The organism is Vibrio sp. SCSIO 43155 (assembly GCF_023716605.1).
GTDB lineage: Bacteria > Pseudomonadota > Gammaproteobacteria > Enterobacterales > Vibrionaceae > Vibrio > Vibrio harveyi.
Genome location: NZ_CP071852.1, coordinates 2,244,501 through 2,302,171 on the forward strand (window position 1 = coordinate 2,244,501; position 57,671 = coordinate 2,302,171).

Consider the following 57,671-nt stretch of genomic DNA (forward strand, 5'->3'; position numbering starts at 1 on the left):
GCCCGACGCACAGATGGTGCCACAAGCCAATCCTTTGTCGTAATTGTACTTAAGCATCACTGGCAAGGAGATCAACCCCATTGCCACTACCGATGCACCGACTACCCCCGTTGATGCGGCAAGCAAGGCACCCACCAACACGGTTGAAATGGCAATACCACCGCGAATACCACCAAACAAACGCCCCATCGACTCAAGCAATTGCTCAGCCAATCGGGTCTTTTGCAACACTAATCCCATGAAGACAAACAGAGGTACTGCCATCAGTACCGTATTCTCCATGATGGATTGAATGCGATAAGGCATGAAAGCAAACATCTCAATGCCTTCTGCCCATACGCCAAAAATTAATGCGATGCCGCCAAAGGTGAAGGCGACAGGAAAACCAAGCAGTAGCGCAAATAACGCCACAAAAAACATCACTATACCGATCATACTGAATTCCTTTTACGACTTACCGTTGTTACCGGCATAGATAAGATGAGGGTTAACAATTTTGTTGATGGAATGAAGCAGCAAACCAACTCCGCTTACCGCCATAAACAAAAACGAAAGTGGAATCATACCTTTAATGATCCATCGGTATGGCAAACCACCCGGATCTCCAGATGTCTCGCCCAGCGCGTAACTCTCCTTGGCAAAGTCGACACCAAACCAAGCAACCAATAGGCAAAAGGGAAACAAAAAAAGTAAGGTGCCTAAAATGTCGATTATGGACTGCGCTTTGTATGACAAGCGCTCATAGAAAATATCTACGCGTACGTGCCCGCCGGATTTAATTGCGTAAGGCACACCAAGTAAAAACACGGCAGAGAAAAGGTGCCATTCCATTTCTTGAAAGGCGATCGAGACGTCATTGAACACGTAGCGCATGACAACGTCGTACACCACGTTCGCTAGCAACAAAATAAATAAGATGCTGGATAACCAGCCTAGAAAATCACCGAAGCGGTTAAAGATTCGCTCAATATAAATAAGGCTTCTCATTCCGAACTCCATGGAACGTGGGGGAGATTGGCTCCGCTGGTTCGCGGAGCACTTGTTATGACCTTCTCTAAGAGAAGTTTTCTTGGGCTTCATTGGCAGGCTAAATCACTCGAAATAGCCTGCGATACGAAGTTATTGCTGAGCTTGGCTGTTTAAGTAAGCTCGGTGTGAAATGTCAGACCAAGGGCGTACTTGCTCGATGTAGCTTGCTTGTGACTCTTGGATTTCTTTCGCTAGCGCGTCTTTCTCAGCATGCTGTTTTAGCAAACGCTCGTTCGCTTCTCGCAGCGCTGAAATCACCTCTGGTGGGAAGTCTTTAACTTGTACGTCTGGGTATTCTGATTGGATAGATGCCCAGTTCTTACCACTTTCATGTTTAGACTGCGTGTACATATCGTAAGCCGCCGCTTTCATCGCTACTTGTAAGATCGCTTTTAGATCATCTGGTAGGCGTTCCCAAGTACGTTTGTTCACTAGGAACTGCAGTTCGGTACCAGGCTCATGCCAACCTGTATAGTAGTAAGGAGCAATTTTGTGGAAGCCCATACGCAAATCTAGAGATGGTCCTACCCACTCCAATGCATCAATCGTGCGTCGTTCAAGAGAAGTGTATAGCTCACCCGGTGCGATGTTTGTTGGTTTTGCACCCAGCTCTGCGAGAATTTCCCCAGCGAAACCCGGAATACGCATTTTCAGACCTTTTAGATCATCTACTGATTTGATTTCTTTCTGGAACCAACCACCCATCTGGGTATCGGTGTTACCACCAGGGAAAGACAGCAAGTTATGCGGAGAATAAACCTTCTCCATCAACTCCATGCCACCACCGTAGTAAAACCATGCGTACTGTTCTGTTGGCAACATACCGAAAGGCATAGAGGTGAAGTAAAGGGTGTTTGGTACTTTGCCTTTCCAGTAATAAGAAGCGGAATGTCCCATGTCGTACTGACCGGATTTCACCATATCAAACACGCCAAGCGGCGCTTTATGCTTGTTTGCGGAATCAATACGAATTTGTAGGCGTCCGTTTGACATTTCTTCTGCCATTTTCGCCATGTTCTTTGTTGCATCACCGAAGATAGGGAAATTCGGTCCCCAAGTCTCCGCTAGTTTCAAGCGATACACTTTATCGTCAGCAGCGTTAGCAGAAGTCGCTACAAATGCCATGGTTGCTACCATCGCTGTCGCTTTGAGTACTCGTTTCAAAGATTTTTGGATAAGACTCATCGTTCACGTCCTTTGTCACCAAGGTTATTGTTGTCATCCATTACATAAGGATTCGATATAGAAGATGGGACATTACTTGGAAGTAAGAAATGGGCATGAACACGCAACAAATCGGTGTCTATAAGCTAGGCTTAGTCGTTAGTATTACGTATTTCTGCGTAGGTGATAAGCGTTCATCATGAAACAAAGTCGTAAAATCAGAATGTTATCTATTTCATTTGGAGAGAGCAGTATAGAAAGCACGTACGTGGTTAACTGCGAAAGAATTTACACAGTATTTAATAAATTGTGACAAATGACGGGTTTGTATCGTTAGAATGCTCAATTATGGAAGGGAAAAAGCCGCTCTTAAGGTAAAAAATACCCCGACCAATGCCGGGGTATTTAATGCAAAAAACAGAATTACAGCGGTAATTAAACTGCTTTATAGATAACTTTGTTACCTGCTAACTGCTCTTTTTGAACTAGGTTTTCTTCAAGAAGCTTCTTCAGTGCGCCAGTAGCCCATGATGCCGCTTTAGTGTCTTCTTGACCAGCAGCCAGACCGATACCTTTAGGGTTGATACCTTCTGCGTTTGCTACAACGATATCTAGTACTTGTTGCTGCTTAGGAGTAAGTGCAACCTCAACCGTTTTTGCTGCAGCTACTTTCTTCTCAGCTACTGCTTTTTCAGCAACAGCTTTTTTAGCAACGGAAGGTGCTGCTGCTTTCTCAACAACAGGTTTAGCCGCCTTCGGTGCTGCAACTACGTTTGCTACTGTCGCTTTAATGCGTTTTTGCAGTTTCATCTGCACTTTACGCTTATGAGCAAGTCTCATTGAATATTTCTCCAGTTCACTGCATCTCAGCAGGGATGAAAATTTGAAGCGCGTTTTATACCAAAAATCACAAACGATTTGTAGGTTTTAGCGGCGAAACGCGATGAAAAATGCGCTCATTGCATAGAACGTCTACTATTTAATCAGATAAATTGTGAACAGATTTATTGAATACTGGGTATAAAAACAGAGGTTCTTTGTTTCTAATAAGCAAGTAAATGAATATCAAAGACAAGAGTCTCAACACCATTGTTCAATGAGGCTAAAAGCATGGAAACGCGGCATCTCAGCAACTCACATTTCAAATCTGACTCCCCCATCAACAAATTGATCATGTTTATGGTTGTCACGATTACCTTATTTCTGGTTTTAATTGCTCCAGGATGGAAACAAGCCATGCTGTCGGTGGTCTTGATGGCACTCATCGTTGGATTTGCCATTGTAATGATCAAAAAGAGTCAGGTCTCTTTCACGCTCACCGCTTCTCATTTCCAGCAACATCTTTTCAAAGGCGGCTGGGTACTACGTTGGAAAGACATTGATTCAATCGGTATTTGCACCTACGAGCAAGAAGGTTGGCATCAGCCTTTACCTTGGATTGGTATTCGCTTGAAGCACTATTCCCCTTATCTCAACTCGATCTGTCCTCGAATCGCAACGGAAATTTTATTAGGGCAACGAGCTTTGCTTTACTTAGGCGCAAGACAAAATAATTGCGAAACAAAATTTGAAGATATGGTGTTAGACCCCGCTCCATACATTAATCAAGAAGGCATGCATTACGAAGGTCTACAAGCCATGCTGGCGAATAGAATGAAGTATCAGAGGCAGTTTTACGGCTATGACGTGTTTATTTCAGCCAGTGACTTAGACCGAGAAGCTGAAGAGTTTGTAGGATTGGCTCGACGTTACTTAGCTGCCGCCGAGCCAGATGCTTAATTCAATGCGCCTTAATATAGAGGCATTTCGTCTGCAACGAATGGGTTTGTCTTGCGTTCATGACCAAACGTCGATTGTGGGCCATGCCCAGGAACGAAAGTTACATCGTTGCCGAGTGGCCACAGCTTTTCTTTGATCGAACTTATCAATGTATTGAAGTCCCCTTGAGGGAAATCTGTACGACCTACACTGCCGTTAAACAAAACATCACCAACGAAAGCAAGACGAGCTTCTTCACTGTAAAGCACAACGTGACCAGGCGTATGTCCAGGCGTATGAATAACATCTAAAGTTTGGTTGCCAAAAGAGACCTTATCGCCCTCATTTAGCCATTGATGTGGTTCAAACGCTTCAGTCAATGGGAACCCAAACATTTGACTCTGACCTTCCAAGCCTTGCAACCAGAAGTTATCCGCTTTGTGTGGCCCAACAATTTCAGTACCACCAAGAAGAGCAGATAATGGTTCAGTGCCGCCCACATGGTCTAAGTGACCGTGTGTCAGAACTAGGTTTACAACCTCAACACCCAACTCTTTGATCAGCATTGCCAGTTGCTTTTCATCGCCACCCGGGTCAACCACAATGCCCTTCATGGTTTCATCACACCAGACAATAGAACAGTTTTGAGAGAAAGATGTTACGGGAACAACTTGGTACTTCAGAGCCATAGATAACCTATACCGAATAAATTTTCGTGAAAACTGCGGCAACTATGACACTAAGCCAAAGTGACTTCAAGCGCTGAGCCATGGGTAATTAACGACTTTCTACGTCAATAAATTAAGTCTTAGGCAGGCATTACCAAGAACGTACTGCGCCGGTATCGATATGTACAAAGTTACTGCGTGGGTAATAGCCAACACCACCCGCTTTTAAACTTAATGCGGCATCACGCACGGTCGAAAGCTTGACGCCATCTAAGCGAAAATCGATCGCTTTGCCTTCCATGTGCATGCTTTTCTTTGCCACGCCAGAAGAGTTGTTGCGTAGCGATGCATTCGTTAGAGGCGAACGGTACCCTGAAATCACAATTACCTCTGCATCGGTACCTATCAGTGCTTGGATCTGACTGATTTGATCAAATAAGCGGCGGTCCATTGGATGGATTTCGTTGCGACGATGGTCACGACAAAACTTATCAAGCCGTTTAAGTTCCTCGTCCACATAAGTACTACCGTTGAAGTAGCATGACTCCAAAAGCTCACCAGTATTGAGATTATTCATCGCAAGCACACGAGGTTCATCAGGCAATGAAGCCCAAGACAAACTTGGCATCGCCGAGGCGACCACAACACCACCAGCGGTCATTTTAAGAAAATCACGACGGGAAAAATTACGACTTACCATGACAAATATACTGCTCAATTACTGTACGAGCAGCGGACATTACCGAAACCTATTTAACGCGTCAAATGCATAAACCGGTCCGGCTTGTCGCTTTTAAGCTGGATTTTTTGCTTACTTATTGAACAAAAAACAGATTTTCTTAATTGTAAATTTTCTTAAATTAAGTGTGCCCTTTACCCTTGGTCGTCGTATTGATAAATATCATCACGGTAGTAGAGCGTGCCTTCTTCTAACCACGCGGTTTGATAAATGATGTGCACTTGAATTCGCTCACTCAAAGGCACTGAGGTGTTGGAGCGACGTCCACTTTGACGTTTTTTCGCTAACCGTTCTTCAAGACCTTGCGTTTTAAAGAGCAACTCAGCAAGTTGATCAGCATGCTCAACGCGAACACACCCTGAGCTGAACGCTCTCCGATCTTGATTGAACAAGTTTTTGCTTGGAGTATCGTGTAGATAGATTGCTTGTGGGTTCGGCATATTAAACTTGTACAACCCTAAAGCATTGTGCGAACCCGATGACTGTCTCATCCGGTAAGGAAAGCTTCTTGGGTTGACCGTTGCCCAGTTAATTGTGGTTGGGTCAATGATCTCTTGCGAGGTCCATGATCGGATGATCTGGATATTATGCTCGATCAGATACATGGGATTGCGCTTCACCTTAGGGATGATGTCCTTGACCATGATCTTCCAAGGAACATTCCAAGTTGGGTTTAAGATAACGGAATCGAGCGTGCCCGTCATGATTGGGGTCTTGCGTGATGCTCTCCCTACCACTACTTTGGATTCAAACAGTGCTTGTCCTTGATGCCAGTAGGTCACTTCGTAGCCGGGGACATTGACAAACACCACGTTGTCACGCTCTTTTGCCCAAATCCGCGAGCGCTCTGCGTTAAGTGCTAGAGAGTGCAATCGTTGCTCAGGAGAGAAGTTGATCCAGCGAATCGTATTGGGACCGATGATACCGTCTTGCTTTAAGCCATGAATACGTTGAAACTCCATCACCGCGAGTTCTAGGTTTTCATCATAACGTGTGGTCTCTGTGTCTAAATGACCGACTTCAACGCCCACGATTTGCATCCGCGCTATCAGGCTCGATTTATCAAATAGCTCGTCTCCGACTCTCGCCAATCTCTGCTCTTGCTGATACAAAGGGAACTCAAACTGCGCGTAAGTCGATAATGAAGCAAAAGCGGTATTAAATGATGCATCCATTTGTAGGGGGGAGCGAAGTTCAGCAAGAAACTGGTCAAGTTTGCCTACCGTGATTTCATTACTCAACAACGACAGCGTTTCGATACTTGGCGCAGGCAGTTTAACGTGAACTTTATTTGCAAATAGCCAATTGATGCCTTCTTGTGGAACTTGTTCAAGGTAGGACAAATACATGAGGAGTGAATCACTCATCACCAGATCAAAGTCAAGCTCATCACCTTGTTCGCGTACTTGTTCAATACGTCGCAGTTGGTCATCAAATTCAGAGGTCACATCCGCCAATGCCACCAGCTCAATTTGAAAGATGAGTTGATCAACATCAGTTTCATTTTCCCAGTTGAGACGGTAGTTGGTGCTTTGGTAGAGCTGATCGATGACATCTGGATAGTGGATCATCTTCTCCACAGACAACTGCTCAACCGCGCCCTCTTGCTCTGTTTGTGCAGATGCATCGGGAGAAACCACGGTTGAAAAGCTGCAAAACGGCACCAAAAGTGCCGTTATCATTATGAGTCTAGCAATCACTGAAACGATCCCTTCGTTACGTGCCATAAAAAAAGTATGGCAAATATCTCACGGGTTGCCGCTTTAAAATTAAGAATCTGCAAACGAAAATGCCAACAAGATCCTCAATAAGATGTTACTTAATGATCTTTCTAGACAATTCTCGCCCAATGGTTATCCCATTGAACGCCGCTAGCAAAAGTATTCTTTGACTCTGTAGGTCTTTGTTCGACCACTCTCCCTGCACCAGAGCTGACGCGAAACTCATCACCGTAAGTGACGACACCAGAAGCATCTGGTAGTGCATTCAATTCAACCAACTGCCCGGTGGATTTCGACCAAATACCGTAACAACTTCCCGGAGGTGATGTTGCTAATATCCAATCTTCTGTCGCAGCAATGCTTGCCACATACTGATTAAAACGCGCCCACTGCTCCGGTTCAGCTTGCAAATCTTGCATCTCACCACCACGTGTATGCATGGCGATCAAAGCTGGGGATTCATCCGGCTCACCACGATATTGCTGACCGCAAAGCACTGTCTCAACACCATCATGTGCAAGGTGACGAATACTCAGTTTATGATCGGGTAAAGACACTTGGTCTAACAATTCTCCTTCTTGCGAAAGATAGCTCAGACTTGGCGTCATGGTATTTAGATTAAGCGGCTCGCGTCCATTCGTGTGGACGCCACCAACACCAATGGCTAAAGCGCCGTCAGGCATCATGATGACTTCATGAGGTCCGAGACCAAATCCGCTCAATTCTTCAATTTTTTGATACTGCCTTTGCGCATCATAAACTCCGATGATCCCTCGGCTTGTTCCCCTTTCCCCCTCAGTAGCAAATAAGTAATGACCATCATGGGAGTAAACACCATGCCCATAGAAATGGCGGTCCACTTTTGCTAACTCCAGTTTGACCATTTGCTCCGAACGATAGTCAAACACCATAAAAAAGGTGCCGGGACGACGACCAAAGACAACCGCATGACCTTGCGGGTTGGTCGCCACGCCATGACCCCGTTCAGGGATTGGCAGTGAAGACAGCGGCATGCCATGTTCATTGGCAACTACGGCAGCGTATTTGTCGCGTCCAATGATAGAGCAGCCAATCAAAGCAGGCTCGCGTGTGTTTGTTGAAGTGCAACCGAACGGCAGAACAGGGGCAGCCGCTCCAAACAAAGCGGCTTTCAGTAAGGTTCGGCGAGTTTGATCAGTCACCATCGGTTGCATTGAATCCTATAACGACACCAAGTTCGATAGCCACCTCTTCGTGGATCAGATACTTCAGTTGCTCAAGCTTGTTGTATTGTGCGAGAACCATTCGATAACCGTCTTTGGTTTGCAGCGCGGCAAACAAGCTTTTATCTTCAGGCCACGTATCCAATGCCATATCAAATTGATGAACAACACGATCAGCTAATTCACTATGCCCCTGATCACGAAGCAATGCATCTAAACCAGAGCCATTAGCAAGATAGAGAGCCTGTAACGCTTCAAGGTTAGCCTTCAAGTTAGACAATGAAGTTTGTGAACGCCATGATTCTGAGAAATAAGGACGCGGTTTGCCTATTTTGGCCAATGGGCGGCTCAGCTTCTTCATGCTGTATTCTAATTGATTAGACAGCAACGAAATGTACTCAGACTCCCACTCCGTCATGTCTAATGACTTCCATGGGTTTTGTGCCCATGAATCTGCAATGATGTTTGCTTTGTTATTAAGGTTTTCTGCAATCGCAATACTGGTAGCACACGTATTGCTATTAGTAGATAAACTCGACGCCTTGTCGTAAAGCAACCATTCCAGCGCACCCAACCCTTGTACTGTTACGCTTTGAGTCGAAATATCCTCTGCGCTCCAAATTTGGTCAGACTTCGTTAAGACCGACATTTTTCGTCCAGTCGTGTTCTTCTTATCTGGCCAAAATTGCACATTCCAGCTCTGCTCTAATGCGGTCGCAGGTCCACGCTCTTGCCCTTGTAATGCCATCCACACCAACATGGTTTGATGCCATTGCTGCTTAATTTGTGCGTCACCTTTCATTTGTGAAGCACAGTATTCTGTGAGGCTCTGCTCTAACTTGGTTGTCTGAGTTACAAACGCCTGTGCCGCGTTAAACTCCACCTCGTATACGTTTTGTGAAATATGGCTTGTACTCTCGGGCTCAACAGAGCTTGACCCGTTTGTCGATTGGCAGCCAGCCAAACTTAACGTTGCGGCAATCGCACTCACTAACAAAGTTTTTTTCATGGTTGGCTCCTTATAGAGAATTCAGGAATGCGATCAATGCGTCGCGTTCTTTCTTGTTGAGCGCTAAAACGTTTTGCTTAGCCGTTTCTGCCTCGCCGCCGTGCCACAATACGGCTTCCATTAAGTTACGTGCACGACCATCATGTAAGAAGTAAGTATGACCATTTACCTCTTCGGTATAACCAATCCCCCATAACGGCGCGGTTCGCCATTCACGGCCATTCGCTAGGTACTCAGGACGGTTATCTGCCAAGCCATCACCCATGTCATGCAGAAGCATATCGGTATAAGGGTGAATAAGTTGCTCAGAAAGAGCCGGTAATTCCGGTCGCTTAGCGGTTTTTACGCTCGTCTTGTGGCAACTTTCGCAGCCAGAAGACGCAAAAATCTGCTGACCAAGCTGAACCTCGGGATCATTGATATTTCGACGTGCCGGTACTGCGAGGTGTTGACTGTAGAACTCAACAAAATCGAGGATATTTTTACTCACCTCTGGTTTGCCGCCATTAGGCATGTCATCACAAATCGTCTGCTTAGAAGTGCAGTTTTCGTTTGGGAACAAATGACTAGTTAGACCCACATCGCCGTTAAATGCAGCGGCGTTTTGTTGCATGAGCGTCGGTTGCCCTGCTTTCCAGCCAAATCGACCAATTGAGAAATCGTCTTTTTCGATGTCCCACACTTTATTCACTTTGCCAGAAATACCATCTTTGTTTGTATCTTGCTCGTCAGCCCAAGCCAGCAACGTTTTATCAGGAATGCTCTCCAGCAAACCAAGACCGATCATTGGCGGAGCAACACGCGCAGAGAACTCTGTATCAGGGTGCATCGCCCCATAACCTAAATCCGTAATTTGCAGCACTGGCTTTCTGAGTACGACCTTGGTGCCATCTTTAAAAGTAACTAGCACGTCGGTGTAACTGATATTGATCTTGCCTTCCGGCGTTTGATCTTGCAGTGCAAAATCTTGTAGCTGCCCACCGTAAGTTGGCTCAGGGATACCGCCATCTTTGATGTACGCTTTTTTCTGCTCCGGAGTCATTGCTGGAATACTGAGGCGCACTAGCATAGAGACCGCATGCAAATCGTCTTTTTCCGGAGGATGACCACGCCCATCTTTGATATGGCAGTTTTGGCAACCATTCGTGTTAAACAAAGGTCCCAGTCCATCACGAGCGTCTGTTGATGCTGGCGCTTGTACCCAAGGGTTACGGAAGAAACTGTTGCCGACACTAAAGTCCAGCCGTTTGCTCATCGGCAGGTTGGCAGCAGGAAGAGAATACGCGTTAGCGCCGTCTTTTTTGACGCTGGTTTTGCCACCAGACTTAACATCATAAGCCATGGCAGAAGAAGAAAGGAGCGCGACTAGCGCAGAATATAGGTATGGCTTCATATCATTGCTCTACTAATACGACAGGTGTGATAACAACGAGCTCAAACGGCAAAAGGGCTCACAAAGAGCCCTTATTTATTATGGTTTTCTTATTAAAACTCGTGATCAGCAGTATCAGGGCTTAAGCTGTCGATACCGACGATGTTCGCCGCTCGCTCAATCGCACCTGTTTGAGCTACCAATGACATAATCGTGTCATTGACTAACGCATTGCCTTGCGTATTACCAGCTGCGATCAACTGGTCAAAGTGTTGGTTATTCTTCTCTGCAGAAGTAACCAGCTCGCCCACTTGGCTACGTGTTGTATCAAACTGCTTTTGGATCTCTTTTGCCGCTTGTTTGTCTTTTTGAGCGACTAAATCCGCAATACTTGGACCAGACAGTTCTTTTCCGTCAACACCTTTGTACGTACCTGTGTAAACGTTGTAGATGCCTTGCTCATTGTAGTAATGAGAGTTATGCGTGTTGTCTGAGAAACAATCGTGCTCATCTTCAGTAGAGTTTGCCTCTAGCGCTACTTTCATACGTTCGCCCGCTAGTTCACCTAGAGACAGAGAGCCCATGCCGAACAACATCTTACGAAGACCATTATCCGCAGATTCGCTTAGAAGCTCTTCACGGTAATTACCTTTTACTTCCGAAGACCACTGCTTCTCCATCCACTCAAGATCCTGAACCAACAGATCTGCAGCCGCTTTTAGGTACTCACCACGACGGTCACAATGATCATTCGTACATTCAGAACCAACCACAAAGTCAGTATAAGCACGCTGACCCGCACCCGCATTTGTGCCATTTAGATCTTGGCCCCAAAGTAGGAATTCAATCGCGTGGTAACCAGAAGCAACGTTTGCTTCAGAGCCACCCACTTCGTTTAGATCCGCTAGCAACTCTGGTGTAATTTTTGAAACGTCTAGCTTAGACGCACCAATTTGTAGGCTTGTGTTTGCGATGATATTTGCTGCAGCACCTTCGTTACCAAGCTCATATTGGTAATCAGAAGCGACATAGTCAATCAGACCTTCATCGAGCGGCCATGCGTTAAGCTGACCTTCCCAATCATCGACGATTGCGTTACCAAAACGGAAAACTTCAGACTGTTGGTATGGTACGCGAGCGTCAAGCCAAGCTTGTTTAACTTCTTCAAGCTTTTTCGCTGATGGGGATTCAAGAAACTCATCGATTTTTACGTCGAGTGTTTTCGCTGTAGTCACAGAATCAGCGAACACGGCGTGTGCCACGTCAGCATAATGTTCGACCACTTGTTGTTTAGTTACTGTCGCAGCAACCGTAGAACCACTGGCAATGAGGAGTGATGCAGCAATAGATTGGACTAATACTGTTTTTGCATTCATCTGAAGCATCCTTGTTGAGCATTTTAATTATCGTATTGGTAGTGCTAATTATTCTTATTTGCACTTTTGTCCCGAGATAATACAAATTTACAATTTATTTGCAACTCCAGATACAAAAAAAGCCTCATAAAAATGAGGCCTTTAACAGTCATTATTGTCAAATTTATCTTTAAGATTAAACCTTTAGGTGGTGTTTCCCGTGTGAAACCTTTGCTTTAAGATAATTTTCATTGCCATCTTTAATGTGCGCTGAAGTGTTGACAACCTCTGTAATTTCAATTCCGTATTCCGATAACTCACGGATTTTTTTAGGGTTATTAGTTACGAGACGGATTTTTCCAACCCCTAACGCCTCAAGCATTTGTGCAGCTTCGGTGAAATCGCGCAAGTCATCATCGAAGCCTAGGTGGTTGTTGGCTTCATATGTGTTCATACCCTGGCTTTGTAAACGGTACGCATCAATTTTGTTGTACAAACCGATCCCACGACCTTCTTGGCGAAGATATAAGATAATGCCACCTGACTCACCCATTCGGTTGATGGTTTCTTCCAATTGCTCGCCACAGTCACAGCGTGAAGAGTGGAACACATCACCAGTCAGACACTCAGAGTGCATGCGCACTAAAGGCATGTCTTGTGTTTGGTCTGCTTGCTTAAAGATAATTGCTACATGCTCTTTATCCGTCTTCAGACCGCGAAAAGACAGGATTTCGGCATCAATGTTACTGTTAGCCCCGACTTTAAAATCTACTCTGGCACGTACTTCCGCCATATCTACACTCACTCGATTTATTGCTTGATGCATGTTCGTTATTGCATTCATGGGATTGTTCTCATTTGCTCTTCAACTATGGGGATTGATACCGCATTTTTCAATGTTGAGATCACAACGAGCCCTATTCTTATGTGTGACAAGCTTGGAAATCCTATCGGAATAACACCCGCTAGCCGACTTTACAATTGTTATAATATAACATTTATGACGAACTACAATAAAAAAACCCCAGACATATTTGCCTGGGGTTTAGAAAGAGTTATTAAAATCTGGCATTCAATGCGTTTGGCTTCGCTTCCATACGGCGAGCTCAATCCAGACCGCTTCGAGTTCTTGAATTTCCTCGTCGGTCAACACCGCGAGAGATGAAGTGACTTGAGGCAGTTTCGGTGACTGCAATGCACGAATCTGCGAATAAAAGTCCTTTTTTAATTGCGTTATAACTGAATCCACTGCGTACACCTATTCATTCTTTATTACTCCTCCAGCTCAATTTATATCGTTTGCTATTCGCTGAAGCATTCATAAATTCGAGAAAATGATAACATTCTGTTTGTTATGTGCACAATTTATTTTTAATAGTGGAATAACGGTCACATTAATCACGCCTTATCATTCGGATCGAATATAGGACAAAAAAGATCAAAAATAACGCCGGAAGGATCCACAGCATGGCAGTAGAATAATTAAATGGTGGTTTATATAGAACAATATTCCCATAACGAGTCACCAAATAATCTTTCACTTCTTGATCTGAATGTCCTTCATTCACCATGGTATACACTTTCAAACGCAGGTCTTTTGCAGCCTGCGCGTTTGACTCAACTAAGTTTTGGTTCTGACACTGCGGACAGCGTAATGTCTTGGCTAATCTCGTTGCACGTTGTTGCAGTTCAATAGAATGAAACTCAAACAGATCAACATTCTGCACAATTTCTTCACTCTTTAGCGAAGAAGAAAATAACGCAAACGTGACTAGCATGAGAAATAGATAATTAAATCGAAACATTCAAATAACCTGAAAATATATCGTTCCATTTATCCGAAGTTAACTCACCTCGATATTTGATCAACACCCTGCCATTTTGATCAATCAAATACGTTTCTGGTGTTCCAATAACCCCTAGCTCAACTGCAAGCCTACCATTTGGATCACTGATCACCTCTGTGTATGGATTTCGTTTAGAGCTCAAATATTCACGAGCAGCTTGATTGTTGTCTCGATAATTCAGTCCAATAATAACGACACCAAGCTCAGCAAGTTGCAATAATTCTTCATGTTCACGCTTGCATATGCCGCACCAAGATGCCCAAACATTCAGTAATTTATACTGTTCCTTTTTAAAAACTTGCTGAGTGACGTCATTACCCGAAAGTAAAGACGTGGCGGTAAATTCAGGGATGGATAAATTGCGCTGCTGAGACAATTCGACATTCGGTCTATCTGATAACGCGATAGTCGCTACAACAGCAAATGCAATCACACTCGCGACTAACCCTGCTAATTTAAGCGTATTTCTCGGTCGCATTGAATGCCTCTTTTCTTTTCGTCATTAATGTCGTGCACATACCTAGCACCGCTAGAATGCCGCCGATCCAGATCCACCAGATCCCAGCCCGATACTGCACTTTAATCGCATAAGCATGAATATCGACTTTATCACCTAACGTCACATAGTAATCCCCATACCACCGCGAGCGAATCGCTGGTTCGGTCATATTCATCACTCGCACAGGGTAATGGCGTTTCTCTGGCGTAAAGTTGAGACGGCTACCGTCCTCAAGGCGCAGATCGATCATTCCTTGCTCGGCGGTGTAGTTTGGACCTACTCGCCACTCTATCCCATGATAGTCGATGCTAATATCAGCTCTTTGAGACGTAATACCCGGTTCTACACGCAGATTATATTCATATGAATAGTCACTATTAAACACAGCTCCGCAACATGCTACCGCAAAGCCAATATGCGCAAACACCTTTGGTAACCGCAAACGTCTATTTTCTGTTTTAAATAGCATTAAGGCATGTGACACTCCGACCCACGTTGACAATACTAGCGTGATAAGGCTTGTCAGATGAATAACGTCGACAGTAAAGATAAAAGCACACCCGACAACAAACGAGATCGCGCCTGCAGTTCCGGTTTGGGAAGCCATCGTCTGATTGATGCCTTTACTCCATTTCAGTATGGGCATTAGCGCAAGAGCAACGAGCGCTAGCAGGCTTAAAGGGAAGATAAGGCTGTTAAAATACGGTGCTCCTACTGAAATATTCCCCAACCCCAAGAGTTGATAAAGCATAGGGTAAAAGGTGCCGAGAAAGACGATTGCTGTCGTCATAACGAGCAATCCAATTGCAAAATAAACGGTGTAGGCTCGGCTGGTTAATGTGCGAAGTTGAAAACGGGCGATATGTTCGCCTTTGGTGATAAGCAAGGCAAAAGTCACAATCACTAGCAGACACAGCACGCTAAGCAATACAAGACCTTTGGTTGGATCTACAGCAAATGCATGCACCGAAGTGAGCACACCAGAACGCACCACAAATGTGCCGAGAATACTTAAGCTGAATGTTGCAAAAGCTAACGCATAAGTGCTCCAAATTGCCCCCTTGTTTCTCGTCGCAATGACCCCACTATGAAGTAACGCACCACCAGTTAGCCAAGGAAGCAACGACGCATTTTCTACTGGGTCCCAGAACCACCAGCCACCCCATCCAAGTTCGTTATAAGCCCACCAAGACCCAACGATGATACCCAACGTGAGAGTGCCCCAAGCAAAAAGTACTGGACCACGTGCTGCGTTATACCATTCATGAATTGGTCGCGGACCTAACAGCGCCGCTAGAGCAAATGCCAAAATTGCCGCATAACCAACGTAGCCCAAATACAGCAAAGGTGGATGAATAATCAGCCCTACGTCTTGCAACATCGGATTCAAATCCCGCCCTTGTGTAGCCAACTCTTGCGCGTATTCAAATGGATTAGAAGTAAGGAGTGTAAACCACGCAAACACCGCAATCAGAATATTCATAATACCTAAACAATCAGCGGTGTATTGCCCACTAATAGGTAACTTGCGTGCTATGTAAGAAGCCCAAAGACTTAACGTGACCACCCAAAACAACATCGAGCCTTGGTGTCCTCCCCATGCGGCAGCAATTTTAAACGTCATGGGCAATTGGCTATTAGAATGAGTGACCACGTACTCTAAGGCGAAGTTGTCCTGAATAAAACTGATGATCAATAGGGTTAAACAAACTAAAGAGGCTAAGCTGATGATGTGTGACATCGCTATTTGATGGGGCAATACCACCTTCTTATTCATGGCGCGCCTCATCCAATGCAATAATGCCGTACAAGTCGATGCGACACCGACCAGTATCAATAAGAAAAATCCCAGCTCAGCCTCCATTTTTCCTCCTTTATACGATGGTCATTTGACCGGCATAGAGAATGAAGGTACGAAGCATCAATACCCCAACCAAACTCAAAGAAGTCACCACGAACACATAGCCACCTTTGTGACGAACTTCGGCAGGCGTCAACCAATTGAGCGTCAAAGGCATTAACATACCGATGAGGATCACGCCTCCCCAGAACCATTGTGCCCAAAAACCCGTCGATATCGCATTCCAAGCCGCGACTTCGTTCTGACCACCGCTGAAGATCAGTCCGGTAAAGAAGGTAACTAGGACAAACAACTCAAACAATACGACTGGGCGTTCAAATCCGTGTACCCATGACACACTAGGACTGCTGGTTGGTTCTTTAAATACCAAGATACCAAACATCAAACTGGCCGCAGCACCGGAAGACAAACTTGAAAATAGGAACAAGATTGGTAGCACTGGGTTGTTGAGCATTGGGTAAGTCTTGAGTGCAGACAATAAGAAGCCTGTGTATGCCGCGAGTACAATCGCCAAGAAACCTAAGAACAATTCTACGGCATTATTCGCTTTACCTGCTTTGATCAAGACAGTATCCGCCAAATCGAGCAATTTGCTCGGCAATTTTCCTTCACAAAAACGGATGATTTGATGACGGAAAATAGTGCCAATCCACACGAACAAAACAATCATATAGACTTGGAACAGGATGACGCCCATCGACATAACTGACGTCGGGTTGTAGTAAATCATGATCTTCCAAAACTCGAGAGGTTTGGTTAAGTGGAAAATCAAAATCACTAAGCCCGAGATAATGCCAAATGGTGCTAGCCAAGCCATTGCTTTCATGATGCCATTATTCGCCGGATCACCTTCAATGACTTTGCGCTTAAGATAGAGCGCGATCATCACAGCTCCAGCCGACATGCCCGCTAAGAATAAGTAAATCGCGATGATCCAATCCCAGACTAACGAGTCAAAATGGAAAGCACTTTCAAAGCCGTTCATGATGACACCTCCCCTTTACTATGCGGAATTTTGTACAGCTTAGGTTGCGTACCCAAATGTGATTTATCGCGGTACACCACATGGCTTTCTATCGCTTTACTCACGTCACTCGTTGGATCGTTCAGATCGCCAAATATCAGCGCCTTAGTTGGGCAAGATTCAACACAAGCCGGTTGTTTACCTTGCGCTAAATTGGTATCTCTACAGAAGTTACATTTGTCCGCAGAATGGTCGACGGGATTAAAGAAACGCACTTGATAAGGACAAGCAGCAAGACAGTAACCACAACCGACACACTTTTCCTTGTGTACATCGACAATACCAGTCGCTTCATCTTTATAGGCAGCCCCTGTTGGGCATACATATACACAAGGAGGGTTATCACAATGCTGGCAGGACTCTCGAGTGAACTGATACTCCACGCCAGGAAATTCACCAATCGGTTCACCACGGTGAATTTTAAGGCGTGTCACGCCATCAGGCACCTTATTTACTTCTCTGCAAGCATCTGTACAGGCGGTACACCCAATACAAGCGTTCTCATCATGCACCATACCTAAACGTTTACCTTGTTCACTGTCGCTGGCATAAAGAGAGGAGCTCACAACAGAGGTGCCTGCAACGCCCGTGGTCAATATCAATGCGCCGCTGCCGGCTAAAAAGTTTCTTCTCGAACATTTCATGCTATCTCTCCTCTTCTTTTGCGAGCTCAGGTTTGACGGCAAATTCAGAGTGACAATCCACACACTGTTTGATCAGTTGCTTTCTGTCGTACGACAGCGCTTTAGTTTTGGCGGCGTGTACATCATGACAATTTGAACAAGTGAGATTTTTAGCATGCACATCATGTGTCCAGTGGCTTTCTCTTAGCTTTGTTGGTGTATGACAATCCACACACTGGCTGTTCGCTTTGAGGATCAAGCTTGGGTCTAAGAACACTTTGTCGTGCACCGCTTTCGATTGAGCCGCTGAAAACTTGATTACATCAGGCGCGCCTTCTCGATGGTCAGGACCGATATTACTATGGCAGTTGGTGCAATTAAGCTGTTTACCCTGACTGAGTAACGCTTGAGGATCATGCGAAAGGTTCAGAGTCTCTTTGGCATCCTTGTGACATTGCAGACATTTATAGTCTCTGTCACGGATTAACTCGACTTGATGACGCTCAGATTGAGCTCCATCAATTGGCTCTGAAGAAGTCGCATGGGCGGCGATGGTAAAACCATAGATGGCAAGGATGAAGAGAAATTTCAGCATTGTCTCTATGGTCAATTTTATATTGCCCATATTTTTCTTTCCTTAGCTCGATAATAATTGATAACTATTCTCAACTATTTATTTGAGCGACAATTAATTTCCTCTGAAGATATTTTCCAAATCTTCAAATGACATCAATTCTTATTTCGGAAAGCCACAACGCTAAACCTATATTTATAATACCTCTATTATTCATAAGGGGTAGAAACACCTGTTCAAAAAGCGAACTAAATCACCCTATTTTTAAAATGGTTAAAAAGCCAACCCCTTATCAAACAAGACATTAACCACTACCCCTTTAGGGGTATATAAATCTAAATATGATTGAGATCACTGGTGTAAATTGATCTAAAACAAGACAAGTTTCGCTCACTATTTCATCTCCTTAATTAACTAATAATATTAACTTTAGATCTCCGATTCTTATTTGGAATAGCTCCTCACAACGCTGCTAATAAAAACGAATATGGAGATAACACCGTGAGCATAAAACACTGGATGAGCGCACCAATCGCGGTTGCGACCTTATTCGCCAGCCAATTATTTTTGGCCGGCGCTCCGTTGGCAGCAGAAGAGAAAGGTCTCATGGACCCTCGCAATGATGCCTTTGAGCAACAACACCCTGACCAATACCACTCATGGAAAGCCACCTCTGAGAGCGAACATATTGAAGATGCCCTAGGCGAAGATCCGAACATGGTAATCTTATGGGCAGGCTATGGATTCGCGAAAGACTACAACAAGGCACGCGGTCACTTTTACGCACTCGATGATGTTCGCCAAACTCTACGTACTGGTGCACCTAGCGATGAGAAGTCCGGTCCCATGCCAATGGCGTGTTGGAGCTGTAAAAGCCCAGATGTGGCGCGTGTGATTGAAGAGCGAGGTGAAGACGGTTATTTCGAAGGGAAATGGGCACGTTTAGGCTCAGAAATCGTCAACCCGATCGGTTGTTCTGACTGTCATGACACACGCTCTGAAGAGTTTAAGAAAGGTGAGCCTGCTTTAGCATTGACCCGTCCATACGTAGAACGTGCATTCGATACAATAGGCAAAAACTTTGATCAGCAATCTCGCCTAGATAAACAAGCATCAGTATGTGCGCAATGTCACGTAGAGTACTACTTTACGGGTCCGACGAAAGCCGTCAAATTCCCATGGGACATGGGCACTACCGTTAATGACATGGAGAAATACTACGACGCGCTAAATTTCAAAGATTGGACGCATGCAGTCTCCAAGGCACCAATGTTGAAAGCACAGCACCCGGGTTACGAAACGTGGCGTGATGGTATCCATGGCAAAAACAAAGTGGTCTGCGTGGACTGTCACATGCCTAAAGTAACCAAAGAAGACGGCACAGTTTACACCGATCACAAAGTGGGTAACCCATTTGATCGTTTCGAAGACACGTGTGCGCAATGTCATACCCAAACCAAAGAACAGCTGCAAGGCATCGTTTCGACTCGCAAAGCGCAAGTACTGAACATGAAGCTCACTGCCGAGAAGCAAATCGTGGCAGCGCACTTTGAGGCAGGAGCTGCATGGAAAGCCGGGGCAACAGAAGAAGAGATGCAACCTATCCTTCAAGATATCCGCCATGCACAATGGCGTTGGGATTACGCAATTGCCTCTCATGGCGTTCATATGCACGCGCCTGAAGTGGCACTTGAAGTACTGGGTACTGCAGTCGACCGCGCAGCAGACGCCCGTACTAAGCTGGTTCGTTTACTAGCGACGAAAGGCATTACTGACCCAGTACAGATCCCTGATATTTCAACTAAGGCCAAAGCACAACAAGCTCTTGGGATGGATATGGAAAAAATGAACGCGGACAAGAACCACTTCTTAGAGACCGTGGTTCCAGATTGGGATAAAGCAGCAGCGGAGCGCGAAGCAACGTACTAATCAACTAAGATAACACCATGCAAAGTACAGGGCGCACAATGCGCCCTTTTTGTTTGATCGTAGGAAAAGACGAACTAAACCCAGCTCGCCTTATAATTAACGGCGAGGAAGTCTCGGTCTGGGCTGTATATTTGGACGTGTTTTAGGCATTTGAATGCTAGGTTTTGCCACCGGGCGTTGAACTTTTGTCTCTGGTCGCGTTTCTCTTTGTTGCACTTTTTCTTTCAATGCTTTGTCTTGCATCAACGCTGGTTCGATGCGTTCCGGACGATTCTCCCATTTAGTTTGAATCTCCTGCTTTTGTTCTTCTGGTAGCGATTGCCAGTGATCGTCAAGCTGACGTTTCATGGTGTCGATGTTGGCGGACATATCATCGTCTTTCCAATCTTCAACTTTGTCTTTGATGGATTGTTGTTGTTCTTCATCCAAACCGTTCCACCACGCTTCCAACTTCTCTTTATACTCGTCATCGTTATCACAACAACCTGGGTAGTAGTAAATCCAATAATCATCATGATCGTACCACCATGGGTCGTAGTAACCAGAAGTGTAATAAGCCGAAGATGAGGAACCGGAATGATCGGAAGAGGTACAACCCGCCAACACGGAACCGCATAGCACCGCTAATATCCCTAACGCTTTATTGTTCATTCATCACCCACTTTCCTTTTACTGCTCCAGAGGCTGTTTATCTTTCGCGGTTAATTTTAGACGCCCCTTTGGGGTAGCGTTTATGGGTCACTTCTACTGCGTTTTTGCCTTCTCATAAAGACGAACTGCACATCAAAACCTCTGCTTTGTGTAAAGGCCCAACAATTCGCTGCAGAAATCAGCACGAAGGGTCAACAGCCCCCTAATTATATGCTTACAACAACTCTTTCGCTTTGTTGATTGAGTTTATGATTTGTACACGATCCAAATTAGGATCATTGGAATCTAATAATAGTACCCAGGTATCAATGGCTTCTTGAAAACGAAATGACAAAAAGTGGTCATTTGCAATCAAAGACAAAGCGGCTTCATTGTGCGGCTCGAGCTGTAAGGCTTGCTCAAGTAGCAGAGTGACTTCTTCCGTCATGGATTGTTGGTGGAGGTAATATAGTGTGGTGGCTTTCGCGGCAAGTTGGGTGGCACTAACAACGTCACTAAGCTGAATAGCATAATCAAAACAAATCAATGCTCCATCAAGCTCCCCTTCAACAAGATAGCCCTGCCCTAATTGAAACCACAATGCTGCATTATTTGGGTCTTCGCGCAACTGGTCTTGGATCTCTTGCATGATATCCCGTGCATTGGTCATACGTGACATCTCGGCTTGCATTGTTGGCGGTGGCGTTTGTCGCAAGAGTAAAAAGCTTGCACTAGTAACAACCAAAACTAAAGTACAAAGCCCAAACCATTGAGCCGGTTTGACCTTTGAAGCGCTGAGCGATAACACCACGACGAATAACCCCATCAGAGTGATGGCAACGAAGAACCAAGCAGACATAATGTACCCCACAAGCAAATATTGGTTTAGTTTACTGACTTCCTCTCAATATTGCGTTGATACAGATACAAAAAAGCCGAGCGTAATGCTCGGCTTTCAAACTTAGATGTAAAGAAAAAGATTACTCTTCTTCAGAACCTTCTGCTGCATCATCCGCTGCTGGTGCTTCAGGCGTTTGACCTTCTGCATTTGCTTCTGTTGCTTCCGCTTCTTCGCCTTCTGGCAGTTCTACTTCTTCAACTTCATCAATGCGCTGCAAACCAACCACTGACTCATCTTCAGCTGTACGGATAAGCGTTACACCTTGAGTGTTACGACCAACTTGGCTAACTTCCGCAACACGTGTACGTACTAGAGTACCAGCGTCGGTGATCATCATCATCTCGTCGCCTTCTTCTACTTGTACCGCGCCAACTACTGGACCGTTACGCTCAGAAACCTTGATAGACACAACGCCCTGAGTTGCACGACCTTTCGTTGGGTATTCCGCTAGTTCAGTACGTTTACCGTAACCGTTTTGAGTAACCGTTAGGATATCGCCTTCGTTTGATGGAACGATCAAAGAAACCACTTGATCATCATCTGCTAGCTTCATACCGCGAACACCTGCCGCTGTACGACCCATTGCACGTACTTTGTCTTCGCTAAAGCGAACCACTTTACCTGCTTTAGAGAACAGCATGATATCGCTGGAACCTGTAGTGATATCAACGCCGATCAAAGAGTCATCATCACGTAGGTTAACTGCGATCAGACCGTTTGAACGTACGTTAGCAAACTGGTTCAGAGGTGTCTTCTTAACCGTACCGTCACCCGTAGCCATGAAGATAAACTTCTCTGGAGAGAACTCATCTACCGGAAGGATTGCCGTGATACGTTCACCTTCCTCAAGTGGAAGGATGTTTACGATTGGCTTACCACGTGCAGTACGAGTTGCATGAGGTAATTGGTAAACTTTCAGACGGTAAGTCTTACCACGAGTTGAGAAACACAGAATGTTATCGTGAGTATTTGCAACAAGTAGACGCTCGATGAAGTCTTCATCTTTCATCTTCGTTGCACTCTTACCTTTACCACCACGACGCTGAGCTTCGTAGTCGCTTAGGATTTGGTACTTAACATAACCTTCGTGAGACAGAGTTACTACTACGTCTTCACGAGCGATCAGCTCTTCCATGTCAATGTCATGGCTAGCTGCTGTAATTTCTGTACGACGCTCATCGCCGTAACCATCGCGAACCGCTTCAAGTTCTTCACGGATCACTTCCATCAAACGCTCAGTGCTTGCAAGGATGTGCATTAGCTCTGCAATTTCGTCCAATAGCGCTTTGTATTCATCAAGAATCTTCTCATGCTCTAGACCAGTTAGACGGTGTAGGCGAAGTTCTAGAATCGCTTGAGCTTGAGTTTCTGTTAGGTAGTACAGACCATCACGGATACCGTATTGATCTTCTAGCCATTCAGGACGTGCAGCGTCAGTACCAGCACGCTCTAGCATTGATGCTACGTTACCAAGATCCCAACCACGCGATACCAAGCCAACTTTTGCTTCAGCTGGAGTTGGTGCGTTTTTGATGAGTTCGATAACTTCGTCAATGTTCGCAAGAGCAAGAGAAAGCGCTTCAAGGATATGCGCACGTTCACGCGCTTTACGCAATTCGAAAATAGTACGACGAGTCACAACTTCACGACGGTGATCAACGAAGCACTTCAACATGTCTTTTAGGTTGAATAGCTGAGGTTGGCCGTTGTTTAGCGCAACCATGTTGATACCGAAAGTGGTTTGAAGCTGAGTTTGTGCGTAAAGGTTGTTTAGAACAACTTCACCCACTGCATCGCGCTTACATTCAATTACGATACGCATACCATCTTTATCAGACTCGTCACGTAGCGCACTAATGCCTTCTACTTTCTTATCTTTTACTAGCTCAGCGATTTTCTCGATCAAACGAGCTTTGTTCACCTGGTAAGGGATTTCAGTGACGATGATGGTTTCTTTACCATTCTTCTCCACTTCGATTTCCGCTTTTGAACGCATGTAGATTTTGCCGCGACCTGTTTTGTACGCGTCTACAATACCTTTACGACCGCTGATAAGCGCCGCAGTTGGGAAATCAGGACCAGGAATGTAATCCATTAGCTCATCAATAGTGATTTCTTCATTATTGATGTATGCAAGACAGCCATCGATCACTTCGCCAAGGTTATGTGGCGGGATGTTGGTTGCCATACCTACCGCGATACCGGAAGAACCGTTTACCAGTAGGTTAGGAATTTTAGTAGGAAGAACTGCAGGAATTTGCTCCGTACCATCGTAGTTAGGTACGTAGTCCACAGTTTCTTTGTCTAGGTCAGCCAGAAGTTCGTGGGCCATTTTCGCCATACGTACTTCGGTATAACGCATTGCCGCAGCAGAGTCGCCATCGATCGAGCCAAAGTTACCTTGACCATCGACCAGCATGTAACGAAGTGAGAACGGCTGAGCCATACGTACGATTGTGTCGTACACAGCACTATCACCGTGTGGGTGATATTTACCGATTACGTCGCCGACAACACGGGCTGATTTTTTATATGGTTTGTTCCAATCGTTGCCTAGTACGTTCATCGCGAATAAAACGCGGCGGTGTACTGGTTTTAGGCCATCACGCACATCTGGAAGAGCACGACCCACGATGACAGACATCGCGTAGTCTAGATATGAACCTCTAAGCTCATCTTCAATGTTTACGGGCGTGATCTCTTTAGCTAAATCGCTCATAGAGCCATTATCCCTCTATTATCTGATCGTAATTACGATACGTGTAAGGTGCAAAAATATAACACACAATTCATCAACGGGGCATCACTTTCCCACTCGTTTTATCAGGTTGTGAGCTTGGTTATGGGTTAAATGAAGAGAATTTGCACATTCATCCCATATCTTTATGAAAACTGACTATATTTCCACCAACATCAGTCAAAAATCTCTCCTGTAGCGATTGTGAGAAAAGAACCAGTTTTAACGTATCGTACCATTGGAGTATAATCTCGCCTTCCAAAGGACTATTAGCGAAGCGATATAACAATCATGACTAAAGCACAAAACGTCGACCCAAGTGAAATTAAGAAATTCGAAGAGATGGCTTCTCGTTGGTGGGATTTAGAAGGCGAGTTCAAGCCACTTCATCAAATTAACCCGCTTCGCTTGAACTATGTCCTAGAGAAAGCAGACGGCTTATTTGGTAAAAAAGTGCTCGATGTTGGCTGTGGTGGTGGCATCCTAGCTGAGAGCATGGCTAAAGAAGGTGCAGTAGTTACTGGTTTGGATATGGGTAAAGAGCCTCTTGAGGTCGCTCGCCTGCATGCACTTGAGACTGGCACTAAGTTGACTTACATCCAAAGCACGATTGAAGACCACGCAGCAGAAAATGCAGGAATCTATGACGTTGTCACTTGCATGGAAATGCTTGAACACGTTCCAGATCCACTTTCAGTGATTCGTTCTTGTGCTGCATTGGTCAAACCTGGCGGTCACGTTTTCTTCTCTACCTTGAACCGTAATATCAAATCTTACCTATTTGCCATTGTGGGTGCAGAGAAGTTGCTTAAGATTGTGCCAGAAGGTACACACGATCATGAGAAGTTCATCAAACCTGGTGAAATGATGAAGATGATTGACCAGACAGACCTTACCGAGATGGGGATCACAGGCTTACATTACAACCCACTCAACGATAGCTACAAACTTGGTCGTAATGTGGATGTAAACTACATCGTTCATACTACAAAATATTGATGGTTCGATTGACGCTTGAGCGACAAACGAGCATCAAGATTGAGAAAAAGCGGTAGCATAGATGCGCCGCTTTTTTTGTCAATTTCTGTCGAAAAAAAGTGCTCTAGATTCCATTTTGACCAAACTATTTTTAACAAACAAAAACTGTCAAAGATCAAGGAAAATATTTTTACATGCGGTTATTTATGAACCGATTTAAAAAACGTATTTTTCCCCATTCAAGTCAGCCCTTTTCTCATCGGTTAGTGTTCACTTACTGTTTTTTTTTATTTTGTTAGTTATCCACAAGTCATCCCAAACCTGTGCCTTGAAAAATTGGGGTAACAGCACTATCTTGTAACTCGCAAACAAATGAACCCCTATATCTTGTGTTTCGACTACAATATATAGATAGACTTTGATCACAAAGCCGCCGCAAATTTTACAAGTTTTGCACATAAACAAACAAAAATACGGCTTTTATCAGTTTTCTTAGGGAAATAAAGCAGAATGAACCAACAACTTACCGTCACTAAACGTGATGGCCGCAAAGAAACTATCGATCTGGAGAAAATCCATCGCGTTATTACTTGGGCTGCAGAAGGCCTGAACAACGTATCGGTATCACAAGTAGAACTACGTGCTCACATCCAGTTTTACGACGGCATTACGACGACAGATATCCACGAGACTATCATCAAGTCTGCTGCAGATTTGATTTCAGAAGAAACACCGGATTACCAATACCTAGCTGCTCGCCTAGCGGTATTCCACCTACGTAAGAAAGCATACGGTCAATATGAGCCGCCAACGCTTTACAACCACGTAGCTCGTCTTGTTGATATGGGTAAGTACGACCAACACATCCTAGAAGACTACACAAAAGCTGAATTGGACGAGCTTGATGCTTACATCGATCACAAGCGCGACCTTGATTTCTCTTACGCTGCTGTAAAACAACTAGAAGGTAAGTACTTCGTTCAAAACCGTGTATCGGGTGAAATCTACGAAAGTGCTCAGTTCCTTTACATTCTAGTGTCTGCTTGCTTGTTCGCTAACTACCCGAAAGAAACGCGTCTTGACTACATCAAACGTTTCTACGATGCGACATCGACATTTAAGATTTCTCTACCTACACCAATCATGTCTGGTGTACGTACCCCTACTCGTCAGTTCAGCTCATGTGTGCTGATCGAGTGTGGTGATAGCCTAGATTCTATCAACGCAACAGCAAGTTCAATCGTACGTTACGTTTCTCAACGTGCTGGTATCGGTATCAACGCTGGTCGTATCCGTGCACTTGGTTCTGAGATCCGTGGTGGTGAAGCATTCCATACAGGTTGTATCCCGTTCTACAAATACTTCCAAACAGCAGTTAAGTGCTGTTCTCAAGGTGGTGTTCGTGGTGGTGCAGCAACTGTATTCTACCCACTATGGCACGGTGAAGCGCGCTCGCTAATGGTTCTTAAGAACAACCGTGGTGTTGAAGAGAACCGTGTTCGTCATATGGACTACGGTGTTCAGTTGAACAAACTGATGTATCAACGCCTAGTGGAAGGTGGCAACATCACGCTATTCTCACCATCTGACGTACCAGGTCTGTACGACGCATTCTTCGAAAACCAAGAAGAATTCGAGCGTCTATACGTGAAATACGAAAACGATCCTTCAATCAAGAAAGAGACCGTTAAAGCGATTGAAATGTTCACTCTTCTAATGCAAGAGCGCGCATCAACTGGTCGTATTTACATTCAGAACGTAGACCACTGTAATACGCACAGCCCGTTCGATTCAGAAGTAGCACCAGTTCGTCAATCAAACCTATGTTTGGAAATCGCGCTGCCAACCAAGCCACTAACTAACGTTGAAGATGACTCGGGCGAAATCGCGCTATGTACACTGTCTGCGTTTAACCTTGGTGCAATCAAGTCTCTGGATGACTTCGAAGAACTGTCTGAGCTTGTTGTTCGTGCGCTAGATGCACTGCTTGATTACCAAGATTACCCACTGCCAGCTGCATACAAATCGACAATGAACCGTCGTACGCTGGGTGTTGGTGTTATCAACTTCGCATACTACCTAGCGAAGAATGGCGTTAAGTACTCTGACGGCAGCGCAAACAGTCTAACTCACCGTACATTTGAAGCGATTCAATACTACCTATTGAAAGCCTCTGTTGCGCTTGCGAAAGAGCAAGGTAAGTGTCCTTCGTTTAACGAAACGAACTACGCGAAAGGTCTACTGCCTATCGACACTTACAAGAAAGACGTTGACCTAATTTGTGACGAAGAGCTGCACTACGATTGGGACAGCCTACGTCAAGAAATCATGGAACACGGTCTGCGTAACTCAACACTGACTGCGCTAATGCCTTCTGAGACATCTTCTCAGATCTCTAACGCAACAAACGGTATTGAGCCGCCACGTGGTTTCGTGTCTGTTAAAGCGTCGAAAGACGGTATCTTGAAACAAGTTGTGCCAGATTTCGCTGAGCTTAAAGACAACTATGAACTGCTTTGGAACATCGGTTCTAACGACGGTTACCTACACCTTGTGGGCATTATGCAGAAGTTCGTTGACCAAGCGATCTCTGCGAACACAAACTACGATCCTTCTGGTTATGAGAGCGGTAAGGTGCCAATGAAGAAACTTCTTCAAGACCTTCTGACTGCTTACAAGTTTGGTGTGAAGACGCTTTACTACCATAACACTCGTGACGGTGCGAAAGACGACCAGAAAGACGCAGTTCAACCACAAGATGACGATTGTGCAGGCGGCGGTTGTAAGATTTAATCTCCCCCACTTAAACAATTCGTAGTAACAAACAATCGAACGCCTCCCCGCTTGGGGAGGTCTAAAAGGAATTGAGGCATTATGGCTTACAGTACTTTTAACCAGAACAAAAATGACCAACTGAAGGAACCAATGTTCCTTGGTCAATCAGTGAACGTAGCTCGTTACGACCAGCAAAAATTCGAGATCTTCGAAAAGCTTATCGAAAAGCAATTGTCTTTCTTCTGGCGTCCAGAAGAAGTTGATGTATCTAGCGACCGTATTGATTACAACAAGCTACCTGACCATGAGAAGCACATCTTCATCTCAAACCTGAAGTACCAAACGCTGCTTGACTCAATTCAAGGTCGTAGCCCGAACGTTGCGCTACTTCCTCTGGTTTCTCTACCTGAGCTAGAAACTTGGATCGAGACTTGGTCGTTCTCTGAGACGATCCACTCTCGTTCTTACACGCACATCATCCGTAATATCGTGAATGATCCAAGTGTGGTATTCGATGACATCGTAGAAAACGAGCACATCCTTAAGCGTGCGAAAGACATCGCGCATTACTACGATGACCTGATCCAAGCGACAAACGACTATCACCGCTACGGTGAAGGCGAACACGTTCTTAACGGTGAAACGGTTAAAGTTAGCCTGTACGATCTGAAGAAGAAATTGTACGTCTGTTTGATGTCAGTGAACGCACTAGAAGCAATCCGCTTCTACGTAAGTTTCGCATGTTCATTTGCTTTCGCTGAACGTGAGCTTATGGAAGGTAACGCGAAAATCATCAAGCTCATCGCTCGTGATGAAGCGCTTCACTTGAACGGTACTCAGCATATGATCAACCTGCTACGTAACGGTCAAGATGACTTCTCTTTCATGCAAATCGCTGAAGAAGCAAAACAAGACTGTTTTGACCTATTCAAAGAAGCGGCAGAGCAAGAGAAAGAATGGGCTGAATACCTATTTAAAGATGGTTCAATGATTGGTCTAAATAAAGATATCCTTAGCCAATACGTTGAATACATTACAAACATTCGTATGCAAGCGGTAGGTCTACCAGCAGCATACCCTGAAGCAACTTCAAACCCTATCCCATGGATTAACGCTTGGTTGTCATCGGATAACGTTCAAGTTGCACCGCAGGAAGCAGAAATCTCTTCTTACCTTGTTGGTCAGATTGACAATGAAGTAAGTGCAGACGACTTCGAAGGATTTGAGCTGTAATGCCAAGCATCAAAATCAACAAACTCGTTAGCATTGAGTCTAATCCATCTAACACAATTTTGGAGACGATGGAGCAAGCGGGCTTACTACCTGAATACAATTGCCGTGACGGACACTGTGGTGCATGTCGCTGTAAATTGGAATCAGGTGACGTGGAGTATGTTGGTTTTGCAATGGCGTATACTCAGCCAGACGAAATTCTGCCTTGTATTTGCAAAGCGAAATCCGAAATTTCGCTCAGTGGTGTGAATTACGCGATGAAAGAAAAACGCGCATAAACGCCACCAGCCAGTACAAAAAAGCCAAGGCAATCGCCTTGGCTTTTTACTATTTATTTTTACTGTCTACTTTTACTATCTAAACAGCTCGACATCCTTTTAAAGAGCACTGCTCGGAATGTGCATTTCTTTAATCTTTTCCAAGAATGCGTATTGAGACATCGGCTTGCGTTCTAGATAACGGCGTAGCATATCCAGTGCCGCAGCACTGATGACTTTAACCTGATCATCTTGCTGATATTTTCTTGAAAGTTTGTATAGGGCGCCCCACTCTCCTGTTGACGTGGAAAGAGCAACAGAGAAAATGCCTTCTTCAATTTTTCCCGTAACTAAAGCCAAGTCGGTGGCGCACTTTTCACGTGTCGCACCAGCTAGAGCAAACGTCGCTGCTAGTGGGTCCCCTTCATCTGCAATGGTTTGATTGTTTCCTGATAGAACCCAACCGTGACCGAATTGCTCAGCGACTTTTTCATCACTATTTAGCCAATACGTTAAATACCCTGCACTGCTTTTCTCCGACACCGATAGTGTCAGCGCTTTATCTGTTAGTAGCTGACCGACATGTTCAACCATAGGTACATCGACACTTACAGAATTGGTTTCAAGGTGCTTATGGATCATCTGCATCAACTTCATGCGTTGCTCAATATGCTGAGATGGACCAAACAGTTTCACTTCGATAAAGGGTAAGTAAGAGCGATAACCCAGCTCATAACCAGGCGGAAGCTTCATTTGGTCAAGCTTGTCCGATATACCAGATTCAGACAGACCAAACGTATAAATTCGGCTACAAGATGCACTTTCTACTTCAGGGAAGAGTTTTTTCAAATCTGGCAGAATTTGCGTCTCTGCCATTAACTTAAATTCACTTGGTACACCTGGGGTGAAATAGAACACCGCATCATTGATCAGCATTTTAAAGCCACAAGCCGTGCCAATCGGATTATCAACAATTTGTGCCGTTTCCGGTAGCATAGCTTGCTTGAGATTGCTATCCGGCATTGGGATACCACGACGGGCATACATCGCCTCTAGGTGTGCTAACCAGTCTTTAAATAACACTAATTTGCAATCTGCTGCTTTCGCTGCTGCCGCTGCGCTCATGTCATCTGTGGTTGGTCCTAAACCACCATTCACGATCACCACGTCATTATTGAAGCTGAGCATCAAAAACTCTTCAATCAAACTCGATTGTTTATCACCAACGGTCGAGCGCTTCGTTAAGCCAAATCCATGTTGATAAAATAAGCTCGACAGCCAAGCTGCATTTGTATCAACAATATCACCGTGAAGGACCTCTTCACCGGTACTTAGCATAGCAATTTTCACAACTGACTCCTGAAAATAGGCAAAATCCACATTTTTTCGACATTGTGCCTATATCGTTTTCATTTTATTGGACTAATCTCATAGTTAATTTGTTGAGATTAAATGTAGGTCAAGTATTTAAATGGCTGTTCTTTTAAGGGATAATTGTGAGCCCGATCATCAAACCAACAACTCGGAGACCTTCGTGTCAAAATCATCCATGTTCAAGAAAACTCTAAGTGGTCTTGTTCTGACGGCATCTGCTACCGCAAATGCAAGCCAGTACGATATGAGTAACCATATTGAGTTCTCTTACACGCCTGATTGCCTGTCAGGTTACTGCGAAACGACCACTCTGTATAGCTTCGAGCCACAAAATCGTCGCTTTGCGATGGGACTTGATAACGATGATTCTTTAAATCTCGACGCAGGCCTTCAACCGAAGCATATGATCGTGCCAAAAGACAAAGATTGGGACTATCTCATGGGTCAAACTTACACCATTCTTGGTTTGAGTGTGGCTACGGTAGGTTTGATGACTTTATTGCCTGAGAGCATTACAAAATGGGACGAAGAAGATCGTGACATGAGTAAGCTAGGCAGCAAGTGGAAAGACAACGTTTCAAGCGGTCCAGTATGGGACCGAGATGAGCACTTTCTAAACTACGTCATGCACCCTTACTTCGGTGGTGTTTACTATACGGCTGCTCGCCACGCTGGCTATAACGAATTTGAATCCTTCTTGTATTCTGCGACCATGTCGACGTTCTTCTGGGAATACGGTGTAGAAGCTTTTGCTGAAATCCCATCATGGCAGGACTTGTTTATTACTCCATTCTTTGGTGCTGTAGTGGGTGAAATGATGCTAACAGCGGAACAAGACATCGTTGCCAATGGTGGTGAAGTAATGGGCTCAGAAACCGTTGGGGACGTTTCTCTATTCTTCCTCAATCCAGTCGGACACATTCACTACTGGGTATCAGATGCATGGGGCGGTAGCGCAGAATTCCAATTCAGTTCATCACCTTGGTTTGGCAACCAAGACGCAGCGAAGTTTGCGATGGATTCCGGCGCAAGCTACGATAACGTCTTCTACGGTTTTGAAATGAAGGTCACCTTCTAAAACCAAACTGTTAAATAGCAGCCTGAGGGCTGCTTTTTTGTGCCCCAAGCATAGTTTTTATTATTTGCATCACGAATTAGCGTCAAAAATTGACCTTTATCAAACCTAACCCTCCTCCAGCACCTACACTGAATTTAAGGACTAATTCCAATAACTTAAGTTTTAAACCTTAAGCTCAAATAACTATAGCGATACGTCTAACCGTGCCGCGTCCAAACCTTATTCCGGGAGGGGACCATTATGAACACTGTGTTTATCGTTAATTTCGTCGGTCAGGCATCACCAGCGACCATCAAACAGCTTGCAGCGGTTACCCATGAAAACGAAGGCAAATGGCTGATCAGTAAAGTGAACTTTATTGAGGATCAGGTTGCCGGCGTGATCAAAATCGAGCTACCAGAGGAAAATGCCAACACAGTGAAAGAGGCGTTCTCTGCTTGCCAAACCCTCATCGTAAAATTCGTTGATTCCGAACCTCACTCTCACCGTGAAGATACGGTCTTTCAGCTTCGTCTGGACGCCAATGATCGTGCAGGCATCGTCAACGAAATCACCCACGTGCTCGATGGACAAGGCATTTCGATTTTAGACATGGACTGTCAACGAGTGTTTATCGCCGGTGGCGGAGGTGTAAGTTCAAGCTTGTTTAGCGCTAAGATGGCAATCAAGTTGCCGAGTGAACTGGAAATTGATGATGTAGCGAATGAGTTAGAATCGCTCAGCGAAGATACTCGTGTGATTGTCGAAAGCTGATCTTAAGCCCAAAGCACTCGGTAATCCTAAGCAATGCATAATAAAAAAGAGCAGCTCATCGCTGCTCTTTTTGCGTTCAATCAAATGAAAAGGTGATTACTTCACTGTCCATTGAGACAGAGAACGTTTGAAGTCTGAATAATCAAATTCGTTCAGCTTTTGAATTTCACCATTTGAACGTTCGCAGTATACCGACGGCATACGTAGACCGTTAAACCAGTTCAGTTTCACCATGGTGTAACCCGCACTATCTAGAATGTGCAGACGCTGTCCGATCTCCAGTGGTTGCTCAAAGTTCGCCACACAGAACTGATCACCAGCTAAACAAGAGCACGAGCCAATGACGTATTCATGTGCACCATTTTCTGCTGCTTCAAGAATCGATGCTGGCTCGTTATAAATCAAAGTATCTAAGCGGTGTGCTTCAGTTGCTGAATCCACAATCGCAGTCTTCTTCACGTTCTCAACAATGTCTACCACAGTCACGACAAGATCCGTCGTTTTAGTGATGATTGCCTCACCCGGCTCTAGGTACATTTGTACGCCGTGCTTTTCAGAGAAAGCTTTCAGTGCAAGCCCCAGCTTTTCGATATCGTAGCCCGGCCACGTAAAGAACACGCCGCCGCCCATGCTAACCCAATCCAGCTTATCGAGATACTCGCCAAACTGCTCTGAGATCGAATCCAACAGACTGATGAATGCGTCCACATCTTTGTTCTCACAGTTCATGTGGAACATCACACCATCAATGCCATCGAAAATTTCCGGCTTGATGTGGTCAGCTTGTACGCCTAGACGAGAAAACTGACGTGCAGGGTTCGCCAAGTCTTGACCTGCATAGCTTACACCCGGGTTTAGACGCAAACCAATCGACGCTTTACCTTCAACAATATGGCGGTAAGCTGCTAACTGCGACTGAGAGTTAAAAATCATCTTGTCGCAGATATCTGCTACTTCACGTACGTCATCCTCGCTGTAGCCAACACTGTAAGCATGAGTCTCTCCACCAAAGGTTTCATAACCAAGCTTCACTTCAAAAGGACCAGAGCTGGTTGTACCGTCTAAGTAAGGCTTGATAATGTCGAATACGCCCCATGTCGAGAAACACTTCAGTGCCAACACTAACTTCACACCAGAGATATCTTTTAGCTGTTTTGCCTTCTCTAGATTCTCAATCAATTTGTCTTCATTGATCATGAAGTATGGGGTTTTAAGTTCGTTTTGTTGCATGTTAATACCTTAGATCCCCTCATAAAAATGAAGGAACTATAAAACCGAACAAAGCCGATGCGATCGCACCGGCTTAGATTGATGATTAAAATAAGCGCAGCTTGCACTGAAACTTCTAATCGAGTTTAGGATGCACGCGTTGTTTGTAACAATTAACGCGCACACCTCAAAACACGATAAAAAGAAATCGTTAGTGTAAGTGCCTTACTTGTTCAGTTCGTGGATAACTGGAAGCCCCTGACCTGCTTCTAATTCCTGAACATGCCAATCTAGACCAATTGTTGGCATTGTTTCTAGGAACGGATCTGGGTCTAGCTGTTCCATGTTGAACACGCCTTTGTCAGCCCATTTACCACGGAAGAACTGCAGCGCTGCTGTAATCGCAGGAACACCCGTCGTGTAAGAGATCGCTTGATGTTCAACGTCTTCGTACGCGACTTCATGATCTGCGTTGTTGTAGATAAACACGCTACGCTCTTTGCCATCTTTCTTACCTTGAACCCAAGTACCGATACACGTTAGACCTGTGTAGCCCGGTGCTAGAGATGTTGGGTCTGGCAATAGCGCTTTTAGTACATGCAGAGGTTGAACGACTGTACCATCGTGCAGCGTTAGTGGATCTGGGCTTAGTAGACCAATATCTCGCATTACATTGAAGTAGTTTAGGTAACGATCACCGAAACCCATCCAGAATTCAATGCGTTTTGCTGGGATGAATTCTTTCATCGAACGAACTTCATCGTGCGCCATTGAGTACACTTTGTGAGAACCACAGTTCGGGAAATCGAACTCTAGCATACGAGAGTGACAAGGTACTTGTTTCCACTCTTCGTTTTCCCAGTAGAATGAATCACCTTGGATCTCTAGCATGTTCGTTTCTGGGTCAAAGTTGGTCGCGAACTTCTTACCGTGGTCACCCGCGTTAACATCCATTACATCAATCGTATCGATTTCGTCAAACAGATGCTTTACAGCGTACGCTGCAAATACCGAGACTACACCTGGATCGAAACCAGCGCCCAGGATACCTGTGATGCCCGCTTCCTCGAACTTCTCACGGTAGCCCCATTGCCAATCGTAAGCTTGTGGTACTTGCTGACCTTCAGAACATAGGTCAACCGCTACTGATGTGTCTAGGTATGAAACTTTTGCTCGGTAACACGCTTCCATGATTGGCATGTTAACCCACGGAGGACCCGCGTTGATGACAAGATCCGGTTTTACTTCTTCAATAAGAGCAACCAGAGAATCTACGTCGTCAGCGTTCACTGCACGCGCTTCTAGCTTCTTAGCTGAATCTTTCAGGTTGTTTTTCTTCTGAATCGATTCGATGATCTTCTCACACTTACCAATAGTACGTGATGCGATTGTGATATCACCCAGAACGTCGTTATTTTGTGCTGCTTTATGTGCAACAACCCAGCCAACGCCGCCTGCACCAATCTGTAGAACTGCCATAGTTTTCCGTTACCTTTATTAAACTAGCTCAACTGCTAGCGTGTTGATTTTAAAGAGCAAAGATTCAAAGTCCGCTGTCGTCAGACAAGGATTCAAAATCGTAAATTTAAGAGCGGTCTTACCATCAACGATGGTTTCACCGAGAACTGCGATACCGCGAGTCAACGCTTCAAGACGCAACGCTTTGTTTAGTTCATCTAAATCTGCAGATGCGTTGTTTGTGCGTACATTGGTTGCGCGGAATAGTACCGTAGAAAGTGCCGGCTCAGCCAAAAGCTCAAACTGATCGTGTGCACGAATCATCTCGGCAACATCTTGAGTTTGTACCAACAGGTGATCGTACATATCGCCCAGCGCTTTAGGACCCACGTTTTGCATCGTCATGAACACTTTCAATGCATCAAAGCGCTTCGTGGTTGCAATAGATTTGTCCACCAAGTTTGGTAGCTCATCGTGTTCTCGGTTCAGATAGTCAGCATGATGAAGTAGGAACTTAAAGTTCGACTTGTCGTTCACCAGCAACGCACCACAACTGATTGTTTGGTAGAACAATTTGTGGAAATCGACACTAATAGAGTGCGCACGCTCTACACCTTTCAGGCGAGATTTGTGACTGCTTAGAATCAGTGCGCCACCGTAAGCGCCATCAACGTGCATCCACATCTCATGCTTCGCTGCCATATCAGCAATGAAATCAAGGTCATCAATTGCGCCGTGGTCAGTCGTACCCGCCGTGCCAACAATGGCGAATGGGATCAGACCTTCTGATTTCGCCTGTGTTAGAACCTGATCTAACTGAGTAACGTCCATTGTACCGTCAGCGTTCGCATCGACGGTCATCACTGCTTTCTCACCCAGTCCCATCCAAGATGCTGACTTTTGAACCGTGAAGTGTGATTTCTTAGAACACACAATGCGCAGTTTATCTGCGTAATCAGGAAGACCCAGCTTTTGGATTGAGTGACCGCTTAGCTTGTGTGCAATCCAGTCTCGCGCCAACATTAGCCCCATTTGGTTGCTTTGCGTACCACCACTGGTGAAGATGCCGTCGCCCTTCTCGCCCAACTCATACTTGTCACACAACCAATTAATCACTTTTTGCTCTACGTAAGTCGCAGAGGAAGCTTGATCCCATGAATCCATAGATTGGTTTAGCGCCGCAATCATGGCTTCTGCCGCAACCGCTGGCATGAGAGGAGGGGTATGTAGATGCGCAATACAATCTGGGTGCTGGGTGAAAATCGCATTCTTTGCAACAAGCTCAGCAGCTTCATCGATGACAGACTTTAACGACGCATTTTTGTTGTCTAGATCGACTGCATTAATCGCTGCTTCCAGCAACTTAGGGTTCATACCAGAGTATGGTGCGTTCACTTCTTCGAACACCGATTTCATTACAGCGGTAGTGTGATTCATAACCGACGCGAATTCGGCACCACCAAGTTCACCAGTTTGAATAAAGTGCTTTTTCCATTCTTCTTGTGGTGCAGTTTCAATATGACTGCCACCCGCTGCGATAATCGCTTCTTCGAGTACGCGAAGCGCAAAGTCGATTTGCTCAAAAGAGATAATAAGAGGTGGAAGGAAGCGAATTACAGAGCCTTCACGACCGCCCTTTTCAACCATCAAGCCGCGCTCAAGCGCCGCACGTTGAATAGCAAGTGTCAATTGACCATCAGCTAGAGGCTCACCAAATTTGTTCAGCTCGCCATTTGGATGCTTAATCTCAACACCAAGCATCAAACCTTTGCCACGAACATCCGCGATACAGTTAACACGTTTTTGAATGCTCTCAAGACCAAAGCGTAAATACTGACCAGCGACGTTCGCATGTTCAACAAGGTTGTCGCGCTGGATGATTTCTAGCGCTTTTGCACCTGAGACCATTGCCAATTGGTTACCACGGAAAGTACCGGTGTGCTCACCTGGCTTCCATGTATCGTGTTGTTTGTTGATCACCAGTAGTGACATAGGTAAGCCACCACCGATTGCTTTAGACAAACATAAAATATCAGGAACAATGCCCGCTTCTTCGAATGCGAAGTTGTAACCTGACTTACCAACACCACATTGAATTTCATCGAAGATCAACAAGATACCGTGATCATCACAAATACGGCGTAGTTCACGTAGCCAGAATGCAGGCGCAGGAATAACACCACCCTCACCTTGGACTGGCTCCACAATGATCGCTGCCGGCTTCATGATACCCGCTTCATCGTCGTTCAAGAGACGCTCGATATAGCGGATGCTCGCTTTCGCACCCTCATCACCGCCAAGCCCAAATGGGCAGCGTAGGCTGTATGGGAATGGCATAAAGTGCACATCTGACATCAATCCAGTACGGCGAGCTTTGGTACCCAAGTTCCCCATCATACCCATGGTGCCATTTGTCATACCGTGGTAGGCTCCACGGAAAGCAAACATGGTGTTACGACCCGTGGTTTGCTTCGCTAATTTAATAGCCGCTTCAACGGCATCCGCACCCGAAGGACCACAGAACTGAATCACGCAGTTGTCGCTTAGCTCTTGAGGAAGGAAGCCTTTAACAGACTTAATGAAATGTGTTTTCGCAGACGTTGCGATATCCAGAGTCTGGTACGGCAAACCAGAATCTAACTGCTCTTTTAACGCTTGGTTGATTTCCGGGTGATTGTAACCCAGAGCCAACGTACCCGCCCCAGCAAGACAGTCTAGAAAGATTTGACCACGCGTATCTTCAACCAAACAGCCGTAAGCTTGTTTAATTGCGATTGGCAAGCGACGTGGGTAAGAACGTACTTCCGATTCATGCTCTGCTTGTTCGATAAGAACTTGATCAGGCGTTAAATCATACGTTCCTTCAACAACTGGAACCTGAGACGAAAAGTAATTTGCGATAGTGTTATCGACTTCAAAGGCAGTGCTCATACTACATAATCCCTTGAATTATAATGATTCTCTTTCCTGTATTTATTCTCGTTAGTATTAAATAACAGGATATACAGATACACCTCCGCATTCGTCATTTTCTAAACGACAAATACAGATAACCCGTCACGACAAGCGCGACTTTTTATTTTGATTGGAGAGTAATCAAGGTTCCGTAATGCACCCGTTTTGTAAAACAGGACATTTCGGCAGTATGAAGCTGATTAGTGTGTGTTTGTTTAAAGGTTTCAATGTTGGGTTTCCCATTAACATGCTGTTTCTTACAGCACTAGTATCCCGTCTATCGACAAATGGCTTTGCCGATACCTACCCTACGTAGTGTCACAATCAGCTTGAATGGTCACTACGCGTATCCCCCAGAGAATCAAAGTCGTAATAATACGCTCCGAGATTGCGCGCGAATTTATCACAAAATAAAATCTTCTGGCAATATCTTTTCACAGGTTGCATATTGACTGAGATCACAATCACAGCAAACGTTTACTGGACTAATTTACCTCAACATTGATGTGCATCGCAGAAGGTCTTCTTAACCTCGACAGAAAAGTAAACGCGTGAAGGTGATTAGTTGAGGCTGTATTTCGTGCGTAGAAAGAGCAAGGAAATTCAGGATAAATAAAGTACGCGGCAGAGGTATCTATGCCAGCATGGAAGGAAAGAAGAAGCTCAGAGAAAAGAAAACAACAGAAATGAAAAAGCCCAGCATTTATGCTGGGCTTTAAAATCTGGAGCGACACACGAGGTTCGAACTCGTGACCTCAACCTTGGCAAGGTTGCGCTCTACCAACTGAGCTAGTGTCGCAGATTTGAGATGGTGCCCCGGGCCGGACTTGAACCGGCACAACGCGAACGTCGAGGGATTTTAAATCCCTTGTGTCTACCAATTCCACCACCAGGGCACACAAATATTCTTTGTGATGCCTTTACAGAAAAGTAAAACACCATCTGATACCGCTAATTGCCATATCATTTTTATTTGGAGCGACACACGAGGTTCGAACTCGTGACCTCAACCTTGGCAAGGTTGCGCTCTACCAACTGAGCTAGTGTCGCATTTATTCTCGAAAGTCATTCACTCTCAAAAGAATAATGGAGGCGCCTCCCGGAGTCGAACCGAGGTCCACGGATTTGCAATCCGCTGCATAGCCACTCTGCCAAGGCGCCTCATTTGTGAAGAAAGCTTAACTTTTCTCACCACCCTTTCAAGCTTTGCTCTCTTGGGTACGGGATGCATTCTACGGATTCGAGCGATCGAGTCAACACTATTTTTATTTTTTTAAATCGTTTGACCAGAATTTGTGCGAAAGACGGTAAATTGATTAGTTTTGATACTGAAACCACACCAAATACACTTGTTTATCATGAATATTGGGCTACTCCACCACCCTATCTCTTTGGGGGATTTTCTATTTCAAGTGTTGATAATCAAAGCCATAAACCATCGCCAAGTGCTGACAGAACAAAAACAAGACTTAGATCACATAAAATTCACTCATAAAATCGAGATAGAAAAAAAGCAGGCGATAGAGCCTGCTTTTTAAAATGCTATTTGTGATGGATTGTTTTAATGATGTTCTTCATTAAGGAGATCATCTTTCGCCGCAGCTAAGTACTGAACCATTGACCAGTACGTCAGGAAGGTTGCTACATATAAAGCACCAAAGCCAAGCCACACCATCCAATCATCGTAACGCCAAATCAGTACCCATAAAGCGAACATTTGCGATACCGTTTTTACTTTACCAACCCAAGAAACTGCGACACTGGCTCGTTTCCCGATTTCTGCCATCCATTCACGCAATGCAGAGATAATGATTTCACGCGCTATCATTGTTACAGCTGGGATAGTCACCCAAATGGTGTGGTAATGCTCCGTGATCAAAATCAACGCTGTTGCTACCAGAACCTTATCTGCTACTGGGTCAATGAAAGCGCCAAAACGCGATGTTTGACCTAGCTTACGAGCCAACATACCGTCGAGCCAATCAGTAAAACCTGCGACCCAGAAAACCATTGCTGCTGCAAACGGTGCCCAAGAGTAAGGTAGATAGAAAACAACCACGAAAACTGGGATTAGGAACAGTCTTAGTAGAGATAGAATGTTCGGGATATTCAAACGCATTTTATTATTCTCTTACACATTGCGGCTTAATGTTGCGGGATTTTCCTTATTGTTTCAATGCTTGGAAAATAATTTCTGCCAAAGAGTGACTAATTCCCGGTACTTTGGCGATTTCTTCAACACTTGCACGCTTTAATTCTTGTAAACCGCCCATGTATTTGAGCAAAGCTTGACGGCGTTTTGGCCCAACCCCTTCAATTCCCTCTAAAGCACTGGTACGACGCGTTTTTCCACGTTTGGCTCTGTGCCCTGCAATGGCATGGTTATGGCTCTCATCTCGGATGTGTTGAATGAGGTGCAATGCTGGTGCATCGCTTGGCAAGTTAAATTCATCACCATCTACGGTAATTAAGGTTTCAAGACCTGGCTTACGGGTTACCCCTTTCGCAATACCGATCATGGTCGGACGCTTAGGCCAATCCCCCCAATATTGAACAATGATTTCGTGCGCTCGATTCAACTGCCCTTTACCACCATCGATAAAGATAATGTCAGGAATCTTCTCTACATCGAGTTGCTTCGAATAACGACGCTCCAATGCTTGTCCCATCGCTGCGTAGTCATCGCCACCAGTAATTCCGGTGATGTTGTAACGACGATACTCTTGCTTAACTGGACCTTCACTGTTGAAAACCACACAAGAGGCAATGGTGCTTTCACCCATAGTGTGCGAAATATCGAAACACTCCATTCGAGCAATAGTTTCCATCCCCAAAACTTCCCGCAGCGCTTTGAAGCGTTGGTTAATGGTCATCTTGTGATTAATTTTGGTCGTAATGGCAGTAAGCGCATTGGTATTGGAAAGTTTTAGATAACGACCCCGTGAACCCGTTGGAGAGGTATGGAACTGAACCTTACGACCTGCCACTTCACTTAGAGCTTGTTGGATAGGCTCTATATCGCCACCCAATTCTTGATTCAAAATAATACGAGAAGGAATGGTACGTGCCTCGTTATGGCTCAGATAATACTGAGTAAGGAAGCTATCAAACACTTCTTGTTGACTTGTATTTTGTGGAATCTTTGGGAAATGGCTGCGACTGCCTAGCACCTTACCCTGACGAATCATCAAAATATGGATACAAGCAATACCGTTTTCTTGGGCAAAGCCAAGTACATCCATATCATCCATGCTGTCTTCTGAAACGTACTGTTGTTCTTGTACACGTCGAATCGCTTGGATCTGGTCACGGAATTTGGCTGCGTCTTCAAAACGAAGCTGTTGGCTTGCCACTTCCATCTTTTCAATAAGCTGCTCAAGTACCTGTTTATCTTTACCCTGCAAAAACAAACGAACAAACCCCACCAGCTCGTCGTATTCTTCATCAGAAATAATCGTGCTCACGCACGGACCTGCGCAGCGACCAATTTGATACATCAAACATGGACGCGTTCGGTTGGAATACACGGTGTCTTCACACTGTCGAACAGGAAGCGTTTTCTGCAATAAGTGCAAGGTTTCTCGTACTGCGCCCGAATCCGGATACGGTCCAAAGTATTCACCTTTGCGTTTTTTCGCACCACGATGCATAGACAGTCGCGGATGTTTGTGACCGCTGATAAAAATGTACGGGTACGATTTATCGTCACGCAGAAGTACGTTGTATTTCGGTAGATATTGCTTGATATAGTTGTGCTCAAGGATGAGCGCTTCCGTCTCGGTATGGGTCACCGTGACGTCAATCTTGGCAATATTACTGACGAGTGCACGTGTCTTCTCACTGTCGACTTTCTTGCGAAAATAACTGGAGAGACGCTTTTTGAGGTCTTTGGCTTTGCCGACATAAATAACAACAGCCTCGGCGTTGTACATTCTGTAAACGCCGGGCTGATGAGTTACTGTCTTGAGAAAGGAAGCCGAATCGAAGGGTTGATTCACACTAAAGGGTCTCGGTGTCCAGCATTCCGTGGCGGATCGCTAAGTGTGTTAACTCAACGTCACCATTGATGTCCAATTTGCTAAACAGACGGTAGCGGTAGCTGTTGACTGTTTTTGGACTTAAATTCAGTTGTTCAGAAATATCCGTAACTTTCTGCCCTTTGGTGATCATCATCATGATCTGCAATTCGCGTTCAGATAGGTCTTTAAATGGGTTTTCTGAGGCTGGTGAGAATTGACTCAATGCCATCTGTTGCGCGATCTCAGGCGAGATGTAACGCTGCCCACTGTTAACCACACGAATTGCGTTAACCATTTCATCAGGACCTGCACCTTTGGTTAGGTAACCAGAAGCACCCGCCTGCATCACTTTAGTTGGGAACGGATTTTCCGTATGAACGGTTAATACGATGATTTTTACATCAGGATTCACGCGAAGAATCTTTTTAGTGGCTTCCAAGCCGCCAATTCCTGGCATGTTCATATCCATTAAAACGACGTCTGCATGATTACTGCGACACCATTTTACTGCTTCTTCACCGCTGTCAGCTTCTCCTGCTACGTTCATTCCACGGACGTCTTCAATAATACGTCGTATCCCTGTGCGAACCAGCTCGTGATCATCTACAAGGAAAACATTTATCAAACTTGTATCTCCACACTTTTATTGGCTCTGCACCCACATAACTTTGGTCAATGTGGATATCAGTATGAGTGCCTATATACTAACGCATAAGACAAAAAATTGCTTTCTATGAATATGTGCTTAAACGCAAAGTTTGGCAAGAACTTATTCATAAACCACTCTATTATTTGAGTGTGCTCTGTGCAAAGCCGAATTTTAAGACAAGCTAATTAACAACATAAACTCCAATAAATCAAGCAACTAGATTTCACTTTGCTCAGCGAAACGCAATATCACCTATAAATGGTTATTCCATAAGCGGGTTATCTCTGCTTTTGTACTCCCGCAACACGTCCGTTTAACCTGCGAAATACAACCACTCTATTTCACTGGTTATTTTTACAGTTCTTAATGATAGAATACGTGCTTCATTGATTTACAAGGTTTCTCTATTGAATATCCAACAAGGCTTCCTTCTCACTCGACAAGCCCGAGACATCAAAGGTCAAACTCAAATTGAGCTTTGGCTTTCGACCGAGAATGGTCCGACCCAATTGTTGATTCAAGGAGAAAGACCGGTCTTCTTTATCGAGCAAGCACAAATCGAGCAAACCAAGCGATTTGCCACTTCTAAGCAAATTGCTGTCGACATACGCTCGCTTGAGTTAAAGAACTTCCAACTAACTCCTTTAGCCGCGTGTTATACCCAGACCACGAAAGACGCATTCGCTCTACAAGATGAACTGAAGCAAAACGACATCGTCCATTTCGAGGGCGATGTACGACTTGCCGATCGTTATCTGATGGAACGCTTTATCAAAGGCAGTATGGAGTTTACCGGTAACCAACAATCACTAAACGGCTTCCAACGCATTCAAAATGCAAAGTGTCGCACAGGTGAATACCAACCTAAGCTGCATGTGGTCTCTCTAGATTTGGAATGCTCAGAGAAAGGCATTCTCTACTCGATTGGTTTAGATAGCCCTGTTGATTCACGCGTGATTATGATTGGCGAACCGGAACAAGCAGAGACGCCAATTCAATGGGTAAAAGATGAGAAGGCTTTGCTCGATGCTTTAATTGCGTGGTTTAAGCAATTTGACCCAGATGTGATTGTTGGTTGGAACGTTATCGACTTCGATTTCCGTCTGCTGCATAAGCGCGCAGAGTGGCATAACATGAAGCTGATATTAGGTCGTGCAGACCAGCCAAGTTTCTTCCGCAGCTCAGCACAAAGCCAACAGGGCTTTATCTCTATTCCTGGTCGTGTTGTGCTGGATGGTATCGATACGCTCAAAACCGCGACCTACCATTTCCGTTCTTGGTCACTTGAGTCTGTTTCACAAGAACTCCTTGGCGAAGGTAAAGAAATTCATAACGTGCATGACAGAATGGATGAAATCAATCGCATGTACCGTTCAGACAAGCCGTCTCTCGCTAAATACAACTTGCAAGATTGTGTGTTGGTTAACAAGATTTTTGACCACACTCATCTACTCGACTTCGCGATAGAACGCTCCCGTCTAACAGGTGTGGAATTAGACCGCGTTGGGGGGTCAGTGGCCGCATTTACCAATTTGTATCTGCCTCAAATCCACCGAGCAGGCTATGTTGCCCCAAACCTGCATCCAGAAAACTGGATCGCCAGCCCAGGGGGCTATGTGATGGACTCTATCCCGAACCTTTACGATTCCGTATTGGTGCTCGATTTTAAGAGTCTTTACCCCTCTATTATTCGCTCATTCTTGATTGACCCTATGGGTTTGGTCGAGGGCTTACAGCTTGAAATCGGCAAAGCAGAAGATGAAGCGGTACCGGGATTTCGTGGTGGTCAGTTCCATCGCTCGAAACACTTTCTACCCGAGATGATCGAAAAGCTCTGGGCAGCCCGCGACGTCGCAAAGAAGAACAATGAGAAAGCCTTCTCGCAAGCTATCAAAATCATCATGAACTCTTTCTATGGCGTGCTTGGTTCTTCCGGTTGTCGTTTCTTTGATACCCGCCTTGCTTCAAGCATCACCATGCGTGGGCACGAAATTATGAAGCAAACCAAGGTGCTGATCGAAGCCAAAGGCTATCAAGTGATTTATGGCGATACCGATTCAACTTTTGTGTCGTTAAATGGTCCGTATAGCCAAGCAGATGCCGATAAGATTGGTATTGAACTGGTCGAATACATTAATCAATGGTGGGGTGATCACCTTCGTGATGAATACAATCTCAATTCGATTCTTGAGCTAGAATACGAAACCCATTATCGCAAGTTCTTGATGCCGACTATTCGAGGCGCAGAAACTGGCTCAAAGAAACGCTACGCTGGTCTGATTGGTGAAGGTGAAAAAGAACGTATCATCTTTAAAGGGTTAGAGAGCGCACGCACCGACTGGACACCGCTGGCGCAGCGTTTCCAAAACACCTTGTACCAAATGATTTTCCATGGTGAAGATCCGAGTGATTACGTACGAGAGATGGTTGAAAAAACCAATAGTGGCGAGTTTGATGATCAATTGGTTTATCAAAAGCGCTTACGTCGCAAGCTGCACGAATACCAAAAGAACATTCCGCCACAAGTACGCGCTGCGCGCTTAGCCGATGACATCAATGCTAAATTAGGCAGACCATTGCAGTATCAAAACCGTGGTCGAATTGAATATTTGATCACTGTTAACGGACCAGAACCACATGAGTACCGTAATAGCCCTATCGACTATCAGCATTATATTGATAAACAGCTAAAACCGATCGCGGACGCTATTTTGCCGTTCATTGGCACAGACTTCGAGCAGTTATCTGCACCACAGATGGGGCTGTTCTAAATCAGATTCGAAATTGGAAAGGCGCTAACGCTGTTGGCGTTAACCAATGCGGAATTCGGTTTTCTGATATTGCTTTACTAACCAATCGCCAAAACCGTCCAATAACCCAACCACAGAGCGTTTAGGGATAGGACGTCCAGAGAGCAGAATACCAAGGCGTTCTATCTCAAGTTGCTTTTCTGGGTGATACTGCAAAAACACTTCGCCACATTTAAGCGGGTCGTCAAACCAACGTTTATCACGATACATGATTAAAGAATACGAAGCGCGAAGCAGTTTCTTGGCGATAATAACTTGAGCACTGACCAGCTCTTCAACACTTTGTGCTTGTACAATCTTGGTACGATACACCGACAGCCAATCTTCCACATCCATGTTCCAGTGCTTGGCAATCTCCCAACTTGGTACATAATCACCAAAGCAATCTGCCAGATCATCACCATAAACACACACACAGCAATGCTTGAGCATAAAACCCCAAGTAAAAATGCTATCGAGATTGGCTACTTCATTGACCAACGCCGTGCGAATCGACACCCCTTTCACGTGAGGATACCCTTGCTGTGCTCGCCATTTGATGGTGTTTAGTAACGTGGCGCGGTTGTTTTCAAAGTCCGCCTTTGTCACAACCACCATATCAAGATTCGATCTACCTGCGACCGCAGACTTACGGGCCACGCTACCGTAGACGTAAACACTGTGCAAGTTTGCGCCAAGCCCACCTTTTAGGCATGCGAGAACTTCTCTGAGCAGAGGTTCGAATTCACGTTGGAAAGGATGTTTTGGATCGATAATAGGGAGAGACATTGAAGAAAACGCGATCTCAAGCTTTTAACGGACGAAGGGCTATATGATCCACCAGCATTACGTTTGGATCAAGCCTATTCATCTCCTTATTAATGTTCAAATTACTGAGTGGAATTTTAATGCCAGACAAAGAACTTAGCGCTATAATCACCAAGTTTTGCTTAATAAGTGTAATAGGAAAATACAATGCCAAAGGCAAGTGAAATCAAAAAAGGCTTCGCAATCGAGTCTAATGGTAAAACTCTTCTAGTTAAAGACATCGAAGTAACGACTCCTGGCGGTCGTGGCGGCGCTAAAATCTACAAAATGCGTTGTACAGATCTGAACACTGGTGCTCGTGTAGACGAGCGTTACAAGTCTGATGATGTTGTTGAAACAGTAGAAATGAACAAACGTGCAGTTGTGTACTCATACGCTGACGGCGATGAGCACATCTTCATGGACAACGAAGACTACTCACAATACACATTCAAGCACAATGAAGTTGAAGACGACATGCTGTTCATCAACGAAGACACACAAGGTATCCACATTATCCTTGTGAACGGTGCTGCTGTGGGTATCGAACTACCATCTTCTGTTGAGCTAGTGATTGAAGAAACTGACCCTTCAATCAAAGGTGCTTCTGCATCTGCACGTACTAAACCAGCACGCTTTGCTTCAGGTCTTGTAATCCAAGTTCCTGAATACATCGCAACTGGTGACCGTGTTATCATTAACACGACTGAACGTAAATACATGAGCCGAGCATAAGCATGTCTGATTTGATTTCTTACGACGACGTTATCGACGCTGCGTACGACATCTTCCTTGAGATGGCTCCAGATAACCTAGAGCCCGCTGATGTCATTCTGTTTACTGCGCAATTTGAAGATCGTGGTGCCGCAGAACTTGTTGAAACTGGTGATGACTGGGTTGAACACGTTGGCTTCGATATCGACAAAGAAGTGTATGCAGAAGTTCGAATCGGCTTAGTAAACGAGGAAAATGACGTGCTTGATGACGTTTTTGCTCGTATGCTAATCAGTCGAGACCCAGAACATAAGTTCTGTCATATGCTTTGGAAACGTGACTAACGCTTTCCCTATCATGATCAAAAACACCAGCCTCATGCTGGTGTTTTTTTATGTTTATTAATTGCACAAGCATGATTGAAAGACATGAAAGCTCACAAACTCGAAAGGCTCGATAAGAAAAAGGCTTGCCGATTTGGCAAGCCTTTCTGATTTTCTGCTATCGATTAACGATGCTTGTTACGTGCACCTTGGTCACCTGCAGTCTTCTTCGGCTTACGACGAGAAGGATTGTTGCTGCGACCTTTTGGTGTGTTAACACGCTCTTCGTGACGCTTAACTGCGCGACGGATTTTTTGGCTACGAGCACGTTCACGCTTACGTGATGTGTTGTCTTTGTTCAGATCAAGCATGGTTTCTTTTTCTGGACGAAGTTCTACAAGCTCACGCAGGTAGTTCACTTCTTTCAGGTCAAGTTCCATCCAACCACCACGAGGTAGTTTCTTGTCTAGGAAGATATCACCGTAACGAACACGTTTTAGACGGCTAACCGTACATTCTTGAGATTCCCACAAACGACGAACCTCACGGTTACGACCTTCGTTAATTACTACGTAGAACGTGTGGTTCATACCTTCACCACCCGCGTGTACTACGTCTTCAAAACGAGCCATACCATCTTCAAGTTCTACACCACTTACTAGGTTACGAACTTTTTTCTCGTTCACTTCACCAAACACACGCACTAGGTATTCACGCTCAACCTGACGGCTTGGGTGCATTAGGCGGTTTGCCAATTCACCATCAGTTGTGAAAAGCAGTAGGCCAGATGTGTTCGCATCAAGACGACCAACTGAAATCCAACGAGAGCCACGAATTTTTGGCAGACGATCGAAAACAGTGCGACGACCTTCAGGGTCGTGACGAGTACATAGTTCACCTTCTGGCTTGTAGTAAGCCAATACACGACAGATCACTTCTTCTTGTGCCTTTGCAGACACAATGTGACCATCGATACGAACTACGCTGTTCTCATCTTCTAGTCTTTCACCAAGTTTAGCTACGATTCCGTTCACGCTAACGCGACCAGATTTAATTAACGATTCGATCTCACGACGAGAACCGTGTCCAGCACGTGCTAATACTTTTTGTAACTTTTCGCTCATTTATCTACCTATGTGTCGTCTTCACAGACGTCGAGACCAGAATTGGTCTTCATTGTGCAAGTTACCCAACCTATTGGGATTTTTTCGGTCGGACATTATACGAGATTCTACGACTTAATGTAAGCGAAATCGTCGACATTGGCGTAGCAAAATATCGGTCATAAACTCACACTTCCCTCATCAATTTGTCCAACTTAGTACCAGACAAAGACCATCGAGAACCGCACTATTATAGGTCGCCATTCACCTCTAAAAACCTGACCTACCTGATAAAATTATCAGAGTGGTAACAAAGAAAACCCAATAGCTTGCTAGCTCCCTCAAACAAAACAAAGGAATAATAAATGTCTCATACAAATCTTGACCTGAATTGGATATTTGGTACGGCAGCAGATGATGATCTAACGGGCACATTAGGTTCGAACACGACCGATATTTTTGTTGGCTTCGGCGGCGATGATAAGTTTGTTGGTTACGGCGGTAATGACTATGTCTATGGGGGTCGTGGTGACGATCACCTGTTAGGTGGCCGAGGTAATGATCTCATCTCAGGTGGCTCTGGTGATGATTTTCTGTCTGGCGGTCTAGGCAACGACCTGTTGTTTGGTGGTTGTGGCGACGATACGATTTTTGACTACTCAGGTAACAACTTCATCAACGCTGGTTGGGGCGATGATACCGTCGTGGTCGGTGACGGTCATTCGGTGATCGCTGGAGGTTGCGGTGATGACACTTTCGTAATGACCAATCGCCTTGCCATCGGTGTGCCAGACCAACCCGTCTCATCAAACGACATTGAAGTAAAAGCAGAAATTCTCGACTTTAATATTTGCCACGACAAGTTGGTCTTTGATATGGGTCTAGACACCAATGACGACGGCATTCGCGATACATTCTTGGATTCCGCCGACGATCTGACTCTGTCTTACAATGATTTCGGTTGGGCTGTATTCTCAAGCGATCAGTTCAATGTTGAAGTCACACTAAAAGGCATTGATGCGGGATACATGAACTACGTCGAACACCACGGCATTGATATCTTCGATTTCGCATAAGCTAAATGCTCAGCGATAGGCTTTATTAAAAATAAAAAGGGAGGCTTCTGTGCCTCCCTTTCTTATTTCATTACCAATAGAGCGAACTATTCAAATGGTGCAGGATCGCCCGAACCAACACGTGCTACAACAGCATCGCCTTCACTGAAATCAATCACTGTCGTTGGTTGCTCACCAAGATAACCGCCATTAAGGATCACATCTACCGCATGCTCAAGCTTATCGCGGATGTCTTCAGGATCTGACTCAGTAACATCACTACCCGGTAAGATCAGCGACGTCGACATCATTGGCTCGCCTAACGCTTCAAGCAGATCAAGTGCGATACGGTTATCTGGAACACGGATACCAATGGTCTTACGTTTCGCGTTCATCAAACGACGCGGCACTTCTTTTGTACCTTTGAAGATAAAAGTGTAAGGACCAGGAGTGTTATTTTTCAGAAGTCGGAATGCGGCGTTATCAACACGCGCATACAGAGATAACTCCGACAAATCACGACATAACAAAGTAAAGTTATGCTTGTCATCCAGACGACGAATCTGACAGATGCGTTCTAACGCCTGCTTGTTCTCCAATTGACAGCCTAGTGCATAACCGGAATCGGTCGGATACACCACAACACCGCCGTTACGAATGATTGCTACTGCTTGATTGATCAAGCGAGCCTGTGGGTTTTCTGGATGAACGTAAAAAAACTGGCTCATTGTAATTCCTCATTATCGAACCTCTCGGCTCTATATTTTTTTATGGAGTCTAGACTCCGTCTTATTCAGCGCTTTCTAGTGAAGGGTCAATTCCCCAATCTTTCCAAACTGGCTCTACGCCCGAAGGTAACCAAAGGTTTCTTCCCAACTCCATCCACGGTGATGGATAGTGAAAATCACTGCCTTGAGACGCTAATAGTTTGTATTGTATAGCATAATCCGCCAAGTTGCGTCTTTCTTGTTGCGCTTGTTGGGGTTGCGCCACTTCCATAGCGTCTCCACCAGCATCAACAAACGCGGCTAATAAGCGTTTTACCCACTTTGCCGTCAGTTGGTAACGCCCCGGATGCGCGAGTACCGCTTGGCCACCCGCGGCATGAATAGCATCTACCGCATCTTTCATTGAGCACCAGTTTGGTGGGACATAACCCGGATTGGTGCGCGTCAGAAACTTCTTAAACACCATCTGCATGGTCTTAGCATAACCGTTGTCGACCAACCACTTCGCAAAGTGCGCACGGGTAATAGGCGCATCACCAGCGATTTGCTGCACCTCTTCCAGCACACCTTCACGGGTCGCCTTCTGTAAACGTTCCGCGATAAGCTCTGCACGTGTAACGCGGTGCTTTTTTTGTTGCTCGATTAACTCAACCAACGCTGGGCTGTCCGGGTCAATGTTTAACCCAACAATATGAATATCTTTATTCTGCCAAACCGTGGAAATCTCGATACCGTTGATGATTTTTATCGGAAGATTATTTTCTTCAACGTATTGCTTGGCCGGAGCTAAGCCGTCAACCGTATCATGATCCGTGATCGCCAAAACCTCGATATCAAAACTCAATGCCCTGTCTACTAGATCATGTGGTGCAAAGCGACCATCTGATGCAGTGGTGTGGCTGTGTAAATCAATTCTCATTTTTTTGTCGTTTTAATGCTGTTTTGGGGTTGACTTTTTATCTCTGCACTAGTTAACTAGTACACAAATACGAAGTACCTAATTTAAGGCTCACCATGTTACAAGAATTTAACCAAAACCAGGAAGCGAAAGTTGCAGATCGTCTTAATAAGATGAATTCTGTTGATCTAGCTTGGTGGCGCACTTGGACAAGTTCTTGGTGGGCGAACGTGTACTTCTAGTTTAACGAATGAAATGTCACAAAGCCCGCTACTTCAGCGGGCTTTTTGTTTTGCCGTCTACCTCACAGTTAACTGCTCAAACATTCATCGGATATGACCAAAACTAGATTGGGTGAACGTTTGCTTTATGCGACTATGTACGGCAGGAAGATATAAAACAGCTATAAGGAGGTCTTGTGAACAAGGCCATTGAAATTAAGAAACTTGGACAGCTTGAAGTACTGACGGCTTCCGTCCCTTATACTCAAGACCCGACTCGCTTGTTCCACACATTATGTGAGAACAAAACTGACAGTCTGTTGCTGGAATCTGCTGAGATCGATTCAAAGCAAGATTTGAAGTCGCTGTTGATTGTTGATTCAGCCGTACGCATCGTTTGTTACGGTCACACTGTCAAGATGCAAGCGTTGACCAATAACGGTAAGAACCTACTAACTCACTTAAACCAAAACATCCGTGGTGATGTCGAGAGTGAGCTCGATGGCGAAACACTGACTTTAGATTTCACCCACCCGTGCGACACGCTAGATGAAGACTCTCGACTGCGTGAAGCCTCTTCATTTGATGCGCTGCGTTTGGTTCAGCACAGCTTCGATATCTCGGACCAAGACAAACACGCGATTTTCCTTGGTGGTTTGTTTGCCTACGATTTGGTCGCTAACTTCGAACCACTGGGCCATGCAGAAGCCACGAACCAATGCCCAGATTACGTTTTCTACGTCGCCGAAACACTGCTGGTTGTGGACCACCAAACAGAATCTTGTCAGCTGCAAGCAACTTTATTTGTTGATGATTCAGAAAAAACAGCGCTAGAAACTCGCATCTCAGAAATCAGTGCACAATGCGCAGCACCAAAACTACTGCCAAGTGCAGAGCAAATCGCGGATGTGACAGTTAGACCAAGCGTGTCTGACGATGACTTCTGCCAAATCGTTCGTGACCTAAAAGAGTTCGTCGTAAAAGGGGATGTATTCCAAGTCGTACCGTCTCGCCGATTTACGCTACCTTGCCCTTCTCCATTGACAGCTTATAAAGAGCTAAAACAGAGCAACCCAAGCCCTTACATGTTCTACATGCAAGACGAGCTGTTCACTCTATTCGGAGCATCACCAGAGAGTGCGCTCAAGTACGAAACAGACACTAACCAAATTGAAATCTACCCAATCGCAGGGACTCGCCGCCGTGGCAAACGTCCAAACGGTGATATCGATTTTGACTTGGATAGCCGTATCGAACTCGAATTGCGCACTGACATGAAAGAAAACGCTGAGCACATGATGCTAGTCGACTTAGCACGAAATGACGTCGCACGTATTGCTCAAGCTGGAACTCGCCACGTCGCAGACTTACTCAAAGTCGACCGCTACAGCCACGTAATGCACTTGGTATCTCGTGTCGTTGGGCAACTACGTAACGATCTAGACGCCCTGCACGCTTACCAAGCTTGTATGAACATGGGCACACTAACTGGCGCACCAAAGATTCGTGCAATGCAGTTGATTCGTGATGTAGAGGGCGCACGCCGCGGTAGCTACGGAGGCGCAGTAGGTTACCTTACCGGCGAAGGTACATTAGATACTTGTATCGTTATCCGCTCAGCTTATGTTGAGAACGGCATTGCTCAAGTTCAAGCAGGCGCAGGTGTGGTGTTTGATTCTGATCCACAAGCAGAAGCAGACGAAACACGCGGGAAAGCCCAAGCGGTAATTTCTGCTATTCAAGCAGCACATAAGTCACAATAAGGAATAGGGTTCAGAGATGGCTAATATCATTTTTATCGATAACTTTGACTCGTTCACCTACAACCTTGTGGATCAGTTCCGCTCGCTAGGTCACTCAGTCAAGATTTACCGAAACAACATTCCAGCAAAAACCATTGAACAAGCAGTGAATGAGCTTGAGAACCCTGTAGTACTGCTATCGCCAGGTCCTGGTGCGCCGTCTGAAGCAGGCTCAATGCCAGAGCTAATTCAATTGCTGAAAGGCAAAGTTCCTATGATTGGTATTTGTCTTGGTCACCAAGCAATTGTTGAAGCTTACGGCGGTACCGTTGCTGGTGCAGGCGAAATCATTCACGGGAAGGTCTCTATGATGGAGCACCAAAACCATGCGATTTACCAAAACCTACCATCACCACTTGCAATTGCACGTTACCACTCGTTAGTTGCAACCAAGGTTCCTGAGAGCCTAACCATCACAGCAGAAGTGGATGATTTGGTCATGTCTGTTGTACATGAAGAAGATAAAGTTTGCGGGTTCCAGTTCCACCCGGAATCTATTATGACGACCTACGGAGCGACACTGTTGGCCAATGCCATTGAATGGGCACTCGAAGTACAAACTTCAGTGAATTCCCTCACTGCTTAAAAAAGCGCTTGGCACATAAGAAATTTAGGAGAGGAAATATGGAAGCAATCATCAACCCTATTATTACCAAGTTGTACGAGCAAGAGTCACTGACTCAGGAAGAGAGCCAACAACTGTTCGACATCATCATCCGTGGTGAACTCGATCCGATTTTGATGGCATCAGCACTGACTGCACTAAAAATCAAAGGCGAAACACCGGATGAAATTGCGGGTGCGGCAAAAGCACTGCTGGCAAACGCAAACCCATTTCCTCGCCCAGATTACGATTTCGCAGATATCGTAGGTACTGGTGGAGACGGTCACAACACCATCAATATTTCAACCACCGCGGCATTTGTTGCTGCAGCATGTGGTCTAAAAGTGGCAAAACACGGCAACCGCAGCGTTTCAAGCAAATCGGGTTCTTCTGATCTTCTTGATTCATTTGGTATCAACCTAGCCATGAGCGCAGAAGATACGCGCAAAGCGGTCGACGATATCGGTGTTGCTTTCCTATTTGCACCTCAATACCACGGTGGTGTGCGCCATGCGATGCCTGTGCGTCAAACTATGAAAACACGCACCATCTTTAACATTCTTGGTCCGCTGATTAACCCAGCTCGTCCAAACATCGAATTGATGGGTGTTTACAGTGAAGAACTGGTTCGTCCTATCGCGGAAACCATGCTACAAATGGGTATGAAGCGCGCCGCAGTGGTACACGGAAGTGGTTTGGACGAAGTCGCGATTCATGGCGAAACAACGGTTGCAGAAATCAAAGACGGCAAGATCACTGAGTACACGCTAACACCAGCAGACTTCGGTCTAGAAGCGCACCCGTTAGAAGCAATCAAAGGTGGCGATCCTGAAGAAAACAAGGCGATCATTACCAATATCCTGACGGGTAAAGGTACAGACGCACAATTGGGTGCAGTGGCAGTGAACGTTGCTCTGCTAATGCGTCTATTCGGTTACGAAGATTTAAAAGCCAACACGCAACAAGCGATTGAGGCAATGAATTCAGGCAAGGCGTACCAATTGGTACAACAACTTGCCACACACGCTTAAGGAATTGAAGAAGATGACTGACTTCAACACTCAGCAAGCTGACAACCTGTCTGAACACGTTTCTAAGAAAGAAGCAGAAATGGCAGAAGTACTGGCGAAAATTGTCCGCGACAAATATCAATGGGTAGCAGACCGTAAGGTGTCTCAACCGCTAAGCACATTTCAGTCTGATTTGCTGCCATCGGACCGCTGCTTCTACGATGCTCTGAGTGGCGAAAAGACGGCATTCATCACCGAATGTAAGAAGGCATCTCCTTCTAAAGGTTTGATTCGTGATCACTTCGACTTGGATTACATTGCATCGGTTTATAACAACCATGCTGATGCCATTTCAGTATTAACAGACGAAAAGTACTTCCAAGGTAACTTTGACTTTCTTCCTCAAGTGCGTGGTCAAGTCAAACAACCCGTTCTGTGCAAAGACTTTATGGTAGATGCCTACCAAGTTTACCTAGCACGTCATTACAGCGCCGATGCCGTATTGCTGATGCTTTCAGTCCTGAATGACGAAGAGTACAAAGCGCTAGAAGAAGCGGCACACAGTTTAAACATGGGTATTCTGACTGAAGTTAGCAACGAAGAAGAGCTTCATCGCGCGGTTAAGTTAGGAGCGCGTGTTATCGGAATCAATAATCGTAACTTGCGCGACCTAAGTACTGATTTGAATCGTACTAAAGAACTGGCACCAACAATTCGCGAATTGGCACCAAACGCAACCGTGATTTCAGAGTCTGGCATTTATACGCATCAACAAGTTCGTGATTTAGTGGAATACGCAGACGGGTTTTTGATTGGTAGCTCGCTGATGGCAGAAGACAACCTAGAGCTTGCGGTTCGTAAAGTGACGTTGGGTGAAAACAAGGTGTGTGGCTTAACTCATCCTGATGATGCAGCAATGGCATACCAAGCTGGCTCAGTGTTTGGCGGTCTAATTTTTGTTGAAAAGTCAGAGCGTGCTGTGGATCTGGAAAGTGCTCGTCTAACGATGAGTGGCGCACCTCTTCATTATGTAGGTGTATTCCAAAACCACGACATCGACTTTGTAGCTTCAATGGTGACCTCTCTGGGGTTAAAAGCAGTCCAACTGCACGGTCAAGAAGATCAAGCTTACGTCAACCAACTCAAAGCAGAGCTGCCATCAGGTGTTGAAATCTGGAAAGCTTACGGCGTTACTGATGCCAAGCCAGAACTGCTTGTAGATAACATAGACCGCCACCTTTTGGATGCTCAAGTTGGCACTCAAACAGGCGGAACAGGTCACGTGTTTGATTGGTCACTGATCGGCGACCCAAGTCAAATTATGCTGGCTGGCGGGTTGTCGCCAGAGAATGCAAGACAAGCAGCAAATTTGGGCTGCTTGGGACTAGATTTAAATTCTGGTGTAGAAAGCGCACCAGGTAAGAAAGATTCACAGAAGTTGCTCGCGGCATTCAATGCAATTCGCAACTACTAAAGCTGTTTGTAGCTAAAAATTTAAAGCTATTCGTAGCGAAAAAAATACGAGAAGGAATATCACGATGGCAAAACTGAATGCCTACTTTGGCGAATACGGCGGTCAGTACGTTCCGCAAATTCTAGTTCCAGCCTTAGAGCAACTAGAGCAAGCGTTTATCGACGCACAAGAAGATCCAGAATTCCGCAGTGAATTCATGACGCTTCTTCAAGAGTATGCGGGGCGTCCAACAGCTCTGACTCTAACTCGTAACCTAACTAAAGGTACGAAAACCAAACTGTACCTCAAGCGTGAAGATCTACTTCATGGTGGCGCACACAAAACTAACCAAGTGTTAGGTCAAGCGCTGCTTGCGAAACGCATGGGTAAAAACGAAATCATCGCAGAAACCGGCGCAGGTCAACACGGCGTAGCAACTGCACTAGCGTGTGCGCTACTTGGTCTGAAATGTCGTGTTTATATGGGTGCAAAAGACGTTGAACGTCAAAGCCCGAACGTATTCCGTATGAAACTCATGGGTGCTGAAGTAATTCCGGTTCACTCAGGTTCAGCAACACTTAAAGACGCATGTAACGAAGCGCTACGCGACTGGTCTGCAACTTATGAAGACGCGCACTACCTACTAGGTACAGCTGCAGGTCCTCACCCATTCCCAACGATCGTTCGTGATTTCCAGAGAATGATTGGTGAAGAAACGAAGAATCAGATTTTGGCACGTGAAGGTCGTCTTCCTGACGCCGTTATCGCGTGTGTCGGTGGCGGC

51 protein-coding genes, 4 tRNA genes and 1 other annotated feature (2 of these 56 cut by a window edge) are annotated in these 57,671 nt (G+C 45.2%); of the genes, 18 read left to right on the forward strand and 37 right to left on the reverse strand.

Going from position 1 to position 57,671, the window contains the following annotated elements:
• From J4N44_RS10805 to J4N44_RS10820, 4 genes are all read right to left on the reverse strand, one after another.
• On the reverse strand, positions 1-435 hold the start of the coding sequence (locus J4N44_RS10805; RefSeq protein WP_005445143.1) for a TRAP transporter large permease. The gene continues 852 nt to the left of window position 1, outside the view; 435 of the gene's 1,287 nt are visible here — the first part of the coding sequence; it begins with the start codon at positions 433-435; its stop codon lies off the left edge, out of view.
• 12 nt (positions 436-447) lie between these two features.
• Positions 448-987, reverse strand: coding sequence for a TRAP transporter small permease subunit (locus J4N44_RS10810; RefSeq protein WP_005445141.1), 540 nt, complete (start codon positions 985-987; stop codon positions 448-450).
• A 132-nt stretch (positions 988-1,119) separates the two neighbouring features.
• The gene (locus tag J4N44_RS10815) at positions 1,120-2,214 is read right to left on the reverse strand and encodes a TRAP transporter substrate-binding protein (RefSeq protein WP_005445140.1); all 1,095 of its coding nucleotides are present in this window, start codon (positions 2,212-2,214) and stop codon (positions 1,120-1,122) included.
• A gap of 414 nt (positions 2,215-2,628) precedes the next feature.
• Positions 2,629-3,033, reverse strand: coding sequence for a hypothetical protein (locus J4N44_RS10820; protein WP_005445139.1), 405 nt, complete (start codon positions 3,031-3,033; stop codon positions 2,629-2,631).
• Positions 3,034-3,303: 270 nt separating this feature from the next.
• Here J4N44_RS10820 and J4N44_RS10825 point away from each other — a divergent pair, with 270 nt between their 5' ends.
• Entirely contained in the window at positions 3,304-3,972 is a 669-nt protein-coding gene (locus tag J4N44_RS10825) for a DUF2982 domain-containing protein (RefSeq protein ID WP_049536629.1), read from the forward strand.
• A gap of 11 nt (positions 3,973-3,983) precedes the next feature.
• Here J4N44_RS10825 and J4N44_RS10830 read toward each other — a convergent pair whose 3' ends face one another.
• The 15 genes from J4N44_RS10830 to nrfB all read right to left on the reverse strand — a co-directional run bounded on the left by J4N44_RS10830 (position 3,984) and on the right by nrfB (position 18,496).
• A complete protein-coding gene (locus J4N44_RS10830; RefSeq protein ID WP_005445137.1) occupies positions 3,984-4,640 on the reverse strand; it encodes an MBL fold metallo-hydrolase in 657 nt (218 codons plus the stop codon).
• Between the two features lie 130 nt (positions 4,641-4,770).
• Entirely contained in the window at positions 4,771-5,319 is a 549-nt protein-coding gene (mepK, locus tag J4N44_RS10835) for a peptidoglycan L,D-endopeptidase MepK (protein ID WP_005445130.1), read from the reverse strand.
• A 173-nt stretch (positions 5,320-5,492) separates the two neighbouring features.
• Positions 5,493-7,058, reverse strand: coding sequence for a L,D-transpeptidase family protein (locus J4N44_RS10840; protein ID WP_503064191.1), 1,566 nt, complete (start codon positions 7,056-7,058; stop codon positions 5,493-5,495).
• Positions 7,059-7,189: 131 nt separating this feature from the next.
• Positions 7,190-8,272 carry a DUF1513 domain-containing protein gene (locus J4N44_RS10845; protein ID WP_252044446.1) on the reverse strand — a complete coding sequence of 361 codons (1,083 nt, stop codon included), beginning with the start codon at positions 8,270-8,272 and terminating at the stop codon, positions 7,190-7,192.
• Positions 8,253-9,290, reverse strand: coding sequence for an imelysin family protein (locus tag J4N44_RS10850; RefSeq protein ID WP_252044447.1), 1,038 nt, complete (start codon positions 9,288-9,290; stop codon positions 8,253-8,255). The genes J4N44_RS10845 and J4N44_RS10850 overlap by 20 nt, the downstream gene beginning before the upstream one ends.
• Positions 9,291-9,300: 10 nt before the next feature.
• A complete protein-coding gene (locus tag J4N44_RS10855) occupies positions 9,301-10,683 on the reverse strand; it encodes a di-heme oxidoreductase family protein (protein ID WP_045489406.1) in 1,383 nt (460 codons plus the stop codon).
• 92 nt (positions 10,684-10,775) lie between these two features.
• Complete coding sequence (locus J4N44_RS10860; RefSeq protein ID WP_005445123.1) at positions 10,776-12,038, reverse strand: imelysin family protein; 1,263 nt, start codon at positions 12,036-12,038, stop codon at positions 10,776-10,778.
• 175 nt (positions 12,039-12,213) lie between these two features.
• Positions 12,214-12,810, reverse strand: a complete 597-nt coding sequence (locus J4N44_RS10865; protein ID WP_005445121.1) for a GTP cyclohydrolase II — start codon at positions 12,808-12,810, stop codon at positions 12,214-12,216.
• Between the two features lie 279 nt (positions 12,811-13,089).
• Positions 13,090-13,266, reverse strand: coding sequence for a hypothetical protein (locus J4N44_RS10870; protein ID WP_005445119.1), 177 nt, complete (start codon positions 13,264-13,266; stop codon positions 13,090-13,092).
• A 145-nt stretch (positions 13,267-13,411) separates the two neighbouring features.
• On the reverse strand, positions 13,412-13,822 hold the full coding sequence (nrfF, locus tag J4N44_RS10875) for a heme lyase NrfEFG subunit NrfF (protein ID WP_005445117.1): 411 nt from the start codon (positions 13,820-13,822) through the stop codon (positions 13,412-13,414).
• The gene (locus J4N44_RS10880; protein WP_222326438.1) at positions 13,809-14,342 is read right to left on the reverse strand and encodes a DsbE family thiol:disulfide interchange protein; all 534 of its coding nucleotides are present in this window, start codon (positions 14,340-14,342) and stop codon (positions 13,809-13,811) included. The genes nrfF and J4N44_RS10880 overlap by 14 nt, the downstream gene beginning before the upstream one ends.
• On the reverse strand, positions 14,320-16,227 hold the full coding sequence (locus J4N44_RS10885; protein ID WP_252044448.1) for a heme lyase CcmF/NrfE family subunit: 1,908 nt from the start codon (positions 16,225-16,227) through the stop codon (positions 14,320-14,322). Before J4N44_RS10885 ends, J4N44_RS10880 begins: the two co-directional genes overlap by 23 nt.
• Positions 16,228-16,237: 10 nt before the next feature.
• Complete coding sequence (gene nrfD, locus J4N44_RS10890) at positions 16,238-17,209, reverse strand: cytochrome c nitrite reductase subunit NrfD (protein ID WP_005445111.1); 972 nt, start codon at positions 17,207-17,209, stop codon at positions 16,238-16,240.
• Positions 17,206-17,892, reverse strand: coding sequence for a cytochrome c nitrite reductase Fe-S protein (gene nrfC, locus J4N44_RS10895; RefSeq protein ID WP_222326434.1), 687 nt, complete (start codon positions 17,890-17,892; stop codon positions 17,206-17,208). Before nrfC ends, nrfD begins: the two co-directional genes overlap by 4 nt.
• Position 17,893: 1 nt before the next feature.
• A complete protein-coding gene (gene nrfB / locus J4N44_RS10900) occupies positions 17,894-18,496 on the reverse strand; it encodes a cytochrome c nitrite reductase pentaheme subunit (RefSeq protein WP_017817906.1) in 603 nt (200 codons plus the stop codon).
• A 450-nt stretch (positions 18,497-18,946) separates the two neighbouring features.
• Here nrfB and nrfA point away from each other — a divergent pair, with 450 nt between their 5' ends.
• A complete protein-coding gene (nrfA, locus tag J4N44_RS10905; RefSeq protein ID WP_222326432.1) occupies positions 18,947-20,374 on the forward strand; it encodes an ammonia-forming nitrite reductase cytochrome c552 subunit in 1,428 nt (475 codons plus the stop codon).
• A gap of 96 nt (positions 20,375-20,470) precedes the next feature.
• Here nrfA and J4N44_RS10910 read toward each other — a convergent pair whose 3' ends face one another.
• From J4N44_RS10910 to gyrA, 3 genes are all read right to left on the reverse strand, one after another.
• Positions 20,471-21,025: a hypothetical protein gene (locus J4N44_RS10910; protein ID WP_222326430.1), complete on the reverse strand. Its 555-nt coding sequence runs from the start codon at positions 21,023-21,025 to the stop codon at positions 20,471-20,473.
• A 214-nt stretch (positions 21,026-21,239) separates the two neighbouring features.
• Complete coding sequence (locus J4N44_RS10915) at positions 21,240-21,863, reverse strand: TPR domain-containing protein (protein WP_005445105.1); 624 nt, start codon at positions 21,861-21,863, stop codon at positions 21,240-21,242.
• Between the two features lie 121 nt (positions 21,864-21,984).
• Positions 21,985-24,624 carry a DNA gyrase subunit A gene (gene gyrA, locus J4N44_RS10920; RefSeq protein WP_005445103.1) on the reverse strand — a complete coding sequence of 880 codons (2,640 nt, stop codon included), beginning with the start codon at positions 24,622-24,624 and terminating at the stop codon, positions 21,985-21,987.
• A gap of 309 nt (positions 24,625-24,933) precedes the next feature.
• On the opposite strand from gyrA, the gene ubiG reads away from it, so the two are divergent.
• From ubiG to yfaE, 4 genes are all read left to right on the forward strand, one after another.
• Positions 24,934-25,641, forward strand: coding sequence for a bifunctional 2-polyprenyl-6-hydroxyphenol methylase/3-demethylubiquinol 3-O-methyltransferase UbiG (ubiG, locus tag J4N44_RS10925; protein ID WP_005445102.1), 708 nt, complete (start codon positions 24,934-24,936; stop codon positions 25,639-25,641).
• Positions 25,642-26,130: 489 nt separating this feature from the next.
• A complete protein-coding gene (nrdA, locus tag J4N44_RS10930; protein WP_252044449.1) occupies positions 26,131-28,413 on the forward strand; it encodes a class 1a ribonucleoside-diphosphate reductase subunit alpha in 2,283 nt (760 codons plus the stop codon).
• 81 nt (positions 28,414-28,494) lie between these two features.
• On the forward strand, positions 28,495-29,628 hold the full coding sequence (nrdB, locus tag J4N44_RS10935; protein WP_005445097.1) for a class Ia ribonucleoside-diphosphate reductase subunit beta: 1,134 nt from the start codon (positions 28,495-28,497) through the stop codon (positions 29,626-29,628).
• Positions 29,628-29,906, forward strand: a complete 279-nt coding sequence (gene yfaE, locus J4N44_RS10940) for a class I ribonucleotide reductase maintenance protein YfaE (RefSeq protein WP_005445095.1) — start codon at positions 29,628-29,630, stop codon at positions 29,904-29,906. Before nrdB ends, yfaE begins: the two co-directional genes overlap by 1 nt.
• Positions 29,907-30,005: 99 nt before the next feature.
• On the opposite strand, the gene J4N44_RS10945 is transcribed toward yfaE, so the two are convergent.
• Positions 30,006-31,235: a CinA family nicotinamide mononucleotide deamidase-related protein gene (locus tag J4N44_RS10945; RefSeq protein ID WP_252044450.1), complete on the reverse strand. Its 1,230-nt coding sequence runs from the start codon at positions 31,233-31,235 to the stop codon at positions 30,006-30,008.
• A gap of 199 nt (positions 31,236-31,434) precedes the next feature.
• On the opposite strand from J4N44_RS10945, the gene J4N44_RS10950 reads away from it, so the two are divergent.
• Both J4N44_RS10950 and J4N44_RS10955 read left to right on the forward strand, forming a co-directional pair.
• Positions 31,435-32,337: a DUF3943 domain-containing protein gene (locus tag J4N44_RS10950; RefSeq protein ID WP_005445090.1), complete on the forward strand. Its 903-nt coding sequence runs from the start codon at positions 31,435-31,437 to the stop codon at positions 32,335-32,337.
• A 240-nt stretch (positions 32,338-32,577) separates the two neighbouring features.
• Positions 32,578-33,090, forward strand: coding sequence for a glycine cleavage system transcriptional repressor (locus tag J4N44_RS10955; RefSeq protein ID WP_005445081.1), 513 nt, complete (start codon positions 32,578-32,580; stop codon positions 33,088-33,090).
• 96 nt (positions 33,091-33,186) lie between these two features.
• Here J4N44_RS10955 and nspC read toward each other — a convergent pair whose 3' ends face one another.
• From nspC to uvrY, 10 genes are all read right to left on the reverse strand, one after another.
• Positions 33,187-34,320 (reverse strand): carboxynorspermidine decarboxylase, encoded by a 1,134-nt coding sequence (nspC, locus tag J4N44_RS10960; RefSeq protein WP_005445080.1) that lies wholly within the window; start codon positions 34,318-34,320, stop codon positions 33,187-33,189.
• A 204-nt stretch (positions 34,321-34,524) separates the two neighbouring features.
• Positions 34,525-35,778: a carboxynorspermidine synthase gene (locus tag J4N44_RS10965; protein ID WP_005445078.1), complete on the reverse strand. Its 1,254-nt coding sequence runs from the start codon at positions 35,776-35,778 to the stop codon at positions 34,525-34,527.
• An 18-nt stretch (positions 35,779-35,796) separates the two neighbouring features.
• Positions 35,797-38,688, reverse strand: coding sequence for a pyridoxal phosphate-dependent class III aminotransferase (locus J4N44_RS10970; RefSeq protein ID WP_252044451.1), 2,892 nt, complete (start codon positions 38,686-38,688; stop codon positions 35,797-35,799).
• Positions 38,689-39,435: 747 nt separating this feature from the next.
• Positions 39,436-39,511, reverse strand: a tRNA-Gly gene (locus tag J4N44_RS10975).
• 10 nt (positions 39,512-39,521) lie between these two features.
• Positions 39,522-39,608, reverse strand: a tRNA-Leu gene (locus tag J4N44_RS10980).
• 78 nt (positions 39,609-39,686) lie between these two features.
• Positions 39,687-39,762, reverse strand: a tRNA-Gly gene (locus J4N44_RS10985).
• A 37-nt stretch (positions 39,763-39,799) separates the two neighbouring features.
• Positions 39,800-39,873, reverse strand: a tRNA-Cys gene (locus J4N44_RS10990).
• A 400-nt stretch (positions 39,874-40,273) separates the two neighbouring features.
• A complete protein-coding gene (gene pgsA / locus J4N44_RS10995; RefSeq protein WP_005445072.1) occupies positions 40,274-40,831 on the reverse strand; it encodes a CDP-diacylglycerol--glycerol-3-phosphate 3-phosphatidyltransferase in 558 nt (185 codons plus the stop codon).
• 46 nt (positions 40,832-40,877) lie between these two features.
• Positions 40,878-42,710 (reverse strand): excinuclease ABC subunit UvrC, encoded by a 1,833-nt coding sequence (gene uvrC / locus J4N44_RS11000; RefSeq protein WP_252044452.1) that lies wholly within the window; start codon positions 42,708-42,710, stop codon positions 40,878-40,880.
• A 1-nt stretch (position 42,711) separates the two neighbouring features.
• The gene (uvrY, locus tag J4N44_RS11005; protein WP_005434947.1) at positions 42,712-43,356 is read right to left on the reverse strand and encodes a UvrY/SirA/GacA family response regulator transcription factor; all 645 of its coding nucleotides are present in this window, start codon (positions 43,354-43,356) and stop codon (positions 42,712-42,714) included.
• A 431-nt stretch (positions 43,357-43,787) separates the two neighbouring features.
• Here uvrY and J4N44_RS11010 point away from each other — a divergent pair, with 431 nt between their 5' ends.
• On the forward strand, positions 43,788-46,151 hold the full coding sequence (locus J4N44_RS11010; RefSeq protein ID WP_038898625.1) for a DNA polymerase II: 2,364 nt from the start codon (positions 43,788-43,790) through the stop codon (positions 46,149-46,151).
• Between the two features lie 39 nt (positions 46,152-46,190).
• Here J4N44_RS11010 and J4N44_RS11015 read toward each other — a convergent pair whose 3' ends face one another.
• Complete coding sequence (locus J4N44_RS11015) at positions 46,191-46,958, reverse strand: nucleotidyltransferase family protein (protein WP_020197108.1); 768 nt, start codon at positions 46,956-46,958, stop codon at positions 46,191-46,193.
• Between the two features lie 186 nt (positions 46,959-47,144).
• Here J4N44_RS11015 and efpL point away from each other — a divergent pair, with 186 nt between their 5' ends.
• Together efpL and J4N44_RS11025 are read left to right on the forward strand one after the other, a co-directional pair.
• Positions 47,145-47,711, forward strand: a complete 567-nt coding sequence (gene efpL, locus J4N44_RS11020; protein ID WP_005445063.1) for an elongation factor P-like protein EfpL — start codon at positions 47,145-47,147, stop codon at positions 47,709-47,711.
• Between the two features lie 2 nt (positions 47,712-47,713).
• Positions 47,714-48,034, forward strand: a complete 321-nt coding sequence (locus tag J4N44_RS11025; RefSeq protein ID WP_005431208.1) for an HI1450 family dsDNA-mimic protein — start codon at positions 47,714-47,716, stop codon at positions 48,032-48,034.
• Between the two features lie 164 nt (positions 48,035-48,198).
• Here the strand turns inward: J4N44_RS11025 and rluB are convergent, their stop codons facing one another.
• A complete protein-coding gene (rluB, locus tag J4N44_RS11030; protein ID WP_005445061.1) occupies positions 48,199-49,137 on the reverse strand; it encodes a 23S rRNA pseudouridine(2605) synthase RluB in 939 nt (312 codons plus the stop codon).
• A 344-nt stretch (positions 49,138-49,481) separates the two neighbouring features.
• Between rluB and J4N44_RS11035 the strand changes: the two genes are divergently transcribed.
• Complete coding sequence (locus J4N44_RS11035; protein WP_009698409.1) at positions 49,482-50,192, forward strand: calcium-binding protein; 711 nt, start codon at positions 49,482-49,484, stop codon at positions 50,190-50,192.
• A gap of 86 nt (positions 50,193-50,278) precedes the next feature.
• Here J4N44_RS11035 and J4N44_RS11040 read toward each other — a convergent pair whose 3' ends face one another.
• Both J4N44_RS11040 and rnm read right to left on the reverse strand, forming a co-directional pair.
• A complete protein-coding gene (locus tag J4N44_RS11040; RefSeq protein WP_005445057.1) occupies positions 50,279-50,899 on the reverse strand; it encodes an L-threonylcarbamoyladenylate synthase in 621 nt (206 codons plus the stop codon).
• Positions 50,900-50,960: 61 nt separating this feature from the next.
• Positions 50,961-51,818, reverse strand: coding sequence for an RNase RNM (rnm, locus tag J4N44_RS11045; protein ID WP_005445055.1), 858 nt, complete (start codon positions 51,816-51,818; stop codon positions 50,961-50,963).
• A gap of 95 nt (positions 51,819-51,913) precedes the next feature.
• On the opposite strand from rnm, the gene trpL2 reads away from it, so the two are divergent.
• From trpL2 to trpB, 6 genes are all read left to right on the forward strand, one after another.
• Positions 51,914-52,039 (forward strand): tryptophan operon leader peptide, encoded by a 126-nt coding sequence (gene trpL2 / locus J4N44_RS11050; RefSeq protein ID WP_005445052.1) that lies wholly within the window; start codon positions 51,914-51,916, stop codon positions 52,037-52,039.
• Positions 51,986-52,089, forward strand: a sequence feature (Trp leader region). It overlaps the preceding gene by 54 nt.
• Before the next feature lie 126 nt (positions 52,090-52,215).
• Positions 52,216-53,781 (forward strand): anthranilate synthase component 1, encoded by a 1,566-nt coding sequence (locus tag J4N44_RS11055; RefSeq protein ID WP_252044453.1) that lies wholly within the window; start codon positions 52,216-52,218, stop codon positions 53,779-53,781.
• A 16-nt stretch (positions 53,782-53,797) separates the two neighbouring features.
• Entirely contained in the window at positions 53,798-54,406 is a 609-nt protein-coding gene (locus J4N44_RS11060) for an aminodeoxychorismate/anthranilate synthase component II (RefSeq protein ID WP_038898629.1), read from the forward strand.
• Positions 54,407-54,444: 38 nt separating this feature from the next.
• Complete coding sequence (gene trpD / locus J4N44_RS11065; RefSeq protein ID WP_050906934.1) at positions 54,445-55,455, forward strand: anthranilate phosphoribosyltransferase; 1,011 nt, start codon at positions 54,445-54,447, stop codon at positions 55,453-55,455.
• A 13-nt stretch (positions 55,456-55,468) separates the two neighbouring features.
• The gene (gene trpCF / locus J4N44_RS11070; protein WP_252044454.1) at positions 55,469-56,908 is read left to right on the forward strand and encodes a bifunctional indole-3-glycerol-phosphate synthase TrpC/phosphoribosylanthranilate isomerase TrpF; all 1,440 of its coding nucleotides are present in this window, start codon (positions 55,469-55,471) and stop codon (positions 56,906-56,908) included.
• Positions 56,909-56,972: 64 nt separating this feature from the next.
• On the forward strand, positions 56,973-57,671 hold the 5' portion of the coding sequence (trpB, locus tag J4N44_RS11075; protein ID WP_005445041.1) for a tryptophan synthase subunit beta. 492 nt of this gene lie beyond the right edge of the window; only the first 699 of its 1,191 coding nucleotides appear in the window; its start codon is at positions 56,973-56,975; its stop codon lies off the right edge, out of view.

Bases quoted from the DNA above. Each gene is read 5' to 3' on its own strand.
- nrdB (WP_005445097.1), top strand. From the start codon at position 28,495: ATGGCTTACAGTACTTTTAACCAGAACAAAAATGACCAACTGAAGGAA.
- J4N44_RS10825 (WP_049536629.1), top strand. From the start codon at position 3,304: ATGGAAACGCGGCATCTCAGCAACTCACATTTCAAATCTGACTCCCCC.
- J4N44_RS11040 (WP_005445057.1), bottom strand. From the start codon at position 50,899: ATGAGCCAGTTTTTTTACGTTCATCCAGAAAACCCACAGGCTCGCTTG.
- J4N44_RS11015 (WP_020197108.1), bottom strand. From the start codon at position 46,958: ATGTCTCTCCCTATTATCGATCCAAAACATCCTTTCCAACGTGAATTC.
- J4N44_RS10850 (WP_252044447.1), bottom strand. From the start codon at position 9,290: ATGAAAAAAACTTTGTTAGTGAGTGCGATTGCCGCAACGTTAAGTTTG.
- trpD (WP_050906934.1), top strand. From the start codon at position 54,445: ATGGAAGCAATCATCAACCCTATTATTACCAAGTTGTACGAGCAAGAG.
- J4N44_RS11025 (WP_005431208.1), top strand. From the start codon at position 47,714: ATGTCTGATTTGATTTCTTACGACGACGTTATCGACGCTGCGTACGAC.
- J4N44_RS10915 (WP_005445105.1), bottom strand. From the start codon at position 21,863: ATGTCTGCTTGGTTCTTCGTTGCCATCACTCTGATGGGGTTATTCGTC.
- J4N44_RS10965 (WP_005445078.1), bottom strand. From the start codon at position 35,778: ATGGCAGTTCTACAGATTGGTGCAGGCGGCGTTGGCTGGGTTGTTGCA.
- rnm (WP_005445055.1), bottom strand. From the start codon at position 51,818: ATGAGAATTGATTTACACAGCCACACCACTGCATCAGATGGTCGCTTT.
- J4N44_RS10810 (WP_005445141.1), bottom strand. From the start codon at position 987: ATGAGAAGCCTTATTTATATTGAGCGAATCTTTAACCGCTTCGGTGAT.
- nspC (WP_005445080.1), bottom strand. From the start codon at position 34,320: ATGCAACAAAACGAACTTAAAACCCCATACTTCATGATCAATGAAGAC.
- mepK (WP_005445130.1), bottom strand. From the start codon at position 5,319: ATGGTAAGTCGTAATTTTTCCCGTCGTGATTTTCTTAAAATGACCGCT.
- J4N44_RS10815 (WP_005445140.1), bottom strand. From the start codon at position 2,214: ATGAGTCTTATCCAAAAATCTTTGAAACGAGTACTCAAAGCGACAGCG.
- J4N44_RS10845 (WP_252044446.1), bottom strand. From the start codon at position 8,272: ATGCAACCGATGGTGACTGATCAAACTCGCCGAACCTTACTGAAAGCC.
- J4N44_RS10830 (WP_005445137.1), bottom strand. From the start codon at position 4,640: ATGGCTCTGAAGTACCAAGTTGTTCCCGTAACATCTTTCTCTCAAAAC.
- nrfB (WP_017817906.1), bottom strand. From the start codon at position 18,496: ATGGGCAATATAAAATTGACCATAGAGACAATGCTGAAATTTCTCTTC.
- J4N44_RS10950 (WP_005445090.1), top strand. From the start codon at position 31,435: ATGTTCAAGAAAACTCTAAGTGGTCTTGTTCTGACGGCATCTGCTACC.
- nrfD (WP_005445111.1), bottom strand. From the start codon at position 17,209: ATGAACGGCTTTGAAAGTGCTTTCCATTTTGACTCGTTAGTCTGGGAT.
- ubiG (WP_005445102.1), top strand. From the start codon at position 24,934: ATGACTAAAGCACAAAACGTCGACCCAAGTGAAATTAAGAAATTCGAA.
- efpL (WP_005445063.1), top strand. From the start codon at position 47,145: ATGCCAAAGGCAAGTGAAATCAAAAAAGGCTTCGCAATCGAGTCTAAT.
- rluB (WP_005445061.1), bottom strand. From the start codon at position 49,137: ATGAGCGAAAAGTTACAAAAAGTATTAGCACGTGCTGGACACGGTTCT.
- nrfC (WP_222326434.1), bottom strand. From the start codon at position 17,892: ATGAAATGTTCGAGAAGAAACTTTTTAGCCGGCAGCGGCGCATTGATA.
- trpL2 (WP_005445052.1), top strand. From the start codon at position 51,914: ATGTTACAAGAATTTAACCAAAACCAGGAAGCGAAAGTTGCAGATCGT.
- pgsA (WP_005445072.1), bottom strand. From the start codon at position 40,831: ATGCGTTTGAATATCCCGAACATTCTATCTCTACTAAGACTGTTCCTA.
- nrdA (WP_252044449.1), top strand. From the start codon at position 26,131: ATGAACCAACAACTTACCGTCACTAAACGTGATGGCCGCAAAGAAACT.
- yfaE (WP_005445095.1), top strand. From the start codon at position 29,628: ATGCCAAGCATCAAAATCAACAAACTCGTTAGCATTGAGTCTAATCCA.
- J4N44_RS10955 (WP_005445081.1), top strand. From the start codon at position 32,578: ATGAACACTGTGTTTATCGTTAATTTCGTCGGTCAGGCATCACCAGCG.
- J4N44_RS10855 (WP_045489406.1), bottom strand. From the start codon at position 10,683: ATGAAGCCATACCTATATTCTGCGCTAGTCGCGCTCCTTTCTTCTTCT.
- J4N44_RS10885 (WP_252044448.1), bottom strand. From the start codon at position 16,227: ATGGAGGCTGAGCTGGGATTTTTCTTATTGATACTGGTCGGTGTCGCA.
- trpCF (WP_252044454.1), top strand. From the start codon at position 55,469: ATGACTGACTTCAACACTCAGCAAGCTGACAACCTGTCTGAACACGTT.
- gyrA (WP_005445103.1), bottom strand. From the start codon at position 24,624: ATGAGCGATTTAGCTAAAGAGATCACGCCCGTAAACATTGAAGATGAG.
- J4N44_RS11035 (WP_009698409.1), top strand. From the start codon at position 49,482: ATGTCTCATACAAATCTTGACCTGAATTGGATATTTGGTACGGCAGCA.
- nrfF (WP_005445117.1), bottom strand. From the start codon at position 13,822: ATGTTTCGATTTAATTATCTATTTCTCATGCTAGTCACGTTTGCGTTA.
- J4N44_RS11060 (WP_038898629.1), top strand. From the start codon at position 53,798: ATGGCTAATATCATTTTTATCGATAACTTTGACTCGTTCACCTACAAC.
- J4N44_RS10970 (WP_252044451.1), bottom strand. From the start codon at position 38,688: ATGAGCACTGCCTTTGAAGTCGATAACACTATCGCAAATTACTTTTCG.
- J4N44_RS10820 (WP_005445139.1), bottom strand. From the start codon at position 3,033: ATGAGACTTGCTCATAAGCGTAAAGTGCAGATGAAACTGCAAAAACGC.
- J4N44_RS10880 (WP_222326438.1), bottom strand. From the start codon at position 14,342: ATGCGACCGAGAAATACGCTTAAATTAGCAGGGTTAGTCGCGAGTGTG.
- J4N44_RS10865 (WP_005445121.1), bottom strand. From the start codon at position 12,810: ATGGCGGAAGTACGTGCCAGAGTAGATTTTAAAGTCGGGGCTAACAGT.
- J4N44_RS10910 (WP_222326430.1), bottom strand. From the start codon at position 21,025: ATGAACAATAAAGCGTTAGGGATATTAGCGGTGCTATGCGGTTCCGTG.
- J4N44_RS10860 (WP_005445123.1), bottom strand. From the start codon at position 12,038: ATGAATGCAAAAACAGTATTAGTCCAATCTATTGCTGCATCACTCCTC.